Raw genomic sequence first — 57,671 nt, forward strand, 5'->3', positions numbered from 1 at the left:
GCTCTGGCTGACATGGTTGACTGTGGAAAACAATTTTGACCTGTTCAAGACTTTCAATGAATGGGGAGTGAAAGGACTTAAAATTGATTTCATGGACAGAAGTGACCAGTGGATGGTCAACTATTACGAACGGGTGGCCCGAGAAGCGGCTAAACATAATTTATTTGTCGATTTTCATGGTTCTTTCAAACCGGCAGGATTAGAATATAAATATCCGAATGTGCTCTCTTATGAAGGAGTACGCGGTATGGAACAAATGGGAGGCTGCTATCCGGATAACAGTCTGTATTTACCGTTTATGCGTAATGCTGTCGGGCCGATGGATTATACTCCCGGAGCAATGATTAGTATGCAACCTAATGTGTATAGATCAGAACGTCCGAATTCTGCCAGTATCGGAACACGGGCTTATCAGCTGGCATTATTTGTAGTTTTCGAAAGCGGCCTGCAGATGTTGGCGGATAATCCGACTCTTTATTATCGCAATGAAGATTGTACCCGCTTCATCACACAAGTTCCCGTAACTTGGGACGAGACTGTGGCATTGGAAGCTAAAGCGGGTGAATATGTAATTGTGGCGAAACGCAAAGGTGATAAGTGGTTCATAGGAGGAATCACTAACAATGGTGAAAAGGAACGTGAATTTACCATCAATCTGGATTTTCTGAATAAGGATCGTTCCTATCGGATGACATCTTTCGAAGATGGTATCAATGCAGGACGTCAGGCGATGGATTATCGTTGTAAGTCGTCGCAGGTGAAAGCCGGAGAACAGTTGACTGTGAAGATGGTCAGAAACGGAGGTTTTGCAGCCGTCATTGAGTAAAAAAACATCGATTAGAGTGGTTATCTTCTTGAGAACCACTCTTTGAACTCTGCTACTCTCGCCTTGCTGACAAGTATTTTTTCTTTGATTCCGGAATAACGCAAATTGATGGACAGTCGACTGTTAAACCATAAATCAATATCTTTGATAGCTTCTCTTGAAATTAGATATTGGCGGTTGGCACGAAAGAAAAGACTGGGATTGAGACAATCAGTGAGTTCATCCAATGTTTGGGAAAAGCAATATTCCGTTCCATCGGTTAAGACTACTTTCACTTGACAATCTTTAATATAAAACAATTGTATCATATCTACGGAGACAGGCAATAGCTTGTCTCCTTTTGTAGGAATGAGGAAATGGCTTTTGTAGTTTTCCTGTTTTTTGAGTGAATGTATAAGTTTCAGTAGCTCGTTCTCCTGCTGTGGAAGAGGAGGGTGATGCTTATCAATGACATCCTGTAAACCCTCCAACTTATTGAAAGCATGTTCTATGTCTTCTTTACCAATGGGTTTTAATAAGTAGTCGATGCTATTCACTTTGAATGCGCGTAGTGCATATTCATCGTAGGCGGTTGTAAAGATAATCGGGCAAGTGATGCTGACATGATTAAAGATTTCGAAAGCAGAGCCATCTGCCAGGTGAATATCCATAAACACCAGTTCCGGCATCGGATGGGAACTGAACCACTCGATAGTGGAACTGATACTGTCTAGTACAGCCTCAATTCTTGCATCCGGTTTTACCTCGTTGAGCAGTGAAGTCAGGTTTCGTACTGCTGCTTTCTCGTCTTCTATAATGACAGTCTTCATGGTATTATAGCAATAATCATTATTCTTGTAGTGATGCTGCAATCAGAGGAATGCAGACAGTAAACTCTTTATCTTCTGTTATTTGTATGTCCCGTTTAAACAAAAGCCTGTATCGTTTGGCAAGGTTGGCTAATCCGATGCCCGTTCCGGGAGTTGCAGTCCATTTGGGTTGAATGTCGTTACTGACGGATAAATTGCCATTATCGTCCGTTGTGATATGGATGGTCAGAGGCTTTCGGTTACTGATCTCGTTGTGCTTTACTGCATTTTCAATCAGTACTTGCACTGCCATTGGAGGAAGGAGGTGTTCTTCGTATGCATTGTTTATCTGTATGTCGAATTGCAGATTGTTCTCAAAACGCATCTTTAACAGAAATATGTAAGCAGAAGCAAATTCCATTTCTTCCCGGAGGCTGACACTTTGTGACTCATTGCTTTGTAAAGTATATCTTAGAACCCGGGAGAGTTCCTGGATGTAATCCTGGGCTTTATCCTGATTTTCGCGTACCAGTGAACGCAGGGTATTCAGCGAATTGAACAGCATATGTGGATTAAGCTGATTTTTCAGGACTTCATATTGATTGCGAATATTCTCCGCCTGAAGCTGTTCATTTTCAATAAGTACCTGTTGTTGTCGATATATCAGGTGAATGATGCAACAACTGCTGGTGACAAGACATGCTACAATGAAATCTCGCAATGGATGCAGATAATGATGTACCATGGCATCGATGGCCGGAATATCAAATGTTCGGTGCAGGAAAACAAATACCTGTCCTGACAGGTTACTCAATATCCATGTCAGGACGAAGGATAGCAGGATCTTTGTTCCTGTAATCTTGATGGAGGATTGATTGAAATGGAATAACCGGGTATTGATAGCGAAAAGCAGCAGTAAGGACAGAAAAGTGAATAGTATTTCATTTGCCACATCGATGAATTTCATGCCTGGAAATAGGGAATGGCTTTCGAAACGGTCGAAAAGCGATACCGATTCCGGGAAATGAATCAGTACAGCTACCGCCAGCGAGATGATGACTGTGGAAAGTATATACTTATCTTTTTTTATTGCTTTTGCTATCATACAACAAAGATAGTGGTTAATTACGAATTACCCATTACAAAACGTGAATGCCGTAGCCCGATTGACAGATTATTGTTTCTGAATGTGTGCGGTGACGTACATACCGGGCCGGAATTGTGGATTTGTCTCTTTAATGGAAGCATATACCTCGAGCGAACGATTGGTTTCGTCCACCTTTTGTCCGATAGAAATCACTGTACCATGAAAAGTCTGTGTTCCCATTCCGTTCGCACGAAACTGTACCGGACTGCCGACCTGTATGTCTACGAGATCTTTTTCGTAAGTAGTCAGGCAAAGCATCGGGGCACTTTTATCTATGAGTTCGCAAAGTGCTTCGCCCGGATTGATATATTTGCCGACATTCATTGCTACATTGGCTGCATAACCGCTGATAGGAGCTTTGACTTCCAATAGTGGCTGTATTCCGTTCCTAAGTAATGTTTCCGGATGGATGCCTAAAAGAGACAGTTGTGCGGCTGCAGCATCTTGGCGACTTTTCATAGAAAGATAATCCGCTTTACTTTGCTGGAATTTCTTTTGAGAAGCAGCTTGTTCGGCAGAAAGATTTTTTTGGCGTTCGTATTCTGCCTGGAGATATTCTGTTTGCGCGTGACTGTCCAGATAGGTTTGTTGAAGGGTGATAAACTCCGGATTTTCTAATGTGGCGATGACACTGTTTGCAGCCACCCGTTGTCCTGGCAGTAGAGAGGCTTTTTTTATGATACCTCCCATAGTCAAAGCGATGGTTGCCTGACGTTGGGGAGGAAGAACTATTCGCCCGTTGAACGAAACCTGATTAGGCTTTGAGGTGGCTGAAGTGATGGCGTCCACTTCGGGTTGTGCGATGGTGTCTGTTGGCATTTCGGCAACGGGGGACGTGGAAGATTTGTCGTCCGTAGTTTGCTGGTTTCCCTTGCAAGCTACCAGCGCAAGTAAAAGGATTGGATAAACTATCTTTTTCATATACAATGTTTTATAATAATTATTATGGGTGATGGATGTCATTCAAAGTCCCAATTTCGTACCTACTTGAAAAGTTCATATTCTAAGGCAGCAATATTGTATTGGTAGACTGTTTCAATATAGCCTCTACGGATATCTCTGGCAGTAGTTATCGACTGTATATACTCGGCAATGCCTGTTTCGCTCTGCTGTAATTGTAGATTAGCCGCCTTTGTCAGTTCATCGGCCTCTTTTAAGGCAGAAGAGGTGTAATATCGTAAACTTTCGTTATATCTGCGGAGGGAAGCCTCTAGCTCGAATATTTTATTTCTTAGTTCCCGAATGTTGGCATCCGCTTGGATTTGCGCGGAAGTGGCAGATAGCCGTGCTTGTTTCACTTTGCTCTTTTGAGGTAGGAAATAGAGCGGGAAAGACACCCCAACCATCCAGGCATTTAGATTTTTCAACGGGAGAATGTCCTGACGTGTATATCCCACACTGATTTCCGGGAAGAAATGGCTTTGTTCGATGTGAAGCATTGCTTTTGCTTCATCTGCCTGACTTTGGAAGTAAGCGGTATGTGCTTCCGACAAACTTCCGTTCGAAATGCCGATATAGAATAAGGATAAGGTGGAATCGGCGGGAACAATCGGCTGGTTGGAGTAACAACTCCATTGAAAACGTGCCAATGCCATTTTCTCTTCTTCCTGTGCCTGAAACCTGCGGTTGTGCAGATCAGCAGCCATGGTTGTCATCATGTTCTTTTCAAGCAGGGTAATCTCTCCTTGTTGATAGCGTAGTTCTCCGATGCGTTGCAGTTCTTCCGCCATTTTGTCTTGATCTCGGTACATTGAACAGAGGTTGGTGGCATACTGGTAGTAGGCCCACGCCCTTTTCACCTCTGCTGTGATTTCTTTTTCCACCATCTGCCGATAATGAGTGTTTGTTTTCACTTGGCGGTTGACTAACGCATTCTTATAGAATGGAGTCAGAAGCGAGCCCAGATTTTGTTCGAAAGCCAGTTCCTTATCTTTTTTGTTTTCTCCGTTAAGTTGTCCCCAGGAATAGTTGAACGAAGTAGGAGTAGCTTCTATTATTTCTCCACGCGTAGCTTTGACCTGTTGAATAGCGTTATTGGCTATTTTTAGGCGCGGATGATTCTGTTTGGCTATTTCGATAGCCTGTTCGATGGTGACTGCTTGTGTTGGTTGAGCGGAAATGAAAGTGGGAAACAACAGGAGCAGGGGAGTCAATATGAAAAAAGGTCGGTGGAACTTGTTACCCGGACGTCTCCAGGTGACAAATGAATTTACAATTTTGTAGAACACCGGAATAATGAGCAAAGTCAGTACGGTGGAAATAATCAGTCCGCCGATTACTACTGTTGCCAATGGGCGTTGTACTTCCGCGCCGGCTGAAGTGGCGATTGCCATTGGGACGAATCCCAGAGAGGCAACCAGTCCTGTCAGGAACACAGGACGGAGCAGGTGGGGAGTCCCTCTTTTGATAATCTGATTCGTACTCATAGAGTAAGTATTTTGTTTACGGAGTTCGTTGAAATGATTCACCATAAGGATGCCATTCAATACTGCCACACCAAACAATGCAATAAATCCTACTCCAGCCGATATGCTGAACGGAAGTCCGCGTAGCCAGAGCGCGACGATGCCTCCGATGAGTGACAGGGGAACGGTTGAGAATACCATCAAGGTATAGGTGATGTTCTTGAAAGCAAAGAACAGTATCAATAGAATAAGCATTAATGCTACGGGAATGACTACCAGTAATGTATTGATGGCATTTTGCAAGTTTTCGAACTGACCGCCATATTCAAAGTAATATCCCGGTTTCAGTTGGATGTTTTTGTCCAGTGTCTTTTGAATGTTGGCTACAACCTGTTGTATATCCGCGTCCCGCACATTGACACCGATGACGATACGTCGTTTCGTTGCATCCCGGTTTATTTGCAATGGTCCGCTGACAAGGTCGATGCTTGCTACTTCTCCAACTGGAATTTGAATCCCTTCCGAAGTGCGTACAAACAATTTGTCAAGATTCAAATCGGCTACTTTATCCTGGTCAAGTCGTACTACAAGGTCGAATCTCCGTTCGTTTTCGAAGATTACACCTGTTGATTCTCCGGCATAAGCGGTTCGGATAATAGTGTTGAGTTCTTCTATGTTGATACCGTAACGGGCAATTTTGCTGCGGTTGTATTTTACTACCAGTTGGGGTAATCCCATCGTCTGTTCAACGATGACATCGGCTGCTCCCGGCACCTTTTCTACAAAGGTGGCTGCTTCTTTGGCTTTTTCGTACAGTTCGTGCGTGTCTTCTCCATATAGTTTGATAGCAATGTCTGCCTTGGCTCCTGTCATCAGCTCATTGAAACGGAGTTGTATCGGTTGTGAGAAATTGAATTCTGCTCGTTCGGACAGCGGAGTGAGCGCTTCTTTCATCTTATCCACCATTTCGGCACGACTTCCCGCGCTTGTCCATTCTTTGAAAGGTTTCATAATAATCATCACGTCGGCGTCTTCTACTGCCATTGGATCAGTGGGGACTTCTGCCGTTCCGATTTTGGCTACGACATGTTTGATTTCAGGAAATTTGTCCATTAATGTTTTCTCTGCCAGGCGGGATACTTCAATACTCTCGGTCAGTGAACTTCCTGCAGGCAGTGTCATTTGCATGGCAAAATCTCCTTCATCCAAAGTGGGGATAAACTCTGCTCCCAAACGGGTGAAAAGGAATAGTGAACCTACCAATGCGGCAAAAGCTATAATGACGGTACGCCATTTGTTACGGAGACAGGTGTACAGACCATGTTGGTATATCTTGTTCAACTTCTCAAAGAAGCGGTCGGCAAGTGTGGGTTTCACTACAATAGTATGCTTCAGGAAGAGCGATGCCATCATTGGAACATAAGTTAGCGAGAGAATTAAGGCTCCGATAATACAGAATACGAGTGTTTTGGCCATAGGTGTGAAGTATTTTCCCTCAATTCCGTTTAATGTGAGGATAGGGAAGAATACAATCAGGATAATCAATACTGCAAAAGTTGCGGAACGTGCTACACCAGAGGCTCCTTTTTCTACTTCTTTGTCCATTTCTTGGCGGGTCAGCGTACGGCCTCGGAATTGTTTTCCGTAAATGTGGGCGAGAATACCCTCCAATATGACAATAGAACCATCTACTACAATACCAAAGTCAATAGCTCCAAGACTCATCAGATTGGCGGTTACATTGAATATACGCATCATGATAAAAGCAAAGAGCATTGCCAGTGGGATGACTGATGCGACTATCAGCCCGGCGCGAAAGTTCCCGAGAAAAAGGATCAGTACCAGAAAAACGATTACCGCTCCCTCAATCAGATTGTTGACAACCGTAGAGATGTTCCGGTTGACTAGTTCCGAACGGTTTAGGTAGGGTTCGATACTGACTCCTTCGGGTAATAGATGCTGTATCTTTTCTACCCGTTTCTCAAGTTCTTGAGTCACGACATTTGCGTTGGCTCCTTTCAACATCATGGCAATTCCACCGACACATTCACCTTCGCCATCTTTTGTCATAGCACCGAAACGCTTGGGAGAACCGAATCGGACAACTCCTACATCGCTGATGTGTACCGGAATTCCATTTCGGTTGGTAACCACAATCTGTTCGATATCCTTGATCCGGGTAATCATACCTTCCGACCGGATATAGTAGGCATTCTTCACTTTCTCAATGTAGCTTCCACCTGTGTTTTGATTGTTACTGCTAAGTGCTTCGAACACTTCACCAATAGTAATATTCAAAGAGAACAAGGCATCCGGGTCTACGGCTACTTCATATTGTTTCAGATAACCGCCGAAACTATTGATTTCTACAATACCGGGTATACCGGACAACTGGCGCTTCACCATCCAGTCTTGAATGGTACGGAGTTCCATTGCATCATATTTCTTCTCATATCCGGGAGCCACTTTCAGTATGTACTGGTAAATTTCTCCCAGTCCGGTAGTGATAGGCATCATCTCCGGTGTTCCGAGTTCTGTAGGAATTTCACCTGCTACGGTTTGTATTTGTTCATTTATCAGTTGTCGTGCATCGAGTGTGGGTACACTTTCTTTGAAAACGACCGTAACTACTGATAGACCGAAGCGGCTGACGGAACGGATATCTTCGACATTCATAATATTGCTCATCGCTATTTCGATAGGCATGGTGATGAGCTGTTCTACTTCTTGTGGCGCGAGTGTAGGGGATACAGTCACAATTTGTACCTGATTATTTGTAATGTCGGGCACGGCATCAATAGGCAGTGTCAACATCGCATAGATGCCTCCGATAAACAGGAAGAGAGTAGTGAGTCCTACAAACAGCTTCTTTTTAATTGAAAAGCGTACAATTGCTGTAAACATGATTCTCGTTGTATTATTATTTCATGCTACAAAATTACAGTCTATCTTCGTCCGTTATCATTAAGAATAAATGAAGCGGAAAGATTGTGGGGTGAAGTGACGGAATCACGGATTGAAATGTGTCAGACGATTGTTTTTTGTTTCACTGCCGAACAAACATTTTATTCTGTCTGCTCGTTTATTATAGAAACAAACTAAATGTATATTCACCATGAAAACATTCGTCTTGATGATGGTAAGTCTGTTGTTTGCCGTTTCTTTGGAAGCGCAGAACAAGTCTTTTTATGATTTTACAGTGAAAACGATTGATGGCAAAGACTTTCCTCTTTCTTCATTGAAAGGTAAGAAAGTGCTTGTGGTCAACGTGGCTTCTAAGTGCGGACTGACGCCACAGTATGCTCAACTGGAGAAACTGTATGAGAAATATAAAGATAAAGACTTTGTAATAATCGGTTTCCCTGCAAATAACTTTATGGGGCAGGAGCCCGGAAGTAATGAGGAAATAGCTCAATTCTGTTCTTTGAATTACGATGTGACTTTCCCGATGATGGCTAAGATTTCCGTCAAAGGGAAAGAAATCGCTCCCCTTTATCAATGGTTGACAGAGAAGAAACTGAATGGTAAAGAAGATGCGTCGGTTCAGTGGAATTTCCAGAAATTCATGATTGATGAGAACGGAAACTGGGTGGGCTTTGCCTCTCCCAAAGAAAGTCCGTTCTCTGAAAAGATCGTTACTTGGATAGAGAAGGAATAAGAGAGACTTTCTGCAATTCGCTTTCGAAATTGGGAGTGAAGATCCCTTTTCCTAAGTTTTCTTTTATTTCTTCAATGGTCCAGAATCGTCCTCCATCCAGTTCTTCACTGGGATGGATTTCTCCATCGTAAACAGTCTTGTGAACAAAGACAAGTTCTTTTTCACGTTCGGACTCGAAAACATAATTAGTAAGTAGTTCAGGAATAAAGTCCGTGATGCCTAATTCTTCACGGACTTCTCTCTTTAGAGCGATTTCTACGCTTTCGCCCAAGTCGATATGTCCGCCTACGGCTGTATCCCATTTCCCCGGTTGGATGTCTTTCCATTCTGGACGTTTTTGCAGATACAACTCTCCACGGGTATTGAAAATATGAAGGTGGACTACCGGGTGAAGTAGTTTGCTGCCACTATGACATTCTCCACGAGTGGCCGCTCCGGTGATATTCCCCTGCTCATCTACGACGGGGAACATTTCTTGGTTATTATCGCTTAGCATGGTACTTTTTTATTTGGTGAACTGAATTCCTTTGGATACAGAATATTTATGGCATTAATAAGGAAGAATCTCCATAACTTAAGAATCGGAAATCATGTGCTAAAGCATAATCATAAATCGCACGCCAGTTTCCTTTAACAAAAGCTGAAACCAATAATAATAGGGTACTTTGTGGCTGATGAAAGTTAGTAACCATCGCTTTTACTATCTTGTACTGATATCCGGGAGCTATGATAATTTGTGTGCTGGTATGGAGAGCTTCGAGCCCATTTCTATCGAGATAACCCAATATCTTTTGGAGAGCAACTACCGGAGGGATCTGATCGTATTTCTCATAGGGTTGCCACTGTTTGACGTGCAGTTCTTCTTCCGTAGCATCCGGATGATCTGCTAAAATAACTCCAATGTGATACAAGCTTTCGAGAGTGCGTACAGAGGTGGTTCCTACAGCAATGGCACAGCCATCATGATCGATTAGTTTCTTAATCGTGCTCCGGTTGACCGATATATATTCGGTGTGCATCTCATGACCTTCGATCTCTTCACTTTTTACAGGTTTGAATGTTCCGGCTCCTACATGTAATGTTAACTCTTCAAGATCGATACCTTTTTCCTGCAGTGCATCTAATACTCGCGGAGTGAAATGTAAACCGGCAGTAGGTGCAGCTACCGAACCTTTAATCTTAGAGTAAACGGTCTGATAAGTTTCCTTATCACTTTCTTCCGTATCCCGGTTTAAGTAAGGAGGAATAGGAAGTTCTCCGAATACTTCAAGAATATCGGCAAATGTCACTCCCGGATTATCCCATGAGAAATCTACCCAATGACTGGTTCCTTTACATTCTCCTCTGACGGCAGTCAATGTGATTGGAAATCCTTTGACGGTCATTTCCCGCTTTAACTCTCCGTCTTTCCATTTTTTCAGGTTGCCGATCATACAAAGCCAAGCGGCATGTTCTGTCTGTTGGAAGTTCAATGCATAATCATTCGGCTGAATCGGTTCAAGGCAGAATACTTCAATCAGTGCCCCTGTTTCTTTCCGGAAATGAAGACGTGCTTGAATGACTTTCGTATTATTGAATATCATTAGACTACCTTGTGGGAGATACTCCGGCAAAGAAGTGAAGATATCTTCGCTCACCTCTCCACGACGGTATATTAAGAGTTTGGACTGGTCGCGGGTAGGCAACGGGAATTTTGCAATACGTTCATCCGGAAGAGGATAACTGTATTCACTGATATGTATATGTCTAGGATCTTCTTTCATTGTCTTTTAAAATAAAAAGAGGTTAGAACCCATTCGGCTTCTAACCTCTTTCACCAGTCGGGGTGACTGGATTCGAACCAGCGACCACACGCCCCCCAGACGCGTACTCTAACCGGGCTGAGCTACACCCCGAATTGCGGATGCAAAAGTACTGATTAATTTTTAATTAGCAAATAATCCGCTGAATTTTCTATATGATTTATGTTGATTTATGGCTATGATTCTGATTATTAGCCTTTCTTTGGGTTGTACAAATCCTTTTTTCAATAGGTTTGTCGATTATTGGATCATCTTTTGATAACTTTTTGTGTGATATTAGAAGTAGATATTAATAATTTTGCTTGAATTAGAAAACAATCTGCTTATTTGTCGTTTGAACGCACTAATTCTTTTCTTATCCTAAAAACACTATAAAAAGTAGGCCGGTATATAATAAAACTAAATAGAGAAATGACAAATGAACTAACAATCAGTAAGTTTGTTTATAAATTAATGCAAATAAAAGGTGTTTGACTTCCTTAGTATGATACTATATTTCCAATTTTGGTGTGTGGTAAATTAGGAAGTTATACATTTGTAAAAAGACTTAGTTTAGAAAGGTGTTAAATGTTAGACATTAAAAATAGAGAGACATTAGAGATATACGTCTTGGGTGACGATTTTAAATTTTATCAAAATCTGAAGTATCTTCCTCTGACTTCTTATCCTTCTAATAATCAATTAGCGTTGATTATATATTGTTTAAGTGGAAGGGCTAAAATTACAGTGCATGAAGATGTACACTGGATACAGCCGGAGGAATTGATTATATTACTACCCGGACAATTTATCTCATTTAGTGAGCCAAGTGAAGATTTCTCGACCGTTACGATGGTTATATCTACTTCACTGTTTAGTGACGCGTTAAGTGGTGTGCCCAGATTTTCTCCGCATTTCTTTTTCTATATGCGGACCCATTATTGGTATCCGCAGTCGGAACGCGATGTTCCCCGGATATATAATTATCTGGGTATGATAAAAGATAAGGTTACTTCTCAAGATATGTATAGGCGGGAGCTGATTATTCATTTGTTGAGGTATCTTTATCTGGAACTGTTCAATGCTTATCAGAAGGAATCGACTTTGATGACTGTCCGTAGGGATACCCGTAAAGAAGAATTGGCAAATAAATTCTTTGGGCTTATTATGAAGCATTTTAAGGAGAATAAAGATGTAGCTTTTTATGCAGATAAACTGTGTATTACTTCCAAATACCTGACTATGGTAATCAAGGAAACAAGCGGGAAATCTGCCAAAGACTGGATTGTTGAATACATCATATTAGAGATCAAGGCTTTATTGAAAAATACAAGCTTGAATATTCAGGAAATAGCTATTAAAACGAATTTTGCGAATCAATCGTCGCTTGGACGTTTTTTTAGAAAGCATACAGGTATGTCGCTTTCACAGTATCGAATGAGTAACTTAGAACAATAGCGCGGGCAATTGTGCAACAATTGCCAATTATTTATAGGGATTGGGAAGAGAAAGGGAATGAAGTTTACTTCATTCCCTTTTATTATTATGTAATCTGTCCGGTGTCGGATTAAATTCCCATACATTCGCGATAGAAGTCTAGCATCTCGAAAATAGTCTCCTTATCGGCAGTTTGGTTGATGCAAATATCTCCAATATCCTGCAGTAGAGTGAAATTGATTGTGCCTGAAGTATTCTTTTTGTCATGCGTCATGAATGCATATAATTGGTCGTATTTTTTACAATCGAAAGTAAATACGCCATAATTGTCCTTGATAAATTGGATCGTTTGTCTCATTTTCTCTTTCGGGAAATCTACTTTGAGATGAGAAAGATACAGTTCGCATACGATTCCCCAAGCTACTGCATATCCATGCAATACAGGGCGGTCCTCTGCTAGTGCCATACTTTCGAATGCATGTCCCACAGTGTGTCCCAGGTTTAATGCCTTGCGGATTCCATGCTCAAAGGGATCCTGTTCTACGATATCTTCTTTCACTTGTACCGATTGGCCTACTAATTGTTTGAGAGCTGTATAGTCAATATTAGAAGTATTGAAATTGAGTAATTCCACCCAATGTGCCGTATTGCTAATCAAACCATGCTTCAGCATTTCAGCATATCCGGAGAAAAAATTGTGTGCATCCAGTGTACGCAGGAATTCCGTTTCAATCAGTACGTTGTTTGCCGGAGCAAAGGCACCGATTTCATTTTTCAGTCCGTTGAAGTTGATTCCTGTTTTACCACCCACTGATGCATCTACCATAGCCAGTAGAGTGGTCGGTATATTGATATAGGAGATACCACGTTTGAATGTAGCTGCGGCAAAACCTCCGAGATCCGTCACCATCCCTCCTCCAAGATTGATAAGCAAAGAGTGGCGGGTAGCTCCTTGAGTACTTAATGCCATCCAGACGGAGGCAAGCGTTTCCAGAGTTTTATGTACGTCTTCGGCTCCGATACAGATTTCTACAGCATCTTTCAGTAGACCTGATGCCTTTAAGGAAGGAAGGCAAAGACGCTGGGTATGCTCGTCTGTGAGGACGAATAATTTGTCATGCGGGCATAACTCAATGGCACGACCGAGGCTCGTTTCCAAGCTTTCGCAGAGAATAACTTCTTGTTTACTCATGATTCTTTTGCTTTTTTACTCTGCAAATGTATATAAAATATCTTTTTTTACTTACTTTTGTCTCATTAAAACATTCAATCATGAAAGCATTATTACCTGTATATTGTCGTCCTTTAGGATATGTGGTCTTGTTGGTAGCTCTGTTCATCCCTTTTATTCTGGTGATGCAGGGAGCGGTAACCGATACTAACTTGTTATTTTATAAAGAATGTACAAAGTTGCTGATGATGGCAGGATGCTTGTTGATAATCTTTGCATTCAGTAAAAATGAGAGCCGTGAAACGGAGCAGATTCGTAATTCAGCTGTTCGTAATGCTATATTTTTAACATTTTTGTTCGTCTTTGGTGGCATGTTGTGGCGTGTAATGCAAGGAGATGTGATTAATGTTGATACTTCCTCTTTCCTGACCTTTTTGGTTTTTAATGTGCTTTGTTTGGAATTTGGTCTTAAAAAAGCGCTTGTTGATCGATTCTTTAAAAGATAATTTTCTTTTCAATTAAACCTTTTGCGATTCGATTTGTCAAAAAGACATTGTTATTGCTACTAATATAATCGTAAATAAGGTAAATGAAAAGATTTTCAGCAGGGTTGGTGTTGATGTTGTTATGCACCTTCTCAATTTTTGCACAGAATAAGGTAATTACCGTTTTGGGACGTGTGGTGGAAGCCGACACAAAAGAGCCTGCAGCGCAGGCTACAGTTCAATTGTTATCATTGCCCGATAGTGCTTATGCCGCTGGTATAGCCAGTAGTAACCAGGGATGGTTCACTCTCCCCAAAGTAAAAGCCGGGAAATATGTATTGAAAGTTTCCTATATCGGGTTTCGTACCAAACTCGTACCAATACAATTATCTGCTAATGCCACCGATAAAAAGATGGGAACCATTGCATTAGATCCGGATGCTGTTATGCTGAAAGAAGCTGTGATTACTGCCGAAGCTCCGCAGGTGACCGTAAAAGAAGATACTCTGGAATATAATTCGGCTGCTTATCGTACTCCGGAAGGAGCGATGCTCGAAGAGTTGGTAAAGAAACTTCCGGGAGCAGAGATTGATGATGACGGTAATGTCAAAATCAATGGTAAAGAAGTAAAGAAGATTATGGTAGATGGTAAAGAGTTCTTTGGGGGTGATGTGAAAACCGGATTGAAGAACTTGCCGGTCAACATGATCGATAAACTGAAAACGTACGATAAAAAATCGGACTTGGCACGTGTCACCGGAATAGATGATGGGGAAGAAGAAACTGTTCTCGACCTGAAAGTGAAGAAAGGAATGAATCAAGGCTGGTTTGGTAACGCAAGTGTTGCCGGCGGTACAGAAGACCGTTACGGAAGTAACTTGATGTTGAACCGTTTTGTCGATAATAGTCAATTCTCCTTAATCGGTTCGGCCAATAATGTGAACGATCAGGGATTCTCTGGTGGAGGTGGTGGCCCTCGTTTCCGGAATAGCAATGGTTTAACTGCTACCAAGATGCTTGGAGCTAACTTTGCTACTCAAACTGATAAACTGGAACTGGGAGGTAGTGCCCGTTATAATTTCAGTGATCGGGATGCAATATCTACAAACTATTCGGAACGTTTCCTACAAAATGGAAATTCGTACTCCAACTCAAACAGTAAAGGCCGTAATAAGAATACAAACTTCAATGCCGACTTCCGTTTGGAATGGAAACCGGATACATTGACTAATATTATTTTCCGTCCGAACGTTTCTTATGGAAAATCTAATAGCTATTCCATTTCCGAATCGGGTACTTTTAATGGAGATCCATTTAATTTGGTATCCAATCCTAATGATTTTCTAAACAAGGTTCTGTGGGGAAGCGCAGATGATCCATTGGAAGCTATTCGTGTCAATGCCAGTAATAGTGAGTCAAAATCTGAAGGTCAGGATCTTTCTGCAAACGCTTCTTTGCAAGTGAACCGGAGATTGAATAATCAGGGACGAAACATTACCTTCCGTGGTACATTTAGTTATGGAGATAATGACAGTGAACAGTTTAGTGAATCATTAACGCGTTATTTTGATAAGGCAGCAAATAAAGCGGATGATGAACGTAAACAGTATACTACTTCTCCAACCAAGAGTTATGATTATATTGCCGAACTGACTTATAGCGAACCGATTGCGAGAGCCACTTTCTTACAGTTCCGCTATAAATTTCAATATAAATATAGTGAAAGCGATAGAAGTACATACAGTTTGATTCCTGATGCAGATAAAGGACAGGATTGGTTCTGGAATTTTGGTGATGGTCTACCTGAAGGGTATGAAGAGAATAAGGATAGAGATTTGAGTAAATATGCTCAATATAAATACTATAACCATGATATTAATGCAGGGTTGAATATTATCCGCGAGAAATATCGATTGAACTTTGGAGTGTCTCTGCAACCGCAGAATACTAGATTAGATTATAAGAAAGCTGAAGTAGATACTGTAGTAAAAAGAAATGTGTTCAATTTTGCTCCTAATGTTGATTTTCGTTACAGGTTCTCTAAAGTTAGCCAGTTACGTTTTACTTATCGGGGACGTGCAAGTCAGCCGAGTATGGAAAATTTGCTGGATGTAACCGATGATTCTAATCCGTTGAACATTCGTAAGGGTAATCCGGGATTGAAGCCTTCTTTCTCTCATTCTATGCGTTTATTCTACAATACCTATAATGCAGATAAACAGCGTGGCATAATGGCTCATGCAAACTTGAATATGACTCAAAACAACATTACTAATGCCACTACTTACAATCAGAGTACTGGTGGAGTAACAGTTAAACCGGAGAATATCAACGGAAACTGGAATGCGATGGGGATGTTTGGATTCAATACGGCATTGAAAGATAAGCGTTTCACTATAAACTCTTTCTCTCGCGCCAACTATACCAATGCGGTTTCTTACCTTTTCAATGACGATACCAAGATAAATGACAAGAACACCAGTACAACATTGACTTTAGGAGAGAATCTAAATGGAACTTTCCGTAACGACTGGTTTGAATTTACCTTGAATGGTTCAATCAACTATAACTTTGAACGAAACAAACTGCGTCCGGAAAATAACCAGGAACCTTATACATTTGGTTATGGTGCAAGCACTAATATCTCTTTACCTTGGAGTATGACGTTGTCAACCAATATAACTAATAACGCACGCCGTGGTTATCGTGATGCCAGTATGAATAAGAATGAACTTATCTGGAATGCGCAGATTGCCCAGAACTTCCTGAAAGGCAATGCTGCAACCATCAGTTTTGAAGTATATGATATTTTGCGGCAGCAATCCAATATCAGCCGTTCGTTGACTGCCGATATGCGCTCTGTTTCCGAGTATAATGGAATTAACAGTTATTGTATGCTTCGCTTCTCTTATCGCCTGAATATTTTTGGAAATAAAGAAGCTCGTGGCAATATGCGTCATGGTGGTTTTGATGGTGGTGGCCCACGTGGTCCGCGTGGTGGAGGCTATGGTGGCGGCAGACCACACTTCTAAATCAAGATAACAGATTTAAATGGAAAATAAAGTCCCGGCACAACATTCAATGTTGTCACCGGGACTTCTTTGTTAATCCGATAATTTACTCTATATTTGTTGTTCAGTATCTGTATGAAAGGAGATTCCTATGATTGATTGGAACTATGTGCTTAGCCAGATAGCAACAGTAGCTTTTGATATTCTTTATTTTGGAGCCATTATCGGTACGATTGTCATAATCATTCTTGACAACCGGAATCCGGTTAAAACTATGGCATGGATACTCATATTACTTTTCTTACCTATTGTCGGGCTCGTCTTTTATTTTTTCTTTGGTCGGAGCCAGCGTCGTGAGCGCATTATCGGACAAAAAAGCTATGACCGCCTATTAAAGAAACCAATGGCCGAATATCTGGCGCAGGATTGTTCAGATGTTCCCTATGAATATTCCCGTCTTATTCAGCTTTTCCAGCAAACGAATCAGGCATTTCCATTTGAGGGAAATCGTGTGGCAATCTATACGGAAGGATATACCAAACTCCAATCATTATTGCGTGAGCTACAAAAAGCGAAGCAGCATATCCACATGGAATATTATATCTTTGAGGATGATGCTATTGGGCGTCTGGTCAGAGACGTACTGATCGAAAAGGCTTCTCAAGGAGTTGAAGTGCGGGTGATCTATGATGATGTAGGTTGCTGGCATGTGCCTAACCGCTTTTTCGAAGAAATGCGTAATGCCGGCATTGAGGTCAGAAGCTTTTTAAAGGTACGTTTTCCCTTATTTACCAGTAGAGTGAATTACCGGAACCATAGAAAGATTGTTGTCATTGACGGGCGTGTGGGGTTCGTTGGGGGAATGAATCTGGCAGAACGCTATATGCGTGGTTTCTCCTGGGGAATTTGGCGTGATACGCATATCATGCTGGAAGGTAAGGCTGTGCACGGTTTGCAAACGGCTTTCCTGCTCGATTGGTATTTTGTAGACCGCACCCTGATAACTGCTTCCCGTTATTTTCCAAAGATTGATTCTTGTGGAAACTCTTTAGCGCAAATTGTCACGAGTGAACCTATCGGACCATGGAAAGAAATCATGCAGGGCTTGACGGTTGCCATTACCAGTGCAAAGAAATATTTCTATATGCAAACCCCTTATTTCTTGCCTACAGAGCAAATATTAGCTGCTATGCAAACAGCTGCATTGTCTGGGGTAGATGTGCGCTTAATGCTGCCGGAACGTGCTGATAATTGGATTACTCATCTTGGATCACGTTCTTATTTGGCCGATGTGATGCAGGCAGGTGTTAAAGTTTATTTTTATAAAAAGGGCTTTCTGCATTCTAAACTTATGGTTTCAGATGATATGCTTTCCACAGTAGGATCTACCAATGTCGACTTTCGTAGCTTTGAGCATAACTTTGAAGTGAATGCTTTTATGTATGACGTAGAAACAGCTCTTGAAATGAAAGAAATATTTCTTCAGGACCAGCGAGAAAGTACACAAATCTTTTTAAAGAATTGGGTTAGACGTTCGTGGAGACAAAAAGCTGCGGAGTCTATCGTGCGTTTATTGGCTCCGCTACTTTAATAGTGATGAGATTGATTGGAGAACTTATCTGAACAGTGAGAAGTTTACACTTCCATACACTCTTCTCTCTATGAAATGTGGATTTTCCTCGAAGTTATTATCTTTTCCGTGCTCCAGTACCAATAATCCTCCCTCTTTGAGAAGATTGTTCTGGAAGATTAATTCGGGTATTGTTTCCAATTCTTTTAATGCATAAGGAGGATCGGCAAAGATGAAGTCGAACTGTTCGCGGCCATTCTTGATAAATTTAAATACATCTCCGCGTATTGGTAGACACTTATCTGTTTGCACCTCTTTCATGATTTTGCAGATGAACGAGTGATGCGCAGGCTCTTTCTCAACGCTAATAACCCGATCACATCCGCGGGATACCAGTTCGATACTAATACTTCCGGTTCCGGCAAACAAGTCAAGAGCCGTGACTCCTTCTTCAAAATCGATGTAGTTATTGAGTACATTGAACAGATTTTCTTTGGCGAAATCTGTTGTAGGACGTGCTTTAAATGTTCGGGGCACGTCGAATCTTCTTCGTTTGTAAATACCGCTGATTACTCGCATGTTAATAAGGCTTGCATGTCAATATTAGTTGCAGGATTCATGATGAATACCTGTAAGATAAACTTTTTCAGTTCGCTCATTAAAATTTCTTTCTCGGAAAGTGTTCCTGTTAGATGTAGCTCATCTCGTTCCTGATCAAATTCCAGTTGCTTCCAAGCGTACAATAAATAGTAAATACGGTCTTCTGTATGCGTGCATTCAAAAGAATTGGCCAGAAGTAGATGACCTCGTTCAAAGCAATAGATATCAATACCGTCTTTGCGTACAGAAGCATACATCTTCTTACTGTTTCCTAATCTGCTTTTTACAGAAAAATAATCGATAAACGGAGTAGATTGAGAATAAAAGCGAGCTTCGGGATATTGTTCATTCAAAAAGATCTGTGCACTTTTGTCTATACAGAAAATGACAGCTACATTATTCTTTCTTAGAATATTGTAGAGTACCGTTTCGTTTTCTCTTTTCTGATGATTGTGATAAAATAGAAGTTCCGCCTGTTCCTCTTCAAACAAGTCTAATGGCACGATTGTAAAACGTTTGCTTGCCATCATAATGTTTACCCGTTTGTAAGGATGATTGAGGAAGTCTGATTCGTGGAAGACTGCCTTTAGATTTGCTGTTAGGGATAGAGATGCATCTATCTCTTTCTCTATGATTGAAAGCGAATCGTCATGAATCGGGTTATAGATAGAAAAAGAAAATCCATCCGTACTAAGACGGATGGATAAAGTATATTGTTTTGATTTAGTAAAATCAATCATTATTCCCAGTTACCAGCACCATTGTTCGGAGTATCGATAGAACCTACCATCAAACCGCAGTATCTACCCAATTTGCTCTGAACATCTTTTAAATTAATAATTTCTTGCTTGTCAAGTCCGTCCAAATAAGTTTCATACGGAGCCTTTACTTCGAATAAGTATACAGGAGCACCGGATTTAGCAGTATCGTTTCTTACATTCATTTCGAATTGAGCACCGCCTCCGTAAGGGATGTATCTCATAGAATCCGGGTTGAATCCTTTCGGGAAAATAGTATCCATAACAGCTACCCACATAGTGTCACGTTTGAAGTTTTCAAGTCCCCATTTCTTAACTTCATCATATTTGCCTGTCTTCTTTGCTTTTTCGATGATAGCCATAGCTTTCTTTTCAGTCAGTCCGTCTTCCAATTGTTTGTCGGTCAACATTCCCATCTTCATAACGAACGGCAATTTTTGATTTTTAACGAAGTCGATCAATGTGTCAAATTTGTCTGTATACATTCCGCGGTGCAGCGTACGGTATTCCTGCTGTGCCTTACGGATGTCGATCAAACGGGCAATGACTGCTTTTTCTCTGTCTTTTTTAGCGTTTTCAAAATTGATAGGACCCATAATGCTGGTGTAGCAGATGTAAATCAGTGCAGCAGCACAAAGCACCAATACAATATTAAATACTGTTTTCATGATAAATTATGTTTTTAGTTGTTATATTCGCATCGCAAAAATAGAATAAATAAATTTAAATACGATAGTTCCTCGAACTTTTTTCTCGTACAAAAATGATAAATAACTATTTAGAAAGGCAAATTAAGGAAAATTTTCCTTATCAGCCAACTTTAGAGCAGGAAATTGCTGTAAAATCTCTTTCAGAGTTTCTGCTGTCCACACTGGCGGATGAAGTCTTTATCTTAAGAGGTTATGCCGGTACCGGTAAAACGTCATTGGTAGGGGCATTGGTGAAAACCATGGATCAGTTGCAGCAGAAATCTGTATTGTTGGCTCCTACAGGACGTGCGGCAAAGGTTTTTTCAGTGTATGCAGGACATCCGGCTTTCACTATTCATAAAAAAATATATAGGCAACAGTCTTTTTCGAATGAGCTTAGTAATTTTTCAATTAATGACAATCTGGCTACAAACACTTTATTCATCGTTGATGAGGCTTCCATGATTTCAAACGAAGGACTGTCGGGGAGTGTGTTTGGAACAGGTCGTCTATTGGACGATTTGGTACAATTTGTTTATTCGGGACAGGGGTGTCGTCTCTTGTTAATGGGTGATACCGCGCAGCTTCCTCCAGTAGGAGAGGAGTTAAGCCCGGCACTTTTTTCCGATGCATTGAAGGGATATGGACTTGAAGTACGTGAGATTGATCTTACTCAAGTAGTCCGTCAGGTGCAGGAATCCGGAATATTATGGAATGCCACACAGTTGAGGCAATTGATAGCAGAGGATGATTGTTATTCTTTGCCTAAGATAAAAATAGCAGGCTTTCCTGATATTAAACTGGTACCGGGAACTGAACTGATAGAGGAACTGACTAATTGTTACGATCATGATGGTATGGATGAGACGATTGTTGTCTGTCGTTCCAATAAACGTGCAAACCTATATAACAATGGAATACGTGCTCAAATTCTTTGGCGTGAAGATGAATTGAATACAGGAGATATGTTGATGATAGCCAAAAATAATTACTATTGGACAGAGAAATATAAGGAGATGGATTTTATAGCGAATGGCGAAATTGCAGTTGTCCGGCGTGTTCGTCGAACTCGTGACATATATGGCTTTCGTTTTGCGGAAGTCACTCTCCGTTTTCCTGACCAGAATGATTTTGAATTAGATGCAAATCTATTATTAGATACTCTACATTCAGATTCACCTGCATTGCCAAAAGAAGATAATGACCGATTATTTTATACAGTACTTGAGGACTATATAGATATTCCAATTAAAAGAGATCGGATGAAAAAGATGAAAGCCGATCCGCATTATAATGCATTGCAAGTGAAATATGCATACGCAATAACTTGTCATAAAGCGCAAGGCGGGCAGTGGCAGAATGTGTTTTTAGATCAGGGGTATATGACGGATGAGTATTTGACTCCGGATTATTTCCGATGGTTGTATACAGCGTTTACTCGTGCGACGAAAACATTGTATTTGGTGAATTATCCGAAAGAACAGGTGGAGTGATTAAGATGTTTTTATCTCAAAACTTTTTTAAAAGTCCTTCATTTTTCATATACACATCATGGAGGATTTATTTATAGACCTTCTTATTACAAACTTACTTTTTATATTGAGATATTGCAACTTTATTATTAGATGTTATAGAATAATTCTCCATTTCCATTTGTAACATTGATTGTTGCTTCGTTCGAATATTCAAGTCTGGTAATAAATTCGATGCTTTCTTTGTCTAGTTCCAATATGTCGGTAGCATAAAAACACTAACAGACAGTTTACGGAATCTTCCGTCTTTGTTTCATATTATAATTATTGTTCCAACATTTTGAAAACCTTCTATTTGGGTTCCACTGTTTTCTATTGTAGTTTGGGCAATATACAGATTTAGTGAAGATACGTTGTACTCACCACCTCCTTGTGTAATACTGATAGTCGCCTTATTCTCGCTACCAATCTTTACTTTTATATTTTCCTGTTTTATTTCTAATTTAGAAATTGGTTCTGTTGTAATTCCCTCCTGTTTGTCATCATTACATCAACCCTGCAAGGAGAAGGATAGGCATAACCATTAATAACTTATTTATCGTTTTCATATCTTCAGTTTCATTTTAATAAGTTTATTATTTTCAGTCTTTGAGAGATTTGATACTGTCGAATACTAGTTCTTCATCCTAGAAAGAGCGAGCTATTCTTTGCATAGTCGGTAATTGCACTGTTTCAAAATTGCTTCAGTTGGAGGCCATAGTAAAAATCATGTGTGAACCGTAAGCATTGGCACGCATACCCCGCAAATTATTTTCTCTTGGAAAAGATTTTTTTTAAAAAAAAGATAAATCGGACTAAGTGTTTATTATTTTAGCATTGTTTTATTAACAGAGGAGGGGAAGTCGACACCATTCTTGAGAGTTTAATAAAATGTATAACCATTAAATAAAATGTATGGAAAGCAAACATTCGCTTCGAAACTCGAAGTTATTTCGGGCTTTATTAGTCTTTTTGTTTTTGGCAGTTCCTGTACAATGGGCTATGGCGCAGTTGACCTTATCAACTCCCCGTACAACTTTGGGCACTGTAATCAAGCAAATTCAATCACAATCAAAGTATCAGTTTTTTTATAATGACAAACTTTCAACCATTACGGTTGAGCCTCTTAAAGTGAAGGACGCTTCTTTGGAGCAAGTATTAAGTACACTCCTTAAAGATAAAGCAGTCTCTTATAAAATAGAAGAGAATATTATTTATTTATCTGAAAAGGGGGATTCTAATCCAGTACAACAGCAAAGTGGAAAAGAACGTACTATAACCGGACAAGTATTGGATTCTAAGGGTGAACCTCTAATTGGTGTTAGTATCTTAGTAAAGGGAACAACAGATGGAGCTATTACGGATTTAGATGGTAATTATAAAATAATCACAAAAAGTAATAATCCTATTATTGTTTATTCTTATATTGGCTATAAGACACAGGAGGTGCCTTTAAAAGGGCAGACCTCTATCAATATTACGTTGATGGACGATACACAAGTGATTGATGAGGTTGTAGTTACAGCACTAGGTATCAAACGTTCAGAGAAAGCTTTGAGTTACAATGTAACACAAGTAGATGCCGAATCGGCTTTGGCTGTAAAAGATGCAAACTTTATCAACTCTCTAAATGGAAAGGTCGCAGGTTTGAACATCAACTCTTCTTCTTCCGGTATTGGTGGTGCAAGTAAGGTTGTTATGCGTGGATCAAGAGGTATTGAACAATCTTCCAATGCACTTTATGTAATTGACGGTATTCCAATGTATAATTTAAGTGCTTCAGGTGGTTCTGAAGAATTTCAATCACAAGGTTCCACAGAAGCTATAGCAGATATTAATCCGGAAGATATTGAATCAATGTCGGTCTTGTCCGGAGCTGCTGCTGCCGCATTGTATGGTAGCAATGCTGCCAATGGTGCTATTGTAATTACTACAAAGAAAGGAAAAGTTGGACGTGTATCTCTGACAGTATCCAGTAATACAGAAATGTTATCCCAGTTTGTTATGCCGGAATTCCAAAATCGTTATGGCACATCCGGCACAGATGCCAGTTGGGGAAAGAGACTGAACGATGCCAATTACTATGGATACGATCCTGCAAGTGATTATTTCCAAACAGGACTTATCGGAACAGAGTCTGTAACACTTTCTACCGGAACTGAACACAATCAGACTTATTTGTCTGCTGCTGCGGTTAATTCACGTGGAATTATTCCCAATAATAAGTATGAACGCTATAACTTTACATTCCGTAATACAACTCTTTTCCTAGATGATAAAATGAAGTTGGATGTGGGGGCTCAATATATTATGCAGAAAGACCGTAATATGGTAAACCAAGGTATCTATGCCAATCCATTGGCTTCTGCTTATTTATTTCCACGTGGTAACGACTGGGAAGATTATAAGATGTATGAACGTTATGATTTAGAACGTAACATGTATACTCAATACTGGCCGCAAGGTGGTGGTTCTTTTCGTTTACAAAATCCTTACTGGATCAACTACCGTAACTTGCGCGAAAATGACAAAGACCGTTATATGTTGAGTGCAGCTTTGAGTTATGATATCTTAAGTTGGTTGAATGTAGCCGGGCGTGTACGTTTGGATAATTCCTATAACACATATACACAAAAATACTATGCTTCTACTATTGAAACCATAGCTGAAGGTAAAAATGGTTTTTATGGAGTAACAAATACGCGTGACAAACAAACATACGCGGATTTGTTGCTGAATATTAACAAGACATTTGGAGAGGATTGGAGCCTGACTGCCAATATTGGTGCTTCCTATTCCGATAATCGTTCTGAAGCTCTTGGTGTCAGTGGACCGATTGCCGCAAACGGTCTTCCTAACTTTTTCACTGTTGCCCAATTGGATAAGGATACAGGTAAACGTGAGGAAACCGGTTATCGTGAACAGACTCAATCTATATTTGCATCAGCGGAAGTTGGCTATAAGAGTACCTATTATTTAACTCTTACCGGACGTAATGATTGGCCGAGCCAACTGGCGGGCCCGAACTCAAAACAAGCATCTTTTTTCTACCCGTCAGTAGGTACTTCTATTGTTCTGTCAGAGTTGTTTAAGTTACCTGAAAGTATTTCTTACTTGAAATTACGTGCTTCATGGGCATCTGTTGGTCTACCCTTCGGGCGTTTCTTAGCATATCCGACTTTCTCTTGGAATACTTCTACCGGAGCATATTCTTCTCAATCTGCATATCCATTATATGATTTGAAACCGGAAAGAACAGATTCTTGGGAAGTTGGTCTTACTGCACGCTTTCTGAAAAATTTCAATTTGGATGTTTCATTCTACAATACCAAGACTTATAACCAGACTATGGATGCCAAACTTTCTCCAACAGGAGGATACAGCACTTTTTATGCACAGACTGGTAATGTACGCAACCGTGGTGTAGAACTCTCTTTGGGTTACAAAAATACATGGAATAAATTTACATGGAGTTCGAATTACACATTCAGCGCCAATAAAAACAAAATATTAAGCTTGATTGACGGGTATATAAATCCTGTGACAGGTGAAGAGATTACAAAAGACCGAATGGATGTAGGTGGTTTATCAAAGGCCCGGTTTATTTTAAAAGTAGGTGGTTCTTTGGGTGATCTTTATTCACAGTCCGACTTACTCCGCGATTCGAATAATAAGATTTATGTAAATGAAGATGGAAATGTGACAGTAAACGATAAGGTTGATGACATTTATCTAGGTTCTGTCTTCCCAAAAGCTAATATGGCATGGCGTAATGATTTCCAATATGGCAACTGGGGGCTTGGCTTCTTGTTAACAGCCCGTTTGGGAGGTGTTGTATATTCTGCAACCCAAGCCGTACTTGATTCCTATGGTGTGTCTGAAGTAACAGCGGCAGCCCGCGACAATGGTGGGGTTGTGATAAATGGTAATGATAGAATTGATGCACAAAAATGGTATTCAGTAGTCGGTGCTGACAGTGGTATTCCTCAATACTATACGTATAGCGCCACTAACTTGCGTCTGCAAGAAGCTTCAGTAAGTTATACCATTCCAAGAAAAAAACTGAAAAACATAATGGATATAACTCTTTCATTAGTAGGACGTAATTTATGGATGATTTACTGTAAGGCTCCTTTCGATCCGGAGTCAGTGGCAACTACAGGTAATTATTATCAAGGAATTGATTACTTTATGATGCCTAGCCTTCGTAGCGTAGGATTCAATTTGAAACTTAAATTCTAAAAACTGAAAAGATGAAGAAAAATACAATAATACAGTTTATAGTCGCTGGTTTGTTTCTTTTTGGTACAACTGCATGTACGGGAAACTTTGAAGATTATAATAAGAATCCTCATGAACCGGATCAGAACGATATGGGGGTAGATTGGTATTTAGTGAGGTCACTAGCTCTTAACTTGCAGGATTTAATGATGCCGGAACAAGAAAACTTTTCTCAGTATGTAGACTGTTTGATGGCAGGAGGATTCTCGGGATATGTAGCAGACTCTAATTTGGGAACAGGTTGGTCTGGTCGTTATGCAACTTATAATCCTTCGGATGACTGGAAGAAAATTCCATTTAATGACTTTTATTCAAAGTTCTATCCAGATTATTTCAATTTGAAGAATCAGAGTGATGATGAATTATTCTTATCATTGGCCGAGCTATATCGCATTGTTGTTATGTTACGTGTAACAGATACATATGGTCCTATTCCTTATTCACAGGTGGGAGCCGCTAACGCAATCAAATCCCCTTATGATTCTCAGCAAGCTGTTTATACTAAGATGTTTGAGGATTTGGATAATGTTATCTCAGTATTGAGTAAATATGCTAGCCAGAGTTTCAGTTCAAGTGCAGACAGAATTTATAATGGTAATACATTAGCATGGTGCAAGTTTGCCAACTCTTTGAAGCTTAGAATGGCGATGCGTACTTGTTACGTAACAGGATTCAATGTGAACGGAAAAACATCGCAGCAATTGGCTGAAGAAGCTGTAGAAGCAGGTGTAATGACTACTGCCTCTGACGGTGCTTATCGCAAAGTAGCCGATCATAATCCGTGGCAACGTTTTATGGTACTATGGTCTGATGCACGAATCTCGGCTGATTTGACTTGCTATATGAATGGTTATAATGACCCTCGTCGTGAAGCCTATTATGACAAAAGTACTTTTGGTTCCGTATCAGGAGACGCATATACAGGAGAAGAAGGTTATGTCGGATTACGTCGTGGCATTTTACAGGGACAATATAATTCTTGGTCGCAAGGTTCTTCTTGTATGAAAGTGACTGCAAGTGATAATATTGTCGTATTCCGCGCTTCAGAAGTAGCTTTCTTACGTGCTGAAGGCGCTCTTCGTGGGTGGAATATGGGAGGCTCTCCGAAAGACCTTTATGAAGCAGGTATCCGTTTGTCATTTGAAGAAAACAACATCAGTAGTGGAGTAGAAAGCTATTTGGCGAATACAGGAAAAGTAGAAGGTTATAAGGATCCATTAAAAGGACAAAGTGGGCAGACTTATGATTATTCCGGTTCAATAAATACTACTGTTACAGTAGCATGGGCTGGTGGTGATTTTGAGAAGAGCCTTGAACAAATTATTACTCAGAAATGGATTGCCAATTTCCCGAATGGTATGGAATCATGGTCTGAATACCGACGTACAGGTTATCCTAAGTTGATGCCGATGGCAGCAAATGCCAGCAGTGGTATTGTTGACGACACAGAAGGTGCACGACGTATGCCATATCCGACTGACGAATACCGTGAAAATAAAGAAAGTGTAGAAGCAGCTGTTTCGACTTTGACTCAAGAGTCTAAGACCAAAAAAGGAGATTCAATGGCTACTCATGTTTGGTGGGATTGCAAATAATTATATATTAAAAGAAAATTGAACGAATATGAAGAGAAATAGTATATTCAAAACATTGTTTTCTGCAATGACACTGGTTGCCGTAACATCTTGTTCTGACTGGACAGATATGGAAAACATTAAAATAAACGAACCTACTATCGAGGATCAAAATCCCAAGCTATATACCAAGTACTTGGAGAACTAAGTAAAGACAATTACATAAATAGAAATGTTTTCTTAATTATAACATATATGAGAAAGACTTTAAAATATATTTTACCTACAATATTGGTATGTTCTATGCTTCACATTTCTTGTTCTGACTGGACAGATGTAGAAAGTATTAAACTAAATACGCCAGCCATTGAGGAACAGAATCCAGAACTTTACGCTCAATACGTAAAGTCTCTTAATGAATTCAAGACATCAGAACATCAGGTTGTGATTACTTCAATTGACAATGTAAGCAGTATTCCAACCTCACGCAGCCAACATCTTACTGATATGCCTGACAGTATTGATTACATTTGCTTGAATAATATCATGGAAGTGAGCGAAGTAAATGCATCTGAAATAGAAGAGGTGCGTCGGTTAGGTACAAAAGTGCTAGGCTTGGTAGATTTCGATAAAATAGAAAGCACATGGAAAAAAAATCTTGATGAGGAAGCTGCCAATGTACAAACTGTTTCCGATGAAACCGGGGATGAGGGAGAAGAAGAACCTGTTGATAATGCAACACGCTTTATCGAATACTGTAAGAATGAAGCAGCTAAACAAGTTGCAGCAAGCAGTGCTTTGGGAGTAGACGGAATTGTAGCAAACTATACAGGTTTTGACCTTAATTCACTGGTTGAGGAAAGCGAAATAGCTGCTGAAACGGCACGTCAAGCGGCATTTTTTGATGTGGTATCTAATTGGAAAGCTTCAAATATGGATAAAACAATTATTTTCAAAGGTTCTCCGCAAAATGTCATCGACAAGAAGTTATTTGCTGATTGTAAGTATATTATTATAAATGCACATGCTGCCAAGAATCAAAATGAAATGTCGTATCTCGTGTTAATGGCATCTGCCAAGGACGTACCCACTGACCGCTTTGTGATGGGGGTGACTACTCCTTATCTTACCAATTCAGGGAGTTATAATGGGGAACTAGGGGATGGATCGTCTGCCATCATAGGAGCAGCTCAATGGGCTGTCTCAAAAACTTCTGACTATACCAAGGCAGGAATCTCAATTGATGCGGCGGAAAAAGACTACTTTAATGTTGCCAACATTTATCCGACTATAAAAGAAGCCATTAATATATTGAGTCCAACCGTTAAATAAAAAACATCTTATGAAACTAAACAACCTAATAATTACTACCCTTGCCAGTTTCTCGGTATTTCTCGGCAGTTGCCAGAATAATGATGAAAACGAGCAACACTATGATAACAAGCTTTTCATTTCAGCATCCAACTTTACTAAAGAAATACTTTTTAAAGCTGGTGATGCAAATGTAGAAGCAGGTATTTCCGTTGCTATAGCCAAACCTGAAGAACATGATATCATGGTAACTATGGCGCCAGCTCCCGAACTTTTGTCAACTTATAAAATGGCATATTATGATGAAAATGCAATACTTCTGCCTGAAGAACACTATTCTATGCCTGAAACTACTACAAGCATAAAGTCCGGTAGTATAGTCAGTCCTGAAGTGTTTATTGAATTCACCAATACAGGTGAGCTTGACCTCAAGACTACTTATGTGCTTCCCGTAACTATTAAATCTGTGGAGGGAATTGGGATATTGCAAAGTGCCAAAACATATTATTATGTATTCCGTGGAGCATCGCTCATTAATGTAGTATGTAATATTAGTCGAAATCGTGCTTATCCCGACTTTAACAATGATCCTAAGTTCAATAATTTGACAGAGCAGACAATGGAAATTTTGTTCAAAGCTACTTCATTCCCCAATACATTAAATACACTAATGGGTATTGAAGGTAACTACTTATTACGTCTTGGCGATGCTGGCGTTCCATCCAACCAATTACAAGTAGCTACATCTGGCGGAAATTGTACAAGCACAGACCTCCAGTTTGAAAGTGACAAATGGTATCATCTAGCTGTTACCTTTAATAGAGGTGCTATTAAAGTATATGTCAATGGAGTAGAGAAACTTTCAGACTCTGTATCCAAGACTTCTGTTAATCTAGGAGCTAAACATACGAATGAAGAAGATGGTTCACGTTGTTTTTGGGTGGGTTACGCTTACTCAAGCGATCGTTACTTTGATGGAGTTGTTTCTGAAGCTAGAATTTGGAACCGGGTACTTACTGCTGAAGAAATCCAATCTACCAATCACTTCTATGCAGTAGAAGCTGATTCTGAAGGACTTATCGCTTATTGGAAATTCAACGAAGGCTCGGGAACTGTAGCAAAAGATTACAGTGCGAGTGGCTATGACTTGACAATTGAAAACGAGCCTAATTGGGTGTCCGTCTCATTACCTCAATAATAAACTCATAAAATTTCGAATATGATAAATAATATCAAACATAGTTTTCTGCCATTGGCAATGTTTGCCATGACAATTTTCACATCTTGTGAAGATGATATTGTAGTAGGAAGCAGGATTGATGAATCTCCTTATCTAACATCCACGCAGTTAAACGGTTTACTATTGGATGAAAATACTAATAAAAACAGTTCTGTTGTGGAACTCCGTGACAATGAACACAGTACTAATGTTGTGTTTCGGTTATCCAAACTTCCTCAAAAAGGAGTAGATGTTCAAATAGCTGTTGATGAATCATATGTGGCCACTTATAATGCTGTCCATGAGACTGATTTCAAAATTTTCCCCGCAGCCAACGTCAAAATAGCCAACAATGGTACTTTTGTGCTTGCGCCGGATGATAAAAATACTCCGAGTGTGAAAGTAACTCTCACCGCATTCGAAGGGATGAAAGAAGATGAAACATATATCATTCCTTTGACAGTTACATCAACAACAGAAGGAGTTACATTTACCGAATCATCCAAACACATGGTACTTCTTGTGCAAGATTACCGTAACAAGCCTAACACCAATAAGGGAGAAGATGCAGTACAGATGGTACTTTACTTTGAAGTTAATGATACCAATCCGCTCAATGCACTGGAGTTTCTGACAGAAAGTGGTAAGTATTACTTTGACCACATAGTGCTTTTTGCAGCTAACATTAATTGGGACCCTGAAAAGAAGCGTGTTTATTTGTCAAACAACGAAAATGTCCAATTTTTGCTTGATAATAATGACAAATATCTACAACCACTTCGTAAGGTTGGCATGAAAGTTATCATCAGTATCTTAGGTAACCATGATGAAGCGGGAGTGGCCCAGCTTTCAGATATGGGAGCTAAAGAGTTTGCTCGGGAATTAGCTGCTTATTGTCGTGCATACAATCTGGATGGTGTTGCTTTTGACGATGAATATTCAAACTCACCGGATTTATCTAATCCATGGCTTGCAAATCAGTCTGCTTATGCAGGTTCACGGTTGATGTATGAGTGCAAATTGGCGATGCCTGAAAAGATTGTTTCGCTCTATAATCTTGGAGCAATGTACTCAAATAGCCTTCAGGTGATTGATGGCGTTGATCCCGGTCAATATTGTGATTACGCTGTAGCTGATTATGGAGGGTCTGCAAGCCCTGGTACTGGTATGACACTGAAACAATGTGGCGGCATGTCGATTGAATTGCGCCGTGGTAGCGGAAATTCAAGTGAATCAACGGCACGTTCTAAAAAAGAAGCTGGATATGGATACTATATGTTTTTTGCGCTTGATCCTTCATTATATAGGTCGCAGGTATCTCGTTGCCAGAGCGTATGTAGAGGATTGTATGACGAAGAACTCGTTTACCCGAGCTACTATTACAGCAAAAATAGCACAGAGCGTAAGGCTCTCTAACAGAAGTTTATATTTCACCTTAAAAATAGAAAAAGATGGACTTTCTAAAAAATATAATGATAACATTGTTGGCAGCTACCATGTTGTGGAGTTGTTCCGATAATGATGAATCGATCAATGGGGGTGAGACTAGTATCTCATTGTCTACCAATACGATCCAGGCTGATAAAAATGGAGGAAACATTACTGTTACAGTGACAAGTTCGGGAGATTGGAGATTGGCGGGTGTATGCGATTGGGCACATCCGTCGGTTACGTCAGGAAAAGATGGTGACGTAGTTACTTTTACAATCGATCCTAATACACTAGACGAGAAGCGTACGGCAACCTTCAAATTCTTTACAGGTTCTGCTGTAGCACCTTTGCAGGTGGAAATTTTGCCTGATTATATTATAGATTTACTTTCTGATGATAATTTGTCAATTTCAAAAGAAGAAAATACTATACAAATTCAGCTCAATACAAATATTGCTGAACCTGTCATCACTTATAGCGAGGGTGGTGAAGAATGGTTGGCATTTGATAAGCGTAGTGATTTTGGTGGTAAAGTTACCCTATCATTTAAAGCTGCAAAAAATGTAACTTATAAAGAACGTTCTGCTACAATCACTATTTCAAGTCCACTTGTAACGAACCCAGTAAACGTCAATGTAAATCAAAAGCGAACGGAAGCTATTATTCCGGAAACAGACGTTCTGATGTATGATCTTTCAGCGCGTACCATTTCATTCAAAGTAAGATATAATGTAGAATATACGGCTTCAATTGCACAAGGGGGCGAATGGATTACAGAACAATCGGTATCTCAACCGCAATTAGGAGATGATGGCTTGACAACAGTAACTTTGACTTATAATCTTAGTGGTGCTACAAATACACGCGGAGGTATTGTCAGGATTACTAATACAAATAACACGATAACTAGTGATATTGCTGTAGTACAAAAGGATCTTGATGTTGAATTAGTAAATATTCCGGACCAAAACCTCAGAACACTTGTAGTAAAAAACAATTGGGCTCTTTCAATTGCAGGTTCTCAATGCATTATTTTAGAAGCAGGGCTCAATGCTACTTCTTTGTCAAACAGTTCATATTCTAGTCAACTTACGGATCTTACGGGAATAGAAAACTTCCCGAATCTTACTTCATTAAGTTTAGGATATTGTACAAATATGAAGAAGCTTGATATTTCAGGGTTACATAAAGTAGAATCATTATCATTCAGTAACGCGAGATATTGTGAAGAATATAATTTAGGAGATAATCCAATCTACAATTTTAATGCAGGGGGAACTTATGCGTATTCATATGCAGAAAGTCTCAAAATTAGTAGTAGTAAGTTGGAATCTTTAGATTTAAGTATTATTTCATGGTATGCAGATTATGACAATGTGACTTCTATTGATGTTTCAGAGTGTTCAATGTTGACGACTTTAAATGCTAATCGTAGTGATAAAGTTAAAACTCTTTATCTGAAAAAAGGTCAAGAGATTTCGAATCTAACTAAAAATGACGCAACGACTATTGTTTATAAATAAAGAGGTTACTATCTGTTGTTCAGTAGAATAAAGTAGTTTAATTCATTGCTTATCATCTTTAGACAAAATCCTCTTGCTTTACCTTATTTATATAGAATGGTGGAGCAGGAGGATTTTTCTTTTGCTTCTTAATAGATATCCTTGGTTTTAATGGTTTGTGCCACCGTAGTGGCACAATTGTGCCATCACTTTGTCACAAGCGTGCCACCTCGATGGCATAACTGTGCCAATATTATGTCACTATCATGGCGTTTAAAGCTTATTACCAATCATAGTCTTCAATATACGCATCAAACTTTGGTGGTTGTAAAACACCACAATGCTTAAGGATATTCAGTACTTGTTGTTGTTCGGCAGGAGAGAGTAAACGTTCGCCTTTGCGGACACGATAATAGGTTCTGCGACTGAAAAAACTTATTAAGTGTGTGATTACACTTTCCATTTGTTTGTGGGGCAGGCTTTCCAAGATGCCAATGAATCCTTTTGCATAGCGCGCTTTGATATTGGAACGATAATAAGGGCAATCTCCTTTTACAGTAGTTAAACGCTTGGGACTAATAATTGTCCAGTGTTCGACTTTTTCCGGTACACTTTGTTCGGCGAGTTGCCTAAGGCATGTGTCGGCTTTCGGACATTGTCGGTTAAGGCACATCGAGTATTGATAAGGGACTTCTGAAAAGTCAAGTTTTTCTTTCATGCTCATGAATTATTGTTTGTGGAAGCAAAGGTAGTGAAAAAGTAATCAAGAGAAGATAAAAACAGCCTGAAAGTATCTTCTTGCTTTCAGGCTGTTTTTATCAACTGGAATATTTATTATGTCTTAAGGACTTTTATTCCTTAGAAAAAGAATAAGGCATATCCTCTTCTTTTGTTCCTCTATTCTGATTAGGTTTGTTGTCCATGTCTACTTTGATAGTACCACCTTTGAATAAATCCTCGTGACGAAGATAATTCTTGGTATAATCAGTGCCATTGAGATTCATGGAGTTGATATAGAAGTTCTTTTTGCTATTGTTCGGGGCATCAATCACTAAACTATTGCCATTCTCAAAATGAAGGGTCGCTTTCTTGAATAGCGGAGCACCTATAATATATTCATCCGTTCCCGGGCAAACAGGATAAAAACCTAGTGTTGAGAATACATACCAGGCAGAAGTTTGTCCATTGTCTTCATCACCACAATAACCGTCAGGTCCCGGAGTGTACATTCTGTCCATGACTTGGCGTAACCAGTATTGAGCTTTCCAGGGTTGACCTGCATAGTCATATAGATAAATCATGTGCTGAATCGGTTGATTGCCATGTGCATAGTTGCCCATATTCATTACAGTCATTTCGCGGATTTCGTGAATGACTTGCCCATAATAACTGTCGTCAAAAATAGGAGGTACGGCAAAGACAGAATCCATCATAGTGATAAATTCATCCTTTCCGCCCATCAGGTCGATAAGTCCTTGAGGATCGTGGAAAACAGACCAGGTGTAGTGCCAGCTATTTCCTTCCGTAAAGGCGTCACCCCATTTCAACGGAGAGAATGGAGACTGGAATGTACCGTCTGCATTACGTCCGCGCATTAGCTTAGATTCTTTGTCGAAAAGATTCTTGTAGTTCATGGCACGTTTGGCGAAGAGGTTGATTTCCTTTTTCGGACGTTTCAGTTCTTTGGCCAGTTTGTAGATACACCAGTCGTTGTAGGCATATTCCAGTGTCCGGGCGGCGTTCTCATTGATTTTCACATCGTAAGGAACATAGCCCAGTTTGTTGTAGTATTCGTGCCCCAGGCGTCCTGTAGAAGAGACTTCGGGGTGTATATTTTCTGTGCCGTGAAGCAAGCCCTCATACAAAGTTTTTATATCGTTTACTTTTACACCTTTCATATAGGCATCTACTAAGACAGAGGCAGAATTGTTACCAACCATACATCCTCTATGTCCGGGACTTGCCCATTCGGGGAAGAATCCGCTTTCTTTGTAAGTATTGATAAGTCCTTCCTGCATTTCCTTGTTGACAGAAGGATACATCAGATTCAATAATGGGAAGAGGCAACGGAATGTGTCCCAAAAACCTGTATCGGTGTACATATATCCCGGCAGGACTTGACCGTTGTACGGGCTGTAATGAATCGGTTGTCCGCTGGCATCCAGTTCATAGAATTTACGCGGGAAAAGTAATGAACGATACAGACAAGAATAGAATGTGCGGTATTGGTCAAGGTTGCCACCTTCTACTTCTATTTTGCCTAAAACTTGATTCCAGGCTTCTTTTCCTTTCTTGGCTACCTGCTCGATATTATCTTTACCCAATTCTCTCATATTTGCGGCAGCCTGTTCGAAACTGATGAAAGAGGAAGCGATTCTGGCATGTACTTGTTCGCCTTTCTGTGTCTGGAAACCAATAATAGCTCCGGCATGATCAGTAGTCTGTTCGGCTATGTTTTCTTGCAGATTGCCATTGGCTACTGTGGCTTTATAAGTGAAAGGTTTGTCGAATTCAATGATAAAATAATTCTTGAAGTTTTCGGGAACTCCGCCGCTGTTGCATGTGGTATAACCAATAATCTTGTTTTCTGCAGGGATTATTTTGATGTAGGAACCTTTATCAAAGGCATCTACAACAACATAAGAATGATCGTTTTCAGGAAAAGTAAAGCGGAAAAGAACAGCACGTTCTGTCGGTGCCATTTCGGTGACTACGTCATGTTCTGCGAGATATACTTTATAATAATAAGGAGTGGCAGCCTCCCCTTTATGCGCAAACCAACTGGCACGCTTTTCTTCATCAAACACCGGTTTGCCAACTATTGGCATGATAGAGAACTGTCCGTAGTCATTAATCCATGGACTGGGTTGATGGGTTTGCTTGAAACCGCGAATTTTATTTGCGGTGTAGGTATATTGCCATCCGTCTCCCATCTTTCCGGTTTGCGGTGTCCAGAAATTCATTCCCCACGGACGGGCTATGGCAGGGTAAGTGTTGCCTGTTGATAATTCAAAAGTAGACTGTGAACCCATTAACGGGTTGACATACTGTGTCCAGTCTTTGGCTTTGGCAAAGACTGTGCAACTAAGCACACAAGCTATTAGTAATAGTCTTTTCATGGTATATGTGTTTTATAATTAGGCTTGTCAGTCATCCTGATTTCCATGGTTCCACCGTTTACAATATCCTGATGGTTGAAGAATGGAGTTTCCAAAGACTTGCCGTTCAGTGATATGCTTTCAATGTATTTATTCTTTTTAGAGTTGTTCTTTGCTATAATACTGAATGTCTTACCTTCGGGTAGATTGATCACTGCTTTATCGAATGCAGGACGCCCGATAGAATATACCGGTTTTCCGGGACATACCTGATAGAATCCCATAGAATTGAGTATGTACCATGCAGACATCTGACCGCAATCCTCATTACCGGATAGCCCGTCTACGCTGTTTGCATACTGGCTACGATAAACACTATCCACTAATTCTTGGGTTCTCCATGGACGATTTACGTAATTGTACAGATGGATCACATGGTGGCTCGGTTCGTTGCCATGTGCATATTGACCGATAAGTCCGCTGATATCTGACGATGTTGTTTCACCTTCGAGTGATGAATCAGCCGTAAACAGCGAATCGAGTTTCTGAACAAATGCATCCTCGCCACCCATCAGGTTGACCAGTCCTTCTACATCATGAGGTACAAACCAAGTCCATTGCCAGGCTGTTCCTTCACAATAATCATCGTTACGATGAGTTGATGCACGCGGATTGAATGGGGTGCGCCATTCACCTTTGGAATCAAGTCCACGCATGAAGCGGGTTGATTTGTCGAAATAGAATTCGTATGCTTTGGCAAAACGTTCGTATTTGGCTTTGGACTCAAAATCATTCATAGCTTCTGCGAAAATAGAAATACACCAGTCGTCATACGCATATTCCAAGGCTTTTGCTACGGATTCATTTTCGCGGTCGCAGGGAATATAACCAATGGCATTCTTATAATATTTCGCTTTTGGCATGAGGTGAGGCAGTACCAGGTCTGGGCATTTGATACCGGTGGTGTCATATTCGGCGGCACGCAGACAGGCTTTATAGGCTTCTTTAGCATCAAAGTTGCGATATCCTTTCATATAGGCATCCACGATGACTGGAACGGCATGATATCCAATCATAGTGCCGGTATAATTGGATGCTAGATCCCACATCGGGTATATTCCACCTTCCTGGTGTTTCTTTATCAGTGAATTGATAAATTGATTGTTCAAATCGGGGGCAATAATCGTCATTAACGGGTGCAATGCACGGAAAGTGTCCCACAGTGAGAATACTGTATACACAGGATTGACTGTATCTCCCTGATGCACTTCGAGATCCATTCCTAAATAACGTCCGTCTGCATCACTAAATAGATTCGGACTGATTCCCGTATGGTAAAGAGCGGTGTAAAAGATCGTTTTATCTTCCTTGTCGGAAGTGGTGATATCTATTTTCGAGAGATATTGATTCCATGCTTGGCGTGCATCTTTGCGTACTTTATCGAAATCCCATCCGGGAATTTCTGATTCAACATTCTTGCGTGCACCTGCTATATCGACAGCAGAAACGCCTACTTTCACAAGCACTTGTTCGTTCTTCTTCGTATCGAAATGCAATAGCGCTTTGCAGACGGGAAGCCGTTTGCCGTCGTCCATGGTAATGGAATCCGTAATCAATGTATAAGAGAACGGTTTAGAGAATTTGGCATAGAAATTAATATATTGGTCGAAAGCCCAATAAGTCGTTTTCTTATGTCCGCAGATTTCTGTGTCACTGATTACTTCGATTTCCATTTCTGAGTTAGTCTGTCGTTGCAGGCTGTAATCCAAATCGATGATAAAACCGGATTCCAAATTTTCGGGGAAAGTATAACGGTGGATAGCACCACGTTTAGTTGCTGATATTTCAGCTTTTACCTGATAAGTATCCAGAAAAACGGAATAATATCCTGGTTCTGCTACCTCATTCTCGTGAGAGAAAGAAGAAGCATAGACCAGTGTCTGGCTTTGGGGATCAGTAGTTAGATATTGCTGTTTTCCAACAGTAGGCATCAACAGCACATCCCCGTAGTCGCAACAACCTGTGCCGCTGACGTGTGTATGCGAGAAACCATTGATGGTGGAGTCTGCGTAATAATAACCAGAGCAGGCATCCCAACCATCAATCCGGGTGTCCGGACTGGGCTGAATCATACCGTGGGGAACTACTGCTCCGGGGAAAGTATGTCCATGTCCACCGGTACCGATGAAAGGGTTGACGTAAGCACTATAGTCTTTTACATTAGTGGGGGCTGTACAGGAGCTAAGTGTGAATAAACCTCCTAAACATCCTACTGTTAGGAATGTTTTTAATTTCATGGTATTAATAGCTTTTAGATTTTACTCGGTCCATCTTTTATCTCTTATTTGGGAGAAATAAAGATGTTGTTTCCGACAATTTTATAATCAATAGGTATCGAGTTTTGTAATGATTTCAAAACAGATTCGATGTTTGACTTCTTTTTCAACACGCCGGAGTAAGTTTTATCCGCTTGAATGTCAGGAGACAGAATGATTTTAACATCATAGAAACGTTCCAATGCTTTAGTGATAGTGAAGATATCTGCTTTCTGGAATGGAATCAGATTGTCATGCCAGACAGCATCCAGTTTGGCATCCACCTGTTTCACGGTCAATCGTCCGTTATTTTTGTTTAGTTCAGCACGTTGTCCGGGGGCGAGGATAATCTGTCCCTCTTCCTTGTTACCTTTTACTTCAATCTCTCCTTCAATTAGAGTCGCTTCCGCAATCCGGCAACGTTTGTCCGATTTGAAGTTGAATGTAGTTCCCAATACGCGTACACGCATAGCATCGCTCTGGACGATGAATGGCTTATGGCGATTTTTGGTAACCTCAAAATAAGCTTCTCCTTCCAGATAGACATTACGCTCCTTCTCTGAGAACTCATGCGGATATTTTAAAGTTGATGCGTTGTTCAGCCACACTTTACTTCCATCAGGCAAGACTATTTCTTTTACGATGCCTTCATTGGCCACTGCGACCATCATTTGTTGGTTGTTTCCGTTTTGATAAAACCAATATCCGGCTCCACCACCAATGACCAACATTACAGCAATAACTGCAGCATATTTCATCCAACGATGCATACTAAGTATTTTACTCTGTTTGCTCTTCTCTTCGTCCAACTTTTTATAAAGCAGTTTTTCTGCACGAAGTATTCGCTGCTCGTTAGCATACTGGTCGAATTTACCGAGATGATAAATTTCTTCCATACGAAAGAGCTGACGGGCATTTTCTTCCGATTCCTTCATCCAGGCATTCACCTCGATAAGCTCTTCTTCAGAACATTGTCCTGTCAGATATCTGTTTATTATTTCTTCACTCAGATTACTCATTTTCTTTTCCTTCATATTAGTAATACAATTCAAAACACAAAAACACTTATCGCTATCTCCATAAAAATAAGAAAAGAATCGTCCAAAGAGGATTGAGGCGGTCTCGTAAGTACTTTAAAGCCTTGTACATATGAGCTTCTACGGTACGGGGTGAAACACCGAGAATATCGGCTATCTCTTTGTTTTTCATATCGTGCAGATAGCTTAGTTTGAAAACTTCTTTGCATTTGTCCGGAAGTTCATTAATCGCATCGTGGATTTCTTTGCGGAGTTCCCTGTCTTCAATTCTTCGGATTACCTCATTATTGTCCGGTTGATAAAATTCAGTACGCCTTTGGTTGATTTCTTCCATGGCGGCACAGTAGCCGTCTTCCACATTGCGGTGTTTTAAGACATTTAGGGCGCGGGTATAGACTGCACGATAGAGAAAGGCTTGGATTTGTTCGCCTATTTCTATATTGTCTTTCCGTTTCCATAATTCCACAAATACATCTTGTACCACGTCTTCAGCCTCTTCTTCTCCTACCAGGCGGGTAGCATAGAAGATCAGATTAGGATAGTATCTGCGAAATAAGCTTTTGTAGGTTACATCGAAGTTCTCATTCATTCTCTCTGACTAGTTTAGGTGGATTTTAAGGATTTCTCTCTTTGAAAGTGCCTCCGGATATTTTGGGAGCATTACCCATTTCAAATTCGACAGTCGCTCCACTCATGATTTGCTCATGGGTGATATAAGTTTTGTCATACGGCTGTCCGTTAACTTTAATAGATTGGATATAGATATTTTCTTTATTGACTTTGGGAGCGAGTACGGTAAAGGTCTTTCCATTAGACAGATGGAGCTGTATTTCAGGGAACAACGGAGTTCCTATTTCATATTTACCGCTGACAGGATTTACGGGATAGAATCCCATAGCACTGAATACATACCATGCTGACATTTGTCCGCAGTCTTCGTTGCCGCAGAGACCGGCTGGTTCATTCTTGTAAAGTTCGTTCATAACTTTGGCTACATATTCTTGTGTGCGATTTTCCTGTCCTATGGCGTTGAATAGATAAATAACGTGATGGCTCGGTTCATTACCATGCGCATATTGTCCTATCATACCTGTGCTGAAGATAGGTAGCTCATCATCTGCTGCCGGATGGTAGGTAAACATGCTATCCAGTTTTTCGGCAAAGCGGTTTTTACCTCCTACAAGGTCGATCAGCCCGTTAATATTATGCTGTACAGACCAAAAATATTGCCATCCGTTGCTTTCGCAGATGTGCGGTGTATAGTCATCGGCTTTGAAATCCTTGATAAAGACGCCTTTGTCGTCACGTGGCTGCATGAAAGAAGTGGCGGGATTATAGACATTCTTGTAGTTTTGAGAACGTTTGTAAAATTCGTCTGCGATGTCTTGCTTACCCATCTTCTTTGCCATTTCGGCAATACAGTAATCATCGAAAGCATATTCCAGAGTTTTGGATAACGACCAGTTTTCTGCGTTGTAGTGGTCTGTTACATTGTAAGGTATGTATCCTAGTTTTTTGTAGAGTCCGATACCGCGATAATTATCCAGATTGGCTGTTGCTATGCAAGCATCGAGGGCTTTCTTAGCATCAAAGTTACCGATTCCTTTCAGATAGGCATCTACAATGACAGGGACAGCATGATAACCGATCATCATATCTGTTTCACTTCCATAGAAGTTCCATACAGGTAGACGTCCGTTCTGTTCGTAAAAAGCAATGAAAGATTTCACCATGTCGTTAACACGTTCCGGCTCGGTGTAGGTAAAGAGGGGATGGGCGGCACGGTACGTATCCCATAAGGAGAAAGTACTGTAATTTACCCAACCGTCGGCCTGGTGCACTTTCTTATCGGGGCCGTAGTAAGCTCCGTCTACATCACTGTAAATAGTAGGAGCAATCATTGAGTGATAGAGAGCAGTGTAGAAATTAACTTTATCATTCTCGTTATCCCCTTTTATTTCAATCTTTCCGAGTTGATGGTTCCAGTTTGCTTTCGTTTCGGCCAGGTATTTGTCGAAGTCGTTTTCGGGGACTTCTGCTTGCAGGTTCTTCGCTGCGCCTTCCATGCTGACACCGGAAATAGCAGTGTTTACTAGTATCTGTTCATCCTTTTGAGTGTTGAAATCGAAACGGGCGATCACCGCAGTGCCGATGCGTTTATTATCTTTGATGATAGCGGTAGTGTCCAACTCCATTTTCTCAAAAGGTTTGGAGAAGCGGGTGCGGAAATAGATATGCTGGTCGCGCGCCCAGCCGTCAGAGAAACGGTAACCTTGAATAGTGACGGAGTCTACGACTTCGATATGAGAATCGTTGGTGAAATCCCAGTTCATGGCTTTCTTCAGATTTAAGATGATGGCAGATTGGGCTTCCGGGAATGTATAACGTTGGATACCACAACGCTCGGTGGCGGTCAGTTCAACGTTGATGTTGTAATCAGTCAGACGTACTTGATAGTAACCGGCATGGGCACTTTCATCTTTATGGGAAAATTTAGAGTGGATGCCAAGTGGAGCTTCCGCTTCCTTGTAGGGAAGGGTGACAGGCATGAAAGAAATGTCATACAAATCTCCTGCTCCGGTGCCGGAGAGATGTGTGTGGCTGAAGCCGGCGATAGTGCTATCCGGATAGAAATAACCGGAGATACGATCCCATCCGGGAAGTCCGTTATCCGGGCTAAGTTGTACCATGCCAAAAGGAGCTTGGGCACCAGGATAGGTATTTCCGGTGAAGTCGGTTCCGATAAATGGATTTACATAAGATGTGTAATCTATTTCGTGTTTTTCTTGCGTAGGGGTACAAGAAATGAGCATGCAGGTTAACAGCAGGCATAGATAAGCAGGTGTTCTCATTGCTTTTTAGGTATTAGTGATTACTTATTTTATTTATTTGAAGGATAAGAAAAATAATTAATCAGGTCACAAAGGTAGAAAAAAACTGTGACAAGCCTAAATTATAGGCTTAATATTTTTTAAGAGAGACAAATAGACTTCTACATCCGGTCAATATTCCTCGACGGCAGATAACGTGTTCCCCGGTGCCGCAGGGTTGTTTCATCGGTGCCGGACGAGGTGCTCATCGGTGCCGCGATTTGTATAATATTTAGGCGCGGATTACACAGATCACACGGATTTTTATTCTTTAAACCGTGAAATCCGCGTAATCCGCGCCTAATTTTAAATCTTTATGTAAAGCGAGCCTGTTATCTTTTTATCAAGCCCTTTTTATTTACTTTTAGATTCCTGCTAGTTCCAGTACTTTTTCAACAGCTGCCGGTAGTCCGTCAGTGTTCTTACCTCCAGCGGTTGCGAAGTGAGGCTGGCCACCGCCACCACCTTGAATCAACTTGGCAGCTTCTTTCACCAGATTACCGGCTTTCAGACCACCCGCAACCAGGTTGTCGCTAAGCATGACTGTCAGCATCGGTTTTCCATTGTCTATACTTCCGGCAACGAAGAACAGGTTTTCTGTAATCTCACCACGAAGTTGGAAAGCGATATTCTTCACTACTTCTGCCGGTAGCGGAGCACAGAACTTAACCACTTTGATGCCGTGAATTTCCTGTATATTCTTCAACAGTCTTTCCTTCAGAGCTGCTTCTTTTTCTTTCATGAAGTCTTCTACCTGCTTCTTCAATCCTGCATTTTCATCCAGATATTTGCGGATTGCAATACCCAAATCAGGAGCATTGTTGAAAAGAGCTTTCAAATCACTAAGTGTATCTTGCACTGTATCCAGCAATTCTTCTACACGCGCTCCGGTGTAAGCTTCAATACGACGAACACCGGCAGCAACTGAACTTTCCGACATGATTTTCACCATACCGATATTTCCGGTTGCAGCTACGTGTGTACCTCCACAGAATTCAATAGAAGAACCGAACTGGATCACACGTACTTTGTCGCCATACTTCTCACCAAAGAGAGCGATAGCCCCCAACTCTTTAGCTTCCTCGATAGGAATGTTGCGGTATTCTTTCAAAGGAATATTGGCACGAACTCTTGCATTGACAATATGCTCTACTTTACGGATTTCCTCATCGGTCACTTTCTGGAAGTGAGAGAAGTCAAAACGCAATGAGTCCGGTGTAACCAATGAACCTTTCTGTTCGATGTGTTCACCCAGCACTTCACGTAAAGCGGCATCCAACAAGTGAGTCGCCGAGTGATTGGCTGCGCAAGCGGCACGTTTGTCAGTGTCTACACAAGCCATCATCGGAGCTTCCGGATGTTCGGGCAACTTTTTGGTAATATGTATCGGAAGATTATTTTCTTTCTTGGTATCGATCACTTCAATCGTTTCGAATTCGCTTACCAATACACCGGTATCACCGACCTGACCACCACTTTCTGCATAGAATGGAGTATAGTCAAGTACAATCTGATACAATGTTTGGTTCTTTTGTTTGATCTGACGATAACGAAGGATAGAAGCTTCGTATTCAGTGTAATCGTAACCAACGAATTCGGTCGTTCCTTCTTTCAGTATAATCCAGTCACCAGTCTCGATAGCGGCAGCATTACGTGCACGCTGTTTCTGTTGCTGCATTTCTTCATTGAACTCTTCAATGTTGACAGTCATTTCGTTTTCACGGAGAATCAGTTCTGTCAAGTCGAGTGGGAAACCGAATGTATCATATAAAGTAAAGGCATCCTTACCGCTGATTTCTGTTTTTCCGCTGGCTTTGGTATCTTCCATGGTCTTATCCAGTAAGCGGATACCTGTTTCCAGTGTGCGGAGGAATGATTCTTCTTCTTCCTTGATTACTTTTTCAATCAGTGTTTTTTGTGCAACCAGTTCAGGATAAGCTTCTCCCATGTTATCAATCAATACAGGAAGCAACTTATACATAAATGCCTGTTTTTGTCCAAGGAAAGTATATCCGTAACGAACAGCACGGCGAAGGATACGGCGGATCACATAACCAGCTTTCGCGTTAGAAGGCAACTGACCGTCTGTGATAGAGAATGCAATAGTACGGATATGGTCGGCAATTACACGCATGGCGATGTCCTGCTGCTTATCTTTTCCGTATTCTGTACCCGACATAGCTGCAATAGCTTTCAGCATTGGCTGGAATACGTCTGTATCGTAGTTGGATGTTTTTCCTTGTAAAGCCATACAAAGACGTTCGAATCCCATACCGGTGTCAATAACCTTTGCAGGAAGCGGCTCAAGGCTGCCATCTGCTTTGCGGTTGTATTGCATGAATACGAGATTCCAGATTTCAATTACCTGCGGATGATCGTGGTTCACGAGGTCACGACCGGAGATCTTGGCACGTTCTTCAGCAGGACGAAGGTCGATGTGGATTTCGGAACAAGGTCCGCATGGTCCTGTATCACCCATTTCCCAGAAGTTATCGTGTTTGTTACCGTTAATGATGTGATCCTTTGGCAAGAACTGTTCCCAATAAGAAGCAGCTTCGTCGTCACGGCTCAATCCTTCTTCGGGACTTCCTTCAAATACGGTTGCATAGAGATATTCCGGATTCAGTTTCAAAACTTCTACCAGATATTCCCACGCCCAGCTGATTGCTTCTTTCTTGAAGTAATCGCCAAACGACCAGTTACCAAGCATTTCAAACATGGTGTGGTGGTACGTGTCGTGTCCCACTTCTTCCAAGTCATTATGCTTTCCGCTAACGCGCAAACATTTCTGCGAGTCCGCGACTCTTTGGTATTTCGCCGGGTGGTTACCCAAAATAATATCTTTAAACTGGTTCATCCCCGCGTTCGTAAACATCAGGGTAGGGTCATCTTTAATCACCATCGGAGCCGAGGGGACGATGTGGTGTCCTTTCGACTCAAAGAAATTCTTGAATGAATCTCTGATCTCTTTTGCAGTCAACATATTCTTCTATATATCTATCGTTGAGGTTAATATTCTCAAAAAACAGTGCAAAGATAGCTTGTTTTTATTACTTTTGCCGTATTAACAAGCGAAATATTTCCAAAAAGATGCGCAAAGTATACTACATCTATAATTCACAGACCCAGACTTATGATCGAATTTACCCTACCGTACGGCAGCGTGCGCTTAGTATCCTGCGCCGGCTTTTCTATGGAATGGGGTTGGGAGCAGGTTGCTTTATTGTATTGCTTCTGATTTTTGGCTCTCCATCGGAGAAAGAATTAAGAATCGAAAACAGCCGTCTTTTGGCACAGTATAATGTACTTTCCCGTCGTCTGGACGACGCTATGGGAGTACTTCAGGATATCCAGCAGCGTGACGATAATTTGTACCGGGTGATTTTGCAGGCCGATCCTGTTTCTCCGGCTATCCGCCAAGCTGGTTATGGCGGGACGAACCGTTACGAAGAACTGATGGATTTGGCGAATTCTAAGTTGGTAGTGAATACGACTCAAAAACTGGATGTGCTCTCCAAAAGACTGTATATTCAGTCGAAATCTTTCGACGATGTGATTGATATGTGTAAGAACCACGATGAGATGTTGAAATGTATTCCGGCTATCCAGCCTATTTCGAATAAAGATCTTCGTCAGACAGCATCCGGTTATGGTACACGTATTGACCCTATTTACGGTACGACAAAGTTCCATGCAGGTATGGACTTCTCTGCTCATCCGGGAACAGATGTATATGCTACCGGAAACGGAACTGTAGTAAAAGTAGGATGGGAGACTGGATATGGGAATACCATCGAAATCGATCATGGTTTCGGATATCTCACTCGATATGCTCACTTGCAAGGATTTAATACGAAAGTCGGAAAGAAAGTGGTACGTGGTGAGATTATCGGAAAAGTGGGTAGTACAGGAAAGAGTACCGGTCCGCATTTGCATTACGAAGTGCATGTGAAAGGACAGGTCGTGAATCCGGTCAATTATTATTTCATGGACTTGAGTGCCGAAGATTATGAAAAGATGATTCAGTTGGCAGCCAATCATGGTAAAGTATTCGATTAAAATCTTTAAACAGGAGTGCTATGCTTAATACAGATAAAGAATTGAAGCTATATTATTCAATAGGAGAGGTTGCCGACATGTTCGGAGTCAATCCGTCGTTACTCCGCTTTTGGGAAAAGGAATTTCCACAAATCTCTCCTAAGACAGCAGGTAGAGGAATACGTCAGTATCGTAAGGAAGACGTAGAAACAATCGGACTTATCTATCATTTGGTCAAAGAGAAAGGGATGACACTTCCCGGTGCCCGGCAACGTTTGAAGGATAATAAAGAAGCTACAGTTCGTAATTATGAGATCGTTAATAAGCTGAAAGCGATCAAAGAAGAACTTTTGGCCATTAAACGCGAACTGGATGGGCGGGAATAAATAATGCTATCGATCATGGATTCGATAGGCAAGAAACCTCATAACAAAATGAACGGTGAACAATTTGCATGATACTGCAACTTATTCACCGTTCATCGTTTTCTTATTTACCGTTTGAAAGCTATTCTTCTACACGGCTCACCTGTTTGATATTCTGTATTTTCTTCAGATTGTTGCAGATGGTTTTTACATCATCCACATCATGTACCCACAACTGAATTTTTCCTTCAAAGATACCATCTTCGGTTTCGATGGTCAGCTTACGGATATTTACATTGAGCTGTCTGGAGATAACTTGGGTGACTTCATTCAAAAGTCCCATATTATCTATACCTTTTATATATATATATACCAGGAAAGAAAGTTCTTTATGTGTATCCCATTCGGTTGCTAATATGCGGTTGCCATAGCTGCTCTTCAATTTGGCGGCAACAGGGCATTGGCGCTTGTGAATAATGATCCGGTCGTTTTCATCCACATACCCCAGTACATCGTCACCGGGAATAGGATGGCAACATTCGGCCATGATATATTTCTTCTGCAAACTTTCTTCCGTCAGTTTGAGCACCTCTTTCGGGTTGATTTTTTCTTTTTCCTGCGGTTCTTTCTCTTCCTGCTTCTCTTTGCTATTGCCGAAAGAGAAAGTCAGATATTTCTTCCAGTTACTGGTTTGCTTTTCTTTCAGTTCATTCTTGTCCGCTTCTCCCAGAACGATTGCTTTACTACCGATGGCAGCCAGCAGTTCTTCCTCATTCTTGGCATTATGCAGTTTGCGTAGCTTCTCGATAACAGCTTCTTCCGGACGGACTTCCTCCTTTTTCAGAAACTCACTAAGGATTTCTTCTCCTATCTTTTGATTTGCTTTACGCTCTTTGCGGAGAATAGCTGCTATCTTGGCGCGGGCGCGGGCAGTGGTTGCAAAAACTTCCCATTGCGGTTGTACGCGTTGAGATTTTGAAGTCAGGATTTCAACTTGGTCACCACTTTGCAATTTATGGCTCAACGGCACTAATTTATGATTGACTTTGGCGCCAATACAATGGCTACCAATATCCGTGTGAAGAGAAAATGCGAAGTCGAGAGCCGTAGAGTTCTGCGGCATAGTCTTCAGTTCGCCTTTAGGAGTGAACACGAATATTTCAGAAGCAAATAAATTTAGCTTAATGGTATCCAGAAAGTCGATGGCATCCGGTTGCGGATCATCTAATATCTCCTTAATCGTTCTCAACCATTTTTCCAATTCGCCTTCATCTTCGCTGCCTCCTCCTTCTTTGTATTTCCAGTGGGCTGCGAAACCTTGTTCGGCAACATCATTCATTCGTTCACTACGAATCTGGACTTCAATCCATTGCCCATTGTTGCCCATCAGAGTGACGTGCAATGCCTGATAACCATTAGCTTTAGGATGGCTGACCCAGTCGCGCAAACGGTCCGGGTGGGGTTTGTATATCTTGGAGATAGAAACGTAGATATCGAAACAGTCGTTGAGCTCTTCTTCCTCATTGCGTGGTTCGAAGATGATTCGAACAGCCAGTAAATCGTATATTTCTTCGAAAGGAACATGTTTGGTTTGCATCTTGTTCCAGATGGAATAGATTGATTTTACGCGGGCAAGTATCCGGTATTTCAATCCCATCTTATCTAGTTGGGTACGAATCGGGGCTGTGAAGTCGTTGAAGACCTTGTCACGTTCAGCAGCAGTGGCATTCAACTTCTCTTCTATTTCCGCATATTCTTCGGGATGTTCATATTTGAAGCTTAGATTCTCAAGCTCCGTTTTTATCTTATAGAGCCCCAAACGGTTGGCAAGTGGAGCATAGATGTAAAGCGTTTCGCCTGCAATCTTATATTGCTTGTTGGGTAACATGGAACCAAGGGTACGCATGTTGTGCAAACGGTCTGCTATCTTGATAAGAATGACCCGGATGTCGTTCGACATGGTGAGCAGCAACTTCTTGAAGTTCTCTGCCTGTGCCGAAGCGCGGTCACCGAAGATTCCACCGGATATTTTAGTCAGTCCGTCCACAATCTGGGCAATCTTCGGACCAAAGATATTCTCGATGTCTTCCACTGTGTAATCAGTGTCCTCTACCACATCATGCAGCAAGGCTGCACAAATAGAAGTGGAACCGAGACCTATTTCATTGCATACAATGCTGGCAACGGCAATCGGGTGCATAATATAAGGTTCGCCCGAACGGCGTTTGATACCTTTATGCGCCTGATTGGCAAAGTTGAAAGCCTTCGTAATGATTTCAACTTTTTTGCGATGCTTAGTATTGAGATAATCATTCAGTAGTTCGTGGAACGCCTGATTAATCATCTCTTCGTCAGCTATTTCTTTGGGGGCCAGATTATCCATAATTGTTATCCTTTCACTTGCTTAATTCTGCAAAAATAAGCAAATTTCCGAACGATGCAAGCAGGAAGCTAGTTATTTGTATATTTTCAATCGTTTTCCTGCTGCAATTTTAGTGCTAGACATTCCATTCCACCTTTGTATATCCTTAATTGTGACGCCGTACTTTCCGGCAATAGTGGACAAAGTGTCTCCACTTTTTATTGTGTAATAGGTCAGTTTCCCCTTGCCGGCAACGGCTGTTGTCGTTTTGCGGGTTGTGGGTGTAATTTCCTTTACGGCAACGGTTTTCCGGTTGCGGAATAATTCATCGGCACGATGCGCATAAATCGTATCTTGCTTATCGATAAAAGTACTGATCGCGTCAATAGGCAGTCTTAACGTATAAGGTTTGCTGCTACCTGGAATCATTTGCTTCTTATATTGCGGATTCAGACTTTTGATTTGATCCAGAGGTAGATTACAAAGGTCGGCGATTTGTTCGAAGTGTAGATTCTTGTTTACTTGTACTGTGTCAGTACTTGCCGGAATATTGGTTTCCATCGGGCAGATATTGTGGTCGCAGTAATAAGTCATCACGTAGTTGGCAGCGATAAAGGCAGGCACATAGCCGCGTGTTTCTTTAGGCAGATAATTGTAGATTTTCCAATAATCAGTTTCGCCATTGGCACGGCGGATTGCCTTATTGATTGTACCGGGGCCACAGTTATAAGCAGCAATTACCAGGTTCCAGTCTCCATAGATATCATACATTTCTTTGAGATAACGAGCGGCAGCCCAAGTTGCTTTAATCGGGTCACGACGTTCATCTACCAGGCTGTTTGATTCCAAACCATAGATTTTACCTGTACCAATCATAAATTGCCACAGACCGGAAGCACCTGCACGTGATACGGCTGATGGGTTCAACGCAGATTCGATAATCGGCAGATATCTTAGTTCCAGTGGAAGTCCGTATGCATCCAGTGCTTCTTCAAAAATCGGCATATAGAAGTTGCAGGCACTTAGCATGAAAGAAACCTGATTGCGCAAGCGTCCTGCATACATATCGATGAATTTGCGGATAATATCATTATAAGGCATTTCCATGATGGCCGGGATGCGTGACAAGCGGTCGATATAGACAGAGTCACTGAATAAAGGATTAATTTCAGCCGTACTGCAATCCTTGCCTAAATCAATATAATTTTTAGCTTTCCAGTCATTCAACAGACTGTCAAGTGGATAAGTCATACTTTTAGGCAGGTCGATGCTTTCTTTGCGTTCAGTTCCATTTTCACGAATCACTACATCTACACTTTGCGCTTTTACCTGCGACGTGGCCACTAGTAAAAGAAAAATAATCGAACAATAGTTAACTAATTTCTTCATGCTTCAATAATAAGATCAATCTAAATTGTGTTTTTTAAAATCGTAATACGCATTGCAGACCAACCGACTTGTTTTTAAAACTGTTGGAGCGGAACTGGTTGTTATTATCAATAACGGCCGGCTCTACTTTCATACTCAAGTCGGGGGTTATATCGAAGTTGGACAACTCCGCATCTACATAAGCGTCGATGATAGAGATCAGGTAAACTCCGATAAATGCAAATATACTAAGGTCCCGATAACGGCGGAACATATCTTTTCTTCTTTTTAAGGTGTTTTTCAGCTGCTCCTCATTATAAGTGGAGTTCGGGGGTAACAAATCCTCGTAACTTTTGGTGTTCGGATTGCTGTCCATGATGTCCAGATAGGCTTGCGAATAGTCTTTGTACATCTTGCCGTTCCAGCTTAAAGCGTAGGCACAACCTGCAAACCCTCCATATATAATAGGTAGTTTCCAGTATTTACGATTGTAAATCTGTCCTCCACCGGGGAATACGACTGCCAGCCAGGTAGCTTTGGTCGGATTCGGGATAAATATCTTCTTGTTAATATCTTGAGTCGTTGGCGGTACACTGTCGGTCTTTACAACAATCGATGCCGGCTGCTCTATCTTTTTCAGCTCTTTTTTGTTGGCTGCGTCCAGGCTGTCTGCTATCTGTATCTTGGCAGCCGACAAGCTGTCGATGGCCGGAAGTTCTTTGGAGGGTATAATCCGGATAGAATCCTGTCTTGTAGAATCCTGTGCAATCGGCTCACGATGTCTTCGTGCACGGGCTTTCGGCGCTTCACGCTGTATGATTGTTGTATCTTTCCGTACCGGAGTAACAGTGGACTGTGCATACACATCAATCCCTGCCACCTGTAAAAAACAGAGAAGCAGGGCGCTGACTAGTAACTGATATTTCTTACTTTTTCTTGTCATTTACTTCTTTAGCGTATCGAAGATTTCCATGATACGTTCCAGTTCCTCCTCGTTACCGAAAGGAATACTGATCTTTCCCTTTCCCTTTTCAGAGCAAGTGAGTTGTACCTTGGTGTTGAAAAAGCCAGAGAGTTGTTGCTTCAATAAGTTGAACTCTTCGGGAAGTTTGGCACGTTTCGGTGTTATTTTCCGTGTGCCGCTTTTCACCGCTTCTCCTTCGCTTAATGATTTAACAATTTCTTCTACTTTGCGGACTGAATATCCGTGCTCTTGTATTTCTTCGAATATTTTAACTTGTAGTTTAGGGTCGCCTAATGAAATCAGCGCACGGGCATGTCCCATGTCCAGCTGCTTGTTTTGCAGGGCCATCTGTATTGGAGCCGGCAATTTCAGTAAGCGCAGGTAGTTGGCGATCGTCGTTCTTTTCTTTCCGATACGTTCGCTAAGACGTTCCTGTGTCAATTCATACTGATCGAGCAGATGCTGGTAGGCAAGTGCGATTTCTACGGCATTCAGGTCTTCACGCTGGATATTTTCAATCAGCGCCATTTCCATCATGTTTTCGTCGTCGGCAGTGCGTATATAAGCAGGGATTGTTTTCAAGCCTGCTCTTTGTGAAGCGCGATAACGACGTTCTCCCGCGATGATCTGATATTCATCGTCCGAGAGTTTGCGTAAAGTAATAGGTTGGATGATACCGATTTCCGTAATGGAATCAGCCAGTTCCTGCAACGCTGTTTCGTCAAACTCACGGCGGGGCTGGTTAGGATTGACAGTAATCTTTGCCAGCTCTATTTCATTAATGGAAGAAGACCCTTCGGTTTTCACATCATCCATTGAGAGCAAGGCGTCTAAACCGCGTCCTAATGCATTTCTCTTTTGTGTTGCCATATCTTCTTCTTTTATTTATTTCGGTTGATAATCTCTTTAGCAAGAGCCAAGTGGTTCTTGGCACCGGTAGATTCCGCATCGTAAAGGATGGTCGGAACACCGTAGCTGGGAGCCTCGCTCAATTTCACATTTCGTTGAACAACGGTATTGAACACCAGTTCCTGGAAATGCCGTTTCACTTCGTCATAGATCTGATTAGCCTGACGCAGACGAGAATCATACATCGTCAGCAGGAAACCTTCGATCTCTAAAGCTGGATTCAGTTTCGACTTGATGATTTTGATGGTATTCAACAGTTTACTGATACCTTCAAGAGCGAAATATTCGGCTTGAACGGGAATAATCACCGAATCCGCTGCCGTTAGGGCGTTGATCGTGATTAGTCCTAATGAAGGAGAACAGTCTATCAGAATATAGTCATATTCTTTCTTCAAAGGAGTGAGCACTTCTTTTAGTATCTTTTCTCGGTTTGGGAGGTTCAGCATTTCAATCTCTGCCCCTACAAGATTGATGTGCGAAGAGATCACTTTCAAAGAATCAATCTCCGTGTCAAGGATAGCGTCCTGTACGTTGGCTCTGTCAATAATACACTCATAGATAGTGCATTCCGACTGCTTGATGTCTACTCCCAGACCGGAAGAGGCATTAGCTTGCGGGTCGGCATCTATCACGAGTACCTTTTTTTCCAGTGTAGCAAGTGAAGCTGCGAGGTTAATCGTAGTCGTTGTTTTTCCTACACCACCCTTTTGATTGGCCAAAGCAATAATTTTTCCCATATTCTCTAAATTTATTGGCAGCGAAATAAGTGATAAATCCTTAGAGCGCCTACGAAAAAAGAGAAACTTTGCAATTTCTGTTGATAAGTCGCCTGTTTTGTTAATAACTGTCGGACGAAACGGTTACAAAACTTCAACAGGTTCATCATCTTCTTTTCTCTTTAACGAGCTTGCAAATATACATATTTATATTGGATATCTATTTCTTTTTTTGCTCGCTTGCAGAAGATTAAGATTTGTAAACGGGTAGGAGTGGGGTGGAAAGAGACTTTTCGATCTGATGTAGGGAGGTGTTTGGCGGTACGGCTTCTTTTTGTTACTTTTGTGCGAATATAAAAAAGGAAAGGATTGAAGATATGGAAAATGAAAAGCCGTTGATACTTGTTTCTAATGACGATGGCGTGATGGCTAAAGGGATTAATGAACTGGTGAAGTTTCTTCGCCCTTTGGGAGATATTGTGGTAATGGCACCTGATGCTCCGCGCTCGGGCAGTGGTTGTGCGCTGACGGTGACGCAGCCTGTTCATTACCAGTTAGTAAAGAAAGAAGTAGGTTTAACTGTTTATAAATGTTCGGGAACACCGACCGATTGCATCAAATTGGCACGGAACACAGTGCTCGACCGGACACCGGACTTGGTAGTCGGTGGTATCAATCATGGAGATAACTCCGCCACTAACGTACACTATTCCGGCACAATGGGAGTGGTATTCGAAGGTTGTTTGAATGGAATCCCTTCTATTGGCTTCTCTTTGTGCAATCATGCACCCGATGCCGATTTTGAAGCTGCCGGACCTTATATTCGCAGTATTGCCACCATGGTACTGGAAAAAGGACTTCCTCCTTTAACCTGCCTGAACGTAAATTTCCCGGATACAACCGATATCAAAGGAATCAAAATCTGTGAACAGGCAAAAGGCCGTTGGACGAACGAATGGGCTGCCTGTCCCCGTCTGAACGATCCGAATTATTTCTGGTTGACCGGTGAATTTACCGATCACGAACATGAAAATGAGAAGAACGATCATTGGGCTTTGGCAAATGGCTATGTTGCTATCACTCCGACCACGGTTGATGTGACAGCTTATCACTTTATGGATGAACTTAACAACTGGTTTAATTAGTTGATATTACCTATCATTTATCAACTATCAACTATCAACTATTATGAAGTATTATCTGATTGTCGGCGAAGCTTCCGGCGACTTGCACGCTTCTCATCTGATGGCTGCCTTAAAGGCAGAAGATCCGCAGGCTGATTTCCGGTTTTTCGGAGGTGATTTGATGGCTGCCGTCGGAGGAACGATGGTGAAACATTATAAAGAACTGGCATACATGGGTTTTATTCCCGTGTTGCTCCATCTGCGCACTATCTTTGCAAATATGAAGCGTTGTAAAGAAGACATTGTTTCCTGGCAACCGGATGTTGTTATTCTGGTGGACTATCCGGGATTCAATCTGGATATAGCCAAGTTTGTTCATGCAAAGACACAGATTCCAGTTTATTATTATATTTCTCCGAAGATATGGGCGTGGAAAGAGTATCGCATCAAGAATATAAAACGAGATGTAGACGAACTTTTCTCCATTCTTCCTTTTGAAGTAGAGTTCTTCGAAGGAAAGCATCAATACCCCATCCACTATGTTGGTAATCCTACCGTGGATGAGGTGGCGGCTTATCAGGAAGCTCATCCGAAAAATAAGGATCAGTTTATTGCGGAGAATCAACTGGAAGATAAACCGGTAATAGCTCTTCTTGCAGGTAGCCGGAAACAGGAAATCAAAGATAATCTGCCGGATATGTTGAAGGCTGCTTCTGCTTTTCCCGATTATCAGCTTGTTCTGGCGGGTGCTCCTGCCATTGCTCCCGACTATTATAAAAAATATGTAGGAGAAGCGAAAGTGAAAATCATTTTCGATCAAACCTATCGTTTGTTGCAGCACGCAGATGTGGCTTTGGTCACTTCAGGCACGGCTACTCTTGAGACGGCATTGTTTCGTGTTCCCCAAGTCGTTTGTTATTACACTCCGATAGGGAAAGTGGTTTCCTTCTTGCGGCGTCATATCTTGACCGTGAAATTTATTTCGTTAGTTAATCTGATTGCCGACCGTGAAGTGGTAAAAGAGTTGGTGGCGGATACGATGACCGTGAAGAATATGCAAAGTGAATTGAAAAATATCATTGAAAATGAAGCATATAGAAATGAAATGCTTTTGGGATATGAATATGTGGCCGAACGGTTGGGACCTGCCGGTGCTCCCCGTCATGCAGCTCGTGAAATGCTGCGCTTGTTGAAAAAATAACTTTCTTTTTCTGAATAAACGTAAAGCCGATGCAGTAATTGCACGGCTTTTTTATTTATTAAGCAGAAGACTAAAAAAAGAAAGGAAAAAGATATGAAAAAAATTAAGTGGCTTTTAGGAATGTTGTTATTGGCATTAGTGCCAATGTTGCAATCATGTGATGATGATGGTTATTCTATCGGAGATTTCAGTTGGGATTGGGCGACCGTTCGGGCAACCGGTGGAGGAGGTTATTATTTGGAAGGTGATCGTTGGGGATTGATTGATCCGGTTGCTACTTCCATACCTTGGTTTAAACCGGTGGACGGTGAACGTGTAGTGGCCTTTTTCAATCCTTTGTATGACATGGAAGGAGGAAAAGGAGTTCAGGTAAAGATGGAAGGAGTACAGGAATTGTTGACAAAGGAAGTGGAAGATATGACCACAGAGGAAGAAGCGGTGGAATTCGGCAATGATCCTATCCTGATTTATCAGGGTGACATGTGGTTGGGAGGAAAATTCCTGAATGTTATTTTCCGTCAGGAGCTGCCTCGCTCGGAGAAACATCGTATCAGTCTTGTACAAAATAAGATAGAAACGGGAGAATCATCAGAACCGGGGACATTGAATGTGGCTGAAGATGGTTACGTACATTTGGAACTGCGTTATAATACATATGAGGATGTGACTGACTATTGGGGATGGGGACGAGTTTCTTATAATCTGGAAAAGTTCTTCCCAACGGAAAAAGATGCCGAATCAACAATGAAAGGTTTTAAAGTGACTATAAATTCAAGAGAACATGGAGAAGGAAGAGTGATCGTTCTTGATCTGGATCATCCGGTAGGTGTGCCGGAAGCTGCGAAGGATGTACACTCCACTTCTTCGATCCGATAACCTAACTATGATTTACTGTGTGTGAAAAAGGTCGGGATACTTCTATCGAAGTTCCCGACCTTTTGTATTGTGTGCAATTCTAATCGATGAGAAAAACTCCTGTTAGAACCATGTTAATGCATATAGGTAAACGACTGCTGCCGGTATGGCCATCAAAGAACTGTCAAACCGATCGAGCATCCCTCCATGTCCCGGAAGAATATTTCCCGAATCCTTTACGTGCAATTGGCGTTTTAGCAATGACTCCGTCAGGTCGCCCCATGTACCGAATATAACCACTACCAATGCCAGTCCTGCCCATTCCATCATTGACATAAATGGGAAGTAGTGAGCAAGTATAAAAGACACTCCGATTGCTACAACTCCGCCGCCGATAGAACCTTCCCATGATTTCTTGGGAGAGATGCGTTCAAAGAGTCGGTGTTTGCCTATCAGTGAACCGATGCAATAAGCACCCGTATCATTCAGCCAAAGGAAAATAAAGATGGATAACGGTAGAATCGGATTATAGCTTATGTTACTGAATTCCGATGCCGGATCATTATGGAAAGCCAATACATTCAGCAAAGCAAAAGGCAGACCGATATAAAGTTGGCTAAGCATCGAATAAGCCCAGTTAAGTACTGGGTTCTCCTTTTTCAGATACAACTCGCTAATCATCATGTAAAGCAATAAAAGCACATACGGGATGAATATTTTCGAATCGGCTGCATCAATGCAGAATCCCATGATTGCGAGGAATAAATAAGCCCCGCCGAGCATATTAATGTTCTTGTTTATCTTGACTCCTTCTGCGCGCATATTTACCAGCTGTGCAAACTCATAAATAGTCAGTGCACTGATAGCGGTGAACAGAATGCCAAAACTGAATGCGTCATAAAGGATGCACCCTACCAAGATGGCAACGAAGAGTACACCCGTAATAGCTCGTTTTATGAAATTGTTAATCAAAATCTATTCGTTTTAATTAGTTGGACCCGTTAGCTTGTTCTTCTCCATTGGACTTACCCTCTACGGTAACTTTGCCTTCCACTGTAACCTTGTTACCTGCTGCGGCAACTTTGGTGTCGATGGGTGCTTGTTCCTCTGCAGTATTTTCAGCTTCCTCTTCTTTGATTTCTTTTTCTTCTTCTTTCAACTTTTGGGCAAGTTCCCTTTCAGCTCTTGCGGCATCCTGGCTTTCTTTAGCAGCCATGATTTCTTCCGAACGCGAAGCCCAGGGGCGTTTGCCGAAGATACGTTCAACGTCTTCCGCAAAGATTACCTCTTTGTC

General features: G+C 41.2%; 43 protein-coding genes and 1 tRNA gene (2 of these 44 cut by a window edge). 19 read left to right on the forward strand and 25 right to left on the reverse strand.

The window, feature by feature from the left end:
• Nucleotides 1–826: the final stretch of a glycoside hydrolase family 97 protein gene (locus DXB58_RS00430; RefSeq protein WP_122135561.1), read on the forward strand. Its footprint begins 1,121 nt before the window's first position; only the last 826 of its 1,947 coding nucleotides appear in the window; its start codon lies beyond the left edge, outside the window; its stop codon occupies nt 824–826.
• A 20-nt stretch (nt 827–846) separates the two neighbouring features.
• Here DXB58_RS00430 and DXB58_RS00435 read toward each other — a convergent pair whose 3' ends face one another.
• From DXB58_RS00435 to DXB58_RS00450, 4 genes are all read right to left on the reverse strand, one after another.
• A complete protein-coding gene (locus DXB58_RS00435) occupies nt 847–1,635 on the reverse strand; it encodes a LytTR family DNA-binding domain-containing protein (protein WP_122135562.1) in 789 nt (262 codons plus the stop codon).
• Nucleotides 1,636–1,654: 19 nt separating this feature from the next.
• Nucleotides 1,655–2,719 carry a sensor histidine kinase gene (locus DXB58_RS00440; protein WP_122135563.1) on the reverse strand — a complete coding sequence of 355 codons (1,065 nt, stop codon included), beginning with the start codon at nt 2,717–2,719 and terminating at the stop codon, nt 1,655–1,657.
• A gap of 69 nt (nt 2,720–2,788) precedes the next feature.
• Nucleotides 2,789–3,682 (reverse strand): efflux RND transporter periplasmic adaptor subunit, encoded by an 894-nt coding sequence (locus tag DXB58_RS00445; protein WP_122135564.1) that lies wholly within the window; start codon nt 3,680–3,682, stop codon nt 2,789–2,791.
• Nucleotides 3,683–3,744: 62 nt separating this feature from the next.
• On the reverse strand, nt 3,745–8,070 hold the full coding sequence (locus DXB58_RS00450; protein WP_122135565.1) for a CusA/CzcA family heavy metal efflux RND transporter: 4,326 nt from the start codon (nt 8,068–8,070) through the stop codon (nt 3,745–3,747).
• Between the two features lie 211 nt (nt 8,071–8,281).
• Between DXB58_RS00450 and DXB58_RS00455 the strand changes: the two genes are divergently transcribed.
• Complete coding sequence (locus DXB58_RS00455) at nt 8,282–8,824, forward strand: glutathione peroxidase (protein WP_009000324.1); 543 nt, start codon at nt 8,282–8,284, stop codon at nt 8,822–8,824.
• Here the strand turns inward: DXB58_RS00455 and DXB58_RS00460 are convergent.
• The 3 genes from DXB58_RS00460 to DXB58_RS00470 form a co-directional block, all read right to left on the reverse strand.
• Nucleotides 8,802–9,320 carry an NUDIX domain-containing protein gene (locus DXB58_RS00460; RefSeq protein ID WP_117934466.1) on the reverse strand — a complete coding sequence of 173 codons (519 nt, stop codon included), beginning with the start codon at nt 9,318–9,320 and terminating at the stop codon, nt 8,802–8,804. The two genes, DXB58_RS00455 and DXB58_RS00460, sit on opposite strands and share 23 nt — an antisense overlap.
• 46 nt (nt 9,321–9,366) lie before the next feature.
• Nucleotides 9,367–10,587: an S-adenosylmethionine:tRNA ribosyltransferase-isomerase gene (locus tag DXB58_RS00465; protein WP_122135566.1), complete on the reverse strand. Its 1,221-nt coding sequence runs from the start codon at nt 10,585–10,587 to the stop codon at nt 9,367–9,369.
• Nucleotides 10,588–10,644: 57 nt separating this feature from the next.
• A tRNA-Pro gene (locus tag DXB58_RS00470) sits at nt 10,645–10,719 on the reverse strand.
• A gap of 474 nt (nt 10,720–11,193) precedes the next feature.
• On the opposite strand from DXB58_RS00470, the gene DXB58_RS00475 reads away from it, so the two are divergent.
• Nucleotides 11,194–12,063: an AraC family transcriptional regulator gene (locus tag DXB58_RS00475; protein WP_199487910.1), complete on the forward strand. Its 870-nt coding sequence runs from the start codon at nt 11,194–11,196 to the stop codon at nt 12,061–12,063.
• A gap of 109 nt (nt 12,064–12,172) precedes the next feature.
• On the opposite strand, the gene aroB is transcribed toward DXB58_RS00475, so the two are convergent.
• Nucleotides 12,173–13,234, reverse strand: a complete 1,062-nt coding sequence (aroB, locus tag DXB58_RS00480; protein WP_122135567.1) for a 3-dehydroquinate synthase — start codon at nt 13,232–13,234, stop codon at nt 12,173–12,175.
• Between the two features lie 80 nt (nt 13,235–13,314).
• Here aroB and DXB58_RS00485 point away from each other — a divergent pair, with 80 nt between their 5' ends.
• From DXB58_RS00485 to cls, 3 genes are all read left to right on the forward strand, one after another.
• Nucleotides 13,315–13,719 carry a hypothetical protein gene (locus DXB58_RS00485; RefSeq protein WP_117934441.1) on the forward strand — a complete coding sequence of 135 codons (405 nt, stop codon included), beginning with the start codon at nt 13,315–13,317 and terminating at the stop codon, nt 13,717–13,719.
• 83 nt (nt 13,720–13,802) lie between these two features.
• Complete coding sequence (locus DXB58_RS00490; RefSeq protein ID WP_122135568.1) at nt 13,803–16,730, forward strand: TonB-dependent receptor; 2,928 nt, start codon at nt 13,803–13,805, stop codon at nt 16,728–16,730.
• A gap of 130 nt (nt 16,731–16,860) precedes the next feature.
• Nucleotides 16,861–18,300, forward strand: coding sequence for a cardiolipin synthase (gene cls, locus DXB58_RS00495; RefSeq protein WP_117934437.1), 1,440 nt, complete (start codon nt 16,861–16,863; stop codon nt 18,298–18,300).
• 24 nt (nt 18,301–18,324) lie between these two features.
• Here cls and DXB58_RS00500 read toward each other — a convergent pair whose 3' ends face one another.
• The 3 genes from DXB58_RS00500 to DXB58_RS00510 are packed head-to-tail and all read right to left on the reverse strand — an operon-like array spanning nt 18,325 to nt 20,305.
• Entirely contained in the window at nt 18,325–18,858 is a 534-nt protein-coding gene (locus DXB58_RS00500) for an RsmD family RNA methyltransferase (RefSeq protein ID WP_117934436.1), read from the reverse strand.
• Nucleotides 18,849–19,619, reverse strand: a complete 771-nt coding sequence (locus DXB58_RS00505) for a DUF3822 family protein (protein WP_117934434.1) — start codon at nt 19,617–19,619, stop codon at nt 18,849–18,851. The genes DXB58_RS00500 and DXB58_RS00505 overlap by 10 nt, the downstream gene beginning before the upstream one ends.
• Nucleotides 19,619–20,305, reverse strand: a complete 687-nt coding sequence (locus DXB58_RS00510; RefSeq protein WP_117934432.1) for a hypothetical protein — start codon at nt 20,303–20,305, stop codon at nt 19,619–19,621. The genes DXB58_RS00505 and DXB58_RS00510 overlap by 1 nt, the downstream gene beginning before the upstream one ends.
• A gap of 95 nt (nt 20,306–20,400) precedes the next feature.
• Between DXB58_RS00510 and DXB58_RS00515 the strand changes: the two genes are divergently transcribed.
• From DXB58_RS00515 to DXB58_RS00550, 8 genes are all read left to right on the forward strand, one after another.
• Complete coding sequence (locus DXB58_RS00515; protein ID WP_117934430.1) at nt 20,401–21,819, forward strand: ATP-dependent RecD-like DNA helicase; 1,419 nt, start codon at nt 20,401–20,403, stop codon at nt 21,817–21,819.
• A 933-nt stretch (nt 21,820–22,752) separates the two neighbouring features.
• Complete coding sequence (locus DXB58_RS00520) at nt 22,753–26,079, forward strand: TonB-dependent receptor (protein WP_117934428.1); 3,327 nt, start codon at nt 22,753–22,755, stop codon at nt 26,077–26,079.
• Between the two features lie 11 nt (nt 26,080–26,090).
• Nucleotides 26,091–27,713: a SusD/RagB family nutrient-binding outer membrane lipoprotein gene (locus DXB58_RS00525; protein ID WP_117934426.1), complete on the forward strand. Its 1,623-nt coding sequence runs from the start codon at nt 26,091–26,093 to the stop codon at nt 27,711–27,713.
• Between the two features lie 28 nt (nt 27,714–27,741).
• Complete coding sequence (locus DXB58_RS00530) at nt 27,742–27,900, forward strand: hypothetical protein (protein WP_117934424.1); 159 nt, start codon at nt 27,742–27,744, stop codon at nt 27,898–27,900.
• A gap of 47 nt (nt 27,901–27,947) precedes the next feature.
• The gene (locus DXB58_RS00535; RefSeq protein ID WP_122135569.1) at nt 27,948–29,024 is read left to right on the forward strand and encodes a glycoside hydrolase family 18; all 1,077 of its coding nucleotides are present in this window, start codon (nt 27,948–27,950) and stop codon (nt 29,022–29,024) included.
• A 10-nt stretch (nt 29,025–29,034) separates the two neighbouring features.
• A complete protein-coding gene (locus DXB58_RS00540; RefSeq protein WP_117937737.1) occupies nt 29,035–30,201 on the forward strand; it encodes a DUF1735 and LamG domain-containing protein in 1,167 nt (388 codons plus the stop codon).
• A gap of 21 nt (nt 30,202–30,222) precedes the next feature.
• Complete coding sequence (locus tag DXB58_RS00545) at nt 30,223–31,638, forward strand: BT_3987 domain-containing protein (RefSeq protein ID WP_122135570.1); 1,416 nt, start codon at nt 30,223–30,225, stop codon at nt 31,636–31,638.
• 35 nt (nt 31,639–31,673) lie between these two features.
• Nucleotides 31,674–33,176: a BACON domain-containing protein gene (locus DXB58_RS00550; RefSeq protein WP_122135571.1), complete on the forward strand. Its 1,503-nt coding sequence runs from the start codon at nt 31,674–31,676 to the stop codon at nt 33,174–33,176.
• Between the two features lie 262 nt (nt 33,177–33,438).
• Here DXB58_RS00550 and DXB58_RS00555 read toward each other — a convergent pair whose 3' ends face one another.
• The 7 genes from DXB58_RS00555 to alaS form a co-directional block, all read right to left on the reverse strand.
• Nucleotides 33,439–33,873 (reverse strand): DUF6078 family protein, encoded by a 435-nt coding sequence (locus DXB58_RS00555; protein WP_199487909.1) that lies wholly within the window; start codon nt 33,871–33,873, stop codon nt 33,439–33,441.
• A gap of 133 nt (nt 33,874–34,006) precedes the next feature.
• On the reverse strand, nt 34,007–36,274 hold the full coding sequence (locus DXB58_RS00560; protein WP_122135573.1) for a GH92 family glycosyl hydrolase: 2,268 nt from the start codon (nt 36,272–36,274) through the stop codon (nt 34,007–34,009).
• Entirely contained in the window at nt 36,271–38,550 is a 2,280-nt protein-coding gene (locus DXB58_RS00565) for a GH92 family glycosyl hydrolase (RefSeq protein ID WP_117937729.1), read from the reverse strand. The genes DXB58_RS00560 and DXB58_RS00565 overlap by 4 nt, the downstream gene beginning before the upstream one ends.
• A 44-nt stretch (nt 38,551–38,594) precedes the next feature.
• Entirely contained in the window at nt 38,595–39,602 is a 1,008-nt protein-coding gene (locus DXB58_RS00570; protein WP_187343967.1) for a FecR family protein, read from the reverse strand.
• 37 nt (nt 39,603–39,639) lie between these two features.
• Nucleotides 39,640–40,194 carry an RNA polymerase sigma-70 factor gene (locus DXB58_RS00575; protein ID WP_117937727.1) on the reverse strand — a complete coding sequence of 185 codons (555 nt, stop codon included), beginning with the start codon at nt 40,192–40,194 and terminating at the stop codon, nt 39,640–39,642.
• 25 nt (nt 40,195–40,219) lie between these two features.
• On the reverse strand, nt 40,220–42,457 hold the full coding sequence (locus DXB58_RS00580; RefSeq protein WP_117937726.1) for a GH92 family glycosyl hydrolase: 2,238 nt from the start codon (nt 42,455–42,457) through the stop codon (nt 40,220–40,222).
• A 382-nt stretch (nt 42,458–42,839) separates the two neighbouring features.
• Nucleotides 42,840–45,458, reverse strand: coding sequence for an alanine--tRNA ligase (gene alaS / locus DXB58_RS00585; RefSeq protein WP_117937724.1), 2,619 nt, complete (start codon nt 45,456–45,458; stop codon nt 42,840–42,842).
• Between the two features lie 107 nt (nt 45,459–45,565).
• Here alaS and DXB58_RS00590 point away from each other — a divergent pair, with 107 nt between their 5' ends.
• Nucleotides 45,566–46,534 carry a M23 family metallopeptidase gene (locus DXB58_RS00590; RefSeq protein WP_117937722.1) on the forward strand — a complete coding sequence of 323 codons (969 nt, stop codon included), beginning with the start codon at nt 45,566–45,568 and terminating at the stop codon, nt 46,532–46,534.
• A 20-nt stretch (nt 46,535–46,554) separates the two neighbouring features.
• Nucleotides 46,555–46,899: a MerR family transcriptional regulator gene (locus DXB58_RS00595; RefSeq protein WP_004301384.1), complete on the forward strand. Its 345-nt coding sequence runs from the start codon at nt 46,555–46,557 to the stop codon at nt 46,897–46,899.
• 121 nt (nt 46,900–47,020) lie between these two features.
• On the opposite strand, the gene DXB58_RS00600 is transcribed toward DXB58_RS00595, so the two are convergent.
• From DXB58_RS00600 to DXB58_RS00620, 5 genes are all read right to left on the reverse strand, one after another.
• Nucleotides 47,021–49,261 carry a bifunctional (p)ppGpp synthetase/guanosine-3',5'-bis(diphosphate) 3'-pyrophosphohydrolase gene (locus DXB58_RS00600; RefSeq protein WP_008776780.1) on the reverse strand — a complete coding sequence of 747 codons (2,241 nt, stop codon included), beginning with the start codon at nt 49,259–49,261 and terminating at the stop codon, nt 47,021–47,023.
• A gap of 72 nt (nt 49,262–49,333) precedes the next feature.
• The gene (locus DXB58_RS00605) at nt 49,334–50,629 is read right to left on the reverse strand and encodes a lytic transglycosylase domain-containing protein (protein ID WP_122135574.1); all 1,296 of its coding nucleotides are present in this window, start codon (nt 50,627–50,629) and stop codon (nt 49,334–49,336) included.
• A 34-nt stretch (nt 50,630–50,663) separates the two neighbouring features.
• Complete coding sequence (locus DXB58_RS00610) at nt 50,664–51,551, reverse strand: DUF5683 domain-containing protein (protein ID WP_009000351.1); 888 nt, start codon at nt 51,549–51,551, stop codon at nt 50,664–50,666.
• Nucleotides 51,552–52,442 (reverse strand): ParB/RepB/Spo0J family partition protein, encoded by an 891-nt coding sequence (locus DXB58_RS00615; protein WP_122135575.1) that lies wholly within the window; start codon nt 52,440–52,442, stop codon nt 51,552–51,554.
• Nucleotides 52,443–52,453: 11 nt separating this feature from the next.
• Complete coding sequence (locus DXB58_RS00620) at nt 52,454–53,218, reverse strand: ParA family protein (RefSeq protein ID WP_122135576.1); 765 nt, start codon at nt 53,216–53,218, stop codon at nt 52,454–52,456.
• A gap of 356 nt (nt 53,219–53,574) precedes the next feature.
• Between DXB58_RS00620 and surE the strand changes: the two genes are divergently transcribed.
• The 3 genes from surE (at nt 53,575) to DXB58_RS00635 (ending at nt 56,398) form a co-directional block, all read left to right on the forward strand.
• Entirely contained in the window at nt 53,575–54,342 is a 768-nt protein-coding gene (surE, locus tag DXB58_RS00625) for a 5'/3'-nucleotidase SurE (RefSeq protein ID WP_122135577.1), read from the forward strand.
• Nucleotides 54,343–54,385: 43 nt separating this feature from the next.
• The gene (lpxB, locus tag DXB58_RS00630) at nt 54,386–55,522 is read left to right on the forward strand and encodes a lipid-A-disaccharide synthase (RefSeq protein ID WP_117937717.1); all 1,137 of its coding nucleotides are present in this window, start codon (nt 54,386–54,388) and stop codon (nt 55,520–55,522) included.
• Nucleotides 55,523–55,615: 93 nt separating this feature from the next.
• A complete protein-coding gene (locus DXB58_RS00635) occupies nt 55,616–56,398 on the forward strand; it encodes a NigD-like protein (protein ID WP_117937715.1) in 783 nt (260 codons plus the stop codon).
• A gap of 102 nt (nt 56,399–56,500) precedes the next feature.
• Here DXB58_RS00635 and DXB58_RS00640 read toward each other — a convergent pair whose 3' ends face one another.
• Nucleotides 56,501–57,349 (reverse strand): phosphatidate cytidylyltransferase, encoded by an 849-nt coding sequence (locus DXB58_RS00640; RefSeq protein ID WP_117937713.1) that lies wholly within the window; start codon nt 57,347–57,349, stop codon nt 56,501–56,503.
• A 16-nt stretch (nt 57,350–57,365) separates the two neighbouring features.
• Nucleotides 57,366–57,671, reverse strand: the 3' portion of a protein-coding gene (ftsH, locus tag DXB58_RS00645) for an ATP-dependent zinc metalloprotease FtsH (protein ID WP_032852107.1). 1,845 nt of this gene lie beyond the right edge of the window; only the last 306 of its 2,151 coding nucleotides appear in the window; its start codon lies off the right edge, out of view; it ends in the stop codon at nt 57,366–57,368.

It is taken from the genome of Bacteroides sp. OM05-10AA (genome assembly GCF_003439055.1).
In the GTDB taxonomy this organism is placed as follows: Bacteria; Bacteroidota; Bacteroidia; order Bacteroidales; family Bacteroidaceae; genus Bacteroides; species Bacteroides intestinigallinarum.

Coding starts and splice junctions, on each gene's coding strand:
- DXB58_RS00435 (WP_122135562.1), bottom strand. CDS start 1,635: ATGAAGACTGTCATTATAGAAGACGAGAAAGCAGCAGTACGAAACCTG.
- DXB58_RS00440 (WP_122135563.1), bottom strand. CDS start 2,719: ATGATAGCAAAAGCAATAAAAAAAGATAAGTATATACTTTCCACAGTC.
- DXB58_RS00445 (WP_122135564.1), bottom strand. CDS start 3,682: ATGAAAAAGATAGTTTATCCAATCCTTTTACTTGCGCTGGTAGCTTGC.
- DXB58_RS00450 (WP_122135565.1), bottom strand. CDS start 8,070: ATGTTTACAGCAATTGTACGCTTTTCAATTAAAAAGAAGCTGTTTGTA.
- DXB58_RS00455 (WP_009000324.1), top strand. CDS start 8,282: ATGAAAACATTCGTCTTGATGATGGTAAGTCTGTTGTTTGCCGTTTCT.
- DXB58_RS00460 (WP_117934466.1), bottom strand. CDS start 9,320: ATGCTAAGCGATAATAACCAAGAAATGTTCCCCGTCGTAGATGAGCAG.
- DXB58_RS00465 (WP_122135566.1), bottom strand. CDS start 10,587: ATGAAAGAAGATCCTAGACATATACATATCAGTGAATACAGTTATCCT.
- DXB58_RS00475 (WP_199487910.1), top strand. CDS start 11,194: ATGTTAGACATTAAAAATAGAGAGACATTAGAGATATACGTCTTGGGT.
- aroB (WP_122135567.1), bottom strand. CDS start 13,234: ATGAGTAAACAAGAAGTTATTCTCTGCGAAAGCTTGGAAACGAGCCTC.
- DXB58_RS00485 (WP_117934441.1), top strand. CDS start 13,315: ATGAAAGCATTATTACCTGTATATTGTCGTCCTTTAGGATATGTGGTC.
- DXB58_RS00490 (WP_122135568.1), top strand. CDS start 13,803: ATGAAAAGATTTTCAGCAGGGTTGGTGTTGATGTTGTTATGCACCTTC.
- cls (WP_117934437.1), top strand. CDS start 16,861: ATGATTGATTGGAACTATGTGCTTAGCCAGATAGCAACAGTAGCTTTT.
- DXB58_RS00500 (WP_117934436.1), bottom strand. CDS start 18,858: ATGCGAGTAATCAGCGGTATTTACAAACGAAGAAGATTCGACGTGCCC.
- DXB58_RS00505 (WP_117934434.1), bottom strand. CDS start 19,619: ATGATTGATTTTACTAAATCAAAACAATATACTTTATCCATCCGTCTT.
- DXB58_RS00510 (WP_117934432.1), bottom strand. CDS start 20,305: ATGAAAACAGTATTTAATATTGTATTGGTGCTTTGTGCTGCTGCACTG.
- DXB58_RS00515 (WP_117934430.1), top strand. CDS start 20,401: ATGATAAATAACTATTTAGAAAGGCAAATTAAGGAAAATTTTCCTTAT.
- DXB58_RS00520 (WP_117934428.1), top strand. CDS start 22,753: ATGGAAAGCAAACATTCGCTTCGAAACTCGAAGTTATTTCGGGCTTTA.
- DXB58_RS00525 (WP_117934426.1), top strand. CDS start 26,091: ATGAAGAAAAATACAATAATACAGTTTATAGTCGCTGGTTTGTTTCTT.
- DXB58_RS00530 (WP_117934424.1), top strand. CDS start 27,742: ATGAAGAGAAATAGTATATTCAAAACATTGTTTTCTGCAATGACACTG.
- DXB58_RS00535 (WP_122135569.1), top strand. CDS start 27,948: ATGAGAAAGACTTTAAAATATATTTTACCTACAATATTGGTATGTTCT.
- DXB58_RS00540 (WP_117937737.1), top strand. CDS start 29,035: ATGAAACTAAACAACCTAATAATTACTACCCTTGCCAGTTTCTCGGTA.
- DXB58_RS00545 (WP_122135570.1), top strand. CDS start 30,223: ATGATAAATAATATCAAACATAGTTTTCTGCCATTGGCAATGTTTGCC.
- DXB58_RS00550 (WP_122135571.1), top strand. CDS start 31,674: ATGGACTTTCTAAAAAATATAATGATAACATTGTTGGCAGCTACCATG.
- DXB58_RS00555 (WP_199487909.1), bottom strand. CDS start 33,873: ATGAAAGAAAAACTTGACTTTTCAGAAGTCCCTTATCAATACTCGATG.
- DXB58_RS00560 (WP_122135573.1), bottom strand. CDS start 36,274: ATGAAAAGACTATTACTAATAGCTTGTGTGCTTAGTTGCACAGTCTTT.
- DXB58_RS00565 (WP_117937729.1), bottom strand. CDS start 38,550: ATGAAATTAAAAACATTCCTAACAGTAGGATGTTTAGGAGGTTTATTC.
- DXB58_RS00570 (WP_187343967.1), bottom strand. CDS start 39,602: ATGAAGGAAAAGAAAATGAGTAATCTGAGTGAAGAAATAATAAACAGA.
- DXB58_RS00575 (WP_117937727.1), bottom strand. CDS start 40,194: ATGAATGAGAACTTCGATGTAACCTACAAAAGCTTATTTCGCAGATAC.
- DXB58_RS00580 (WP_117937726.1), bottom strand. CDS start 42,457: ATGAGAACACCTGCTTATCTATGCCTGCTGTTAACCTGCATGCTCATT.
- alaS (WP_117937724.1), bottom strand. CDS start 45,458: ATGTTGACTGCAAAAGAGATCAGAGATTCATTCAAGAATTTCTTTGAG.
- DXB58_RS00590 (WP_117937722.1), top strand. CDS start 45,566: ATGCGCAAAGTATACTACATCTATAATTCACAGACCCAGACTTATGAT.
- DXB58_RS00595 (WP_004301384.1), top strand. CDS start 46,555: ATGCTTAATACAGATAAAGAATTGAAGCTATATTATTCAATAGGAGAG.
- DXB58_RS00600 (WP_008776780.1), bottom strand. CDS start 49,261: ATGGATAATCTGGCCCCCAAAGAAATAGCTGACGAAGAGATGATTAAT.
- DXB58_RS00605 (WP_122135574.1), bottom strand. CDS start 50,629: ATGAAGAAATTAGTTAACTATTGTTCGATTATTTTTCTTTTACTAGTG.
- DXB58_RS00610 (WP_009000351.1), bottom strand. CDS start 51,551: ATGACAAGAAAAAGTAAGAAATATCAGTTACTAGTCAGCGCCCTGCTT.
- DXB58_RS00615 (WP_122135575.1), bottom strand. CDS start 52,442: ATGGCAACACAAAAGAGAAATGCATTAGGACGCGGTTTAGACGCCTTG.
- DXB58_RS00620 (WP_122135576.1), bottom strand. CDS start 53,218: ATGGGAAAAATTATTGCTTTGGCCAATCAAAAGGGTGGTGTAGGAAAA.
- surE (WP_122135577.1), top strand. CDS start 53,575: ATGGAAAATGAAAAGCCGTTGATACTTGTTTCTAATGACGATGGCGTG.
- lpxB (WP_117937717.1), top strand. CDS start 54,386: ATGAAGTATTATCTGATTGTCGGCGAAGCTTCCGGCGACTTGCACGCT.
- DXB58_RS00635 (WP_117937715.1), top strand. CDS start 55,616: ATGAAAAAAATTAAGTGGCTTTTAGGAATGTTGTTATTGGCATTAGTG.